Genomic DNA, 57,671 nt, shown 5'->3' with positions numbered 1-57,671 from the left:
ATAATTCGAGATGTCACTGAAAACCGCAAAATGGAAGAGGAACACTCAAGACTAATTGCTCTAATCGAAGAATCATCTGATTTCGTAGGAATTGCCGACTTACAAGGAAATTTATTATACCATAACCGAAGTGCTAAACGGATGGTTGGTTTACCTGATGACTATGATATGTCATCGATGAAAATTTCCGACATGCATCCTTATTGGGCCGTACAAAAAGTAATTAACGAGGTCATCCCCACCGCCTTTGAAAAAGGATTTTGGACTGGAGAATTAGCATTATTACACTGTAATGGCCGCGAAATCCCTGTCTTACAATCAGTGACCTTACATCGAAATGCAATGGGAGAACCAGCCTGCCTTACCACCATTGCACGCGACATCACTGAGCGTAAAGCCGCTGAAGATGCAACCAAAGCCAGTGAAGAAATATTCCGTTCAGCCATGCAACATGCCGCCACCGGGATGGCCTTAATCTCACCTACAGGAAAATGGTTAAACGTGAATCACTCAATGTGCACCATGCTCGGCTATAGTGAGGAAGAATTACTACAAAGTGACTTTCAAACCCTAACCTATCCTGACGATTTAGAAACTGATTTGGAAAATGTGCTTTTGATGCTCAATAAACAAATTGACAACTATCAAATGGAAAAAAGGTATATTCACAAAGATGGTCATCTTGTCTGGGGATTATTAAGTGTCTCTTTAGTTTGGGATAATGATGGCACCCCCAAATACTTTGTTTCGCTAGTACAAAACATTTCCTATCGCAAGAAAGCAGAGGCAGCAAATAAAAAGCTCCTACAAGCCTTAGAAAGCTCAAATGCAGAATTAGAGCGATTTGCTTATGTGGCCTCCCATGATTTACAAGAACCAATACGTATGATCAATAATTTCGGCGAACTATTATTAACTGAAAAACAAGATAAACTTGATGAGGAGGGTAAAGAGTATTTAAAAATTATGACCGATGCAGGCCTGCGTATGCGTGCCGTGATTAATGATTTACTTGCCTATTCCCGTATTCATGAAGACTCTGAGAATATCTTCTTTGATGGAGAAAGTATCTTAAAAAGCGCATTAGAAAATATCAAAGCATTAATCGAAGAACAAAAGGCCGAAGTAACCCATGAGCCCCTGCCTACGCTTTATGGTAACCCCATGCAGATTATGCGCGTGCTGCAAAACCTGATTACCAATGCCATCAAATATCAAGCACCAGGTAATATCCCTGTGATTCATATTGGTATAGAGGATGCGGATCCCTATTGGAAAATCACCATCCAAGACAATGGGCTGGGAATTGACGAGCAATTTATTAAAGAGATTTTTGAACCTTTTCGGCGCCTACACGCATGGGATTCAATTAAAGGAAGTGGACTTGGTCTCTCAATTTGCAAAAAAATTGCCGAAAATCATAATGGTTCTTTATCAGTCACATCAAGGGTAGGAATTGGTAGCAATTTCACCCTCACCCTTCCAAAACATGATAACATTTTACATGCCTGAAGAAGAGGACTAGTATTATAATAGCAGGTAAAATACGTTGATGTCCTCGCAGTAACGATACTTACGGATAAGTTAAATAACTTAGGAAAAAATGATGCACGATTCATCTGCCTCTAATCCTCTAAAAATCTTGCTCATTGAAGATTCTGTTGGTGATGCAATGATTATTAGCAAGGTATTACAGCAGGCTATGCCTCAAGCTCATCTATTGGAAAGAGCCTCAACAATTAGCGAAGCGCTAAAGATTGTCTCTGAACAAGAGTTTGATGTCGCATTATTGGATCGCACTCTTCCGGACTCTCACGGATTTAATGGACTACATAGTATTCAGAATATGTCCCCCAAATTGCCTATTATTTTTTTAACCGGTTATAAAGATGAACGTTTGGCTCTTGAAGCCATCAAGCAAGGAGCTCAAGATTATTTATTTAAAGATCAATTGGATGCAGCATTGATCAAACGTGCGATCCAATATGCCGTATTAAGGAAACAATTCGAAGATGTGCTCATTATACGAGCCAATTTCGATATGTTAACCGGACTTGCCAATCGCATGCTCTTTGAAAATCGCCTGGAAATTGCGCTGGCAAAAATGAGGCAACTGGGAGGCATCATTAGTGTACTCTTGCTTGATCTCGATAAATTCAAACAAGTTAATGACACATATGGACATATTGCCGGAGATAAATTACTGAAAGAAGTAAGCTCGCGCCTTAAACAATCACTGCGTTCCTATGACGTGGTAGCCCGCTTTGGAGGGGATGAGTTTGCAATCCTCCTTGAAAATTTATCTGACCCCCATCAAAGCGAAATTGTCGCAAAAAAAATTGCCTCCTTGATGGACAGACCATTTAATTTATCTGGAAATGACCTTCCGATTACACTCAGCATTGGCATCGTTAACTGTCATAATAATCGTTATATCAGCAGTGAATCCGTCTTATTACAAGCAGATGCAGCAATGTATGAAGCAAAATCTCTTCCGGGAACGTCTTATCGAGTTTTTGGGGGTAAGTAACATCCATTCATCCCTATCCCTTCACTACCATTAACTTAAAGATTGTATAAAGTGTAGGTTACTCCATTTCTTTAACTTAATGGCTGTTAGGGAGAAAGTAAGAAGGATTTCTCCTAAGCCAGCCCCACCGCTGCAGATAGGAATAGCACAGCTCAAAAAAAGTAGGTATATTAACGTGAATTCACTTTAAAGAGATAAAACAATGGGGCGCGTTATTGGATTTGCAGCCAGCTTAGTTATCGTATGGATAGTAGGTTATTTTCTTATCGTTGGCAGCAGCATCTTAATACCCGTTGTTTTGGCAATCTTTATTTGGCACATCCTAAATACTATTAGTAGTATTATTCAGCGTACCCCCAAAATTGGTGTTTTACTTCCTAACTGGCTAAGTATGGTTTTAGCCTTTGGCGTTACTGCAATTTTTATCAGTATCTTCGTGAATATTATTTCAAATAACGTCAGCAATGTTGTTTATGCTTCAGGACGTTACCAAGAGCATTTGTTGTCCATTATTGATGGTATTGATAAGCGATATCACATTGAAGTGTTAACTAATGTTAACAACATAATAAAAACCATTAATATTCAAACGATGCTTCTAAAAATCTCAGGGGTTTTTACCACTCTTGCCAGTTCCACCGTACTCATTGCCTTATATGTTGCCTTTTTATTTGTGGAGCAGCACTACTTCCTCAGAAAAATCGATGCCCTAGTGCCCTCGCTAGAAAATCAGCAGTTAGTTAATAATATTTTGACCCATATTGTTAACGATACCCAAATTTACTTAGGCTTAAAATCGCTGTTAAGTATTGCTACGGCAATGGCAAGTTGGTTCATTATGAAATGGGTGGGAGTCGATTTCCCCGAGTTTTGGGCTCTCCTCATTTTCTTCCTCAATTTTATTCCTAATATCGGCGCAATTATTGCCATTTTTTTCCCAGCCACTCTCGCTATAGTACAATTTGCTGACTGGCTCCATTTTCTAGAAATTATTATTGGTCTTGGCTCAATACAATTTCTAGTCGGTAACATAGTTGAACCACGTTTTCTTGGTAACTCATTGAATTTAAGCCCCTTAGCTATTTTGCTCTCATTAACAGTTTGGGGCACGATCTGGGGGGTTATGGGAATGTTTCTTTCTGTCCCCATTACCGTAATGATGATGATTATATTTGCTCATTTCGAGGCAACTCGGCCCATTGCCATTTTATTGTCCCAAGACGGTGATATTTTTAAATCCTACGAGACAATTTCTGGTGAAAGGATACCCGAAAAAAATTGGATACAGTATTAATTAAAGGATTTTTGTAATGAATAGACTGTACGTTGATCCGGACATTGAAAAAGCGTCTACCCTGCCAGCCCAGTTCTACACCTCTGTAGACTGGTACGAGCAGACCAAAGAAAAGATATTCGCCACGACCTGGCAATTTTGTTTGAGTACCGAAGAATTACAATTAGATGCCAAATTAATTCCCTTCACCTTGCTCCCAGGGCTTTTGGATGAACCCTTATTATTTGTGCGTGACCATCACGATACAATCCACTGCCTAAGTAATGTCTGCACTCATCGCGGAAATATTCTCATTAATGTCCCCTGCACTGCCGAGAAAATTAAATGCGCCTACCATGGCCGTCGATTCAGTTTGCACGGAGAGTTTTTGCATATGCCTGAATTTGAAAAAGCCTGCAATTTTCCCTCCGCAAAAGATAATTTACCCCAAATCCCTTTCGGTGAACTATCCCCTTTTCTTTTCGCATCATTAACCCCCAAGATACCGTTCAATGAGGTCTTTAGCGAGATACAGGAACGTCTTTATTGGCTTCCTATGGAAAAAATGCGCCTGGATAGTAATCGCTCCCGAGATTACCTGGTCAAAGCACATTGGGCGTTATATTGCGAAAATTACCTTGAAGCCTTACATATTCCATTCGTACACCACTCATTAAGAAAAGTGATTGATTGCACCACCTACAGCACTGAATTATATCCCTATTGTAATTTACAACTTGCCTTAGCCAATCCAGGAGAAGAGTGCTTTGATTTACCTAAAGACTCACCTGATTATGGCAAACAAGTGGCCGCCTATTACTATTGGATATTCCCCAATACCATGCTCAATTTCTACCCCTGGGGGTGCTCGGTTAACGTAGTCAAACCCCTTGGGCCAGAGCTAACTAAAGTTTCATTTTTGACCTATGTTTTGGACGAAGCAAAATTAGGCAAAGGGGCAGGAGGTGATCTGGATAAGGTCGAGCGTGAAGATGAAGCCATTGTGGAGTCGGTGCAGAAAGGGGTTCGCTCTCGCTTTTATGATACTGGACGTTTCTCCCCCACAAAAGAACAAGGAACACATCATTTCCAGCGCTTGCTGTGTGAGTTTCTTAATGACTAGGGTCTATTAACCCTATAAATGATGAGAGAGTGTTTACTCTCAAGATACAAGGATTGATAATGCAGGAATTAGCCAAAGAACCCACCCTACAACGACAGTTTAGCGCTCGTGTTCTAGTTATGATCACATTGGGGGGCTCAATTGGCACTGGGATTTTTTTAGCCAGCGGCAGTGCCTTGGCCTTAGCAGGCCCAGGAGGTACCTTACTTGCCTACTGTACAATGGCCATTATGGTTTATTTTTTGATGACAGGCCTAGGCGAAATGGCCTCATTTATGCCGACAACTGGGTCTTTCTATGTTTATGCTTCAGAATTTTGCGATCCATCTTTAGGTTATGCTTTAGGATGGAACTATTGGTATAGCTATGCCATTTATATTGCTTCCGAAATTTCAGCAGCAGCCTTGATTATGCGCTATTGGTTTCCTGACAGCTCCCCCTTCATTTGGTGTTGTATTTTTTCCTTTTTAATCATTGGCTTTAATGCCATCTCCACTAAAACTTTTGGTGAGGTAGAGTACTGGTTATCATTTATCAAAATTACGGTGGTCGTACTCTTTATTGTCACTGGTTTTCTTTTAGTTACTGGGGTTGCAGGTCAACAAACCGGAGGTTTTCACAACTGGTACGTTGGTGATGGCCCTTTCCATGGAGGCTGGAGCGGGATAATCGGCGCCTTCGTAGTCGCTGGATTTTCGTTTCAAGGTACAGAACTCATAGGTATAGCCGCGGGAGAAAGCACTAACCCACGGAAAAATATCCCCAAAGCCATAAAAATGGTCTTCTGGCGAATTTTAATATTTTATATCTTATCCATTTTCATTATTAGTCTATTATTGCCCTATAATGCACCGCAACTTGCTACTGAGGATGTCATAACCAGCCCCTTTACCTTGGTGCTCAAGCAATATCATGAAAATTTTGCAGCAAGTATCGTTAATGCCGTCATCTTAATTGCCATTATTTCCACTGCCAATACAGGCATGTATATAAGCAGTAGAATGATGTGGTATCTGGCCAAAGAAGGTCATATGCCGCGAGTTTTTTCTACGGTAAATCATCGAGGAATACCGGTTTATGCTTTGGCCTTAACCAGTAGCGTGACCATTTTTGCCTTTTTATCCTCTGTATTTGGCAATGGTACGGTTTATTTTTGGTTACTCAATGCCACCAGTCTTTCTGGATTTATTGCCTGGATGGGTATTGCCATTAGCCATTATCGTTTTCGCAAAGCCTATGTACGTCAGGGAAAAGATCTGTCCAAACTGCCTTATGTCGCCAAAGGCTATCCTTTTGGCCCTATCTGTGCTTTTGTTTTATGCACGATTGTCATAGGGGGGCAAAACTACTCGGCACTCATAGCAAATCCTATTGATTGGTATGGTTTACTTATTTCATATATCTGTATTCCCTTGTTTTTATGCATTTGGTTGGGTCATAAGTGGATAAATAAAACCAAGGCTATCTCATTGATGGATTGCAAATTTACCTCTGAATAGTCCCCGTGTGAGCCACTGCGGATTTTATTTCTTGTTGTTTTAAATTTATACTAAATAGGTAAAAATAACTTTTTGGATGTTGTATCGTGATTATTCATAGTGAATTCAAGCCCGCTTGGTGGCTAACAAATAAACATGGCCAAACATTGTATCGCACGCTAACTAATCGTTTACCGGCACCGATTGATTTCCACGAACGCGTTGAATTACCCGATGGAGATTTTATTGATCTTGCCTGGGCAATTAATGGACTTAGCTCCAAAGCCCCACTGGTAGTTTTACTTTACGGTTTAGGTGGCAGTGTTAACTCTGCCTATGTAGCTGGTCTACTGTCCGCATTTAATAAATCCGGTTATCGGGGAGTGCTCATGCATTTTCGTGGAGCAAGTGGCGAACCCAATCGCCTGCCTCGCGCTTATCACGGAGGGGATACCGCAGATTTATCCCATGTCCTTGAACTGTTAAAAACCAGGGAACCTAATACCCAAAAAGCCGCAGTTGGAATTTCCTTAGGAGGTAATGTCCTGCTGAAATGGCTTGGTGAGGCAGGCTCAGAGGCGTTAATTGATGCGGCAGTTGCAGTTTCAGTACCCTTTCAATTGCATGATGTAGTAAATCATATTAATAAGGGGTTTGCTCGAATATATCAAGCAAACTTGTTACAGCGCTTACGAGCGGTATTTTTGCAGAAGCTAGACATTGTAAACTGCCAACTGTCTATATCAGAGGAGCGCTTACTTGGCTTAAAAACACTCTATGAGTTTGACCAACAAATCACCGCCCCCTTACATGGATTTGCCAGTGTAGAAGACTATTATCGAAAGGCCAGCTCTCGACAATACTTAAGCGGCATTACCGTGCCCACCTTAATTATTCACGCCTTAGATGATCCCTTTATGACCCCAACCACAATCCCTGGAATTCAAGAGTTATCCGAGAATATAATACTGGAATTAAGCCAACATGGTGGTCATGTAGGCTTTATTACGGGCAAAAATAAACACCACTCTAAATGCTGGTTGGAGCAACGTATTAATTGCTTTTTTAATGAGGTACTGGTTATAAAGCAAACAAATTAAACGTTAATGAAAAGGATGACACATTATGCCCCATACCCTACTCCACAATTCATTCTGTATGCAATTAGACATAAAGTGGCCCCTTATCCAAGCTCCTATGGGTGGGGGCCCAACGACTCCGGCATTAGTTGCTGCAGTGTCTAATGCTGGCGGCTTAGGTTCCTTAGGGGTAGCTTATTTATCTCCCCAAAGCATTGAACAAACGATTAAAGAGACACAAAGACTCACCCGGCACCCATTTGGCGTTAATCTATTTGCACCTGCACGCCCACCTAACCTGAGCCAAGAGGCGATTAACGCAGCTTGCAATGCCACCCAAGGCTATCGGCAAGAGCTTAGCCTCACAGAGCCCTCATTGGAGGCACCCTTCGCAGAAAATTTTGAGGAACAATTCACTAGTGTATTACGATGTCGTCCTGCAGTATTAAGTTATACTTTTGGCCTCATAAAAAAAGAGTTGTTGCAAGAGTGCCGTCGGCAAAAAATTTTTACCATGGGTACAGCAACCACCTTGGAAGAAGGGTTAACCCTACAAGAGTACGGGGTGGATGCCGTAATTGCCCAAGGTGCAGAAGCCGGTGGACATCGTGGGACTTTTACCCCAGAGCAGTATGATTCGCTAATAGGGACCTTTGCCTTAACCCGCATTTTATCGCAAAACCTAAAGATCCCTGTAATTGCTAGTGGCGGTATTATGGATGGCCGCGGTATCGTTGCCGCCCTAACCCTAGGTGCCCAAGCTGCACAAATGGGCACTGCATTTCTTTTATGCGAGGAGGCAGGGACTTCAGCGCCCTATCGAGTAGCATTAAATCAGGTCCAAGATAAAGGAACACGACTGACCCGCGTATTTTCTGGTCGCTGGGCACGAGGAATACCAAACCGGTTTATGTTGGAAATGGAGTACGCTTCCATTTTACCCTTCCCCGCGCAAAATGCGTTTACACGAGATATCAGAAAAAAAGCAACGGAGTTAGGCAAATCAGAATTTTTATCCCTATGGGCGGGCCAAGGAGTTAATTTAATTCGCAACATGAGTGCGAGCCAATTAGTTGAGACCTTATATAAGGAAGCAGTGGAGGCGTTAGCTCAACGACAATGATTGTTCGCGTATAGAAGAAGCAAATTATCGCGGTTTAACTATGGTATCGAAGATTTTTCTTGCTTCTCAGTCCGAGCTTATGAATACCGCGGTCAAGCCGCGGTAATTCGTGCGTCTTATTGGCAGAAAAATTGAAATAAGTGCCATTAGTTGCATAGTAATCACGATACTCTGAATTGTTAATTCTTATCCTTAAAACGAATGGCTTCCTCAGAACCTCCAGTAACATTTCCTGGGGTATAAGAGTGAGCACCAGTTCCTGCAAGCTGCCCTTTATCGACAATCAAGTACACATCTCGAATAGGTCGTTTAGCCAACCAACACTCCAATATCTCACGCGTCCCTGCTGCATAACGTGCCTGGGCCGAAAGGCTAGTACCGGAAATATGGGGGGTCATGCCATGATGAGGCATTGTTCGCCAAGGATGATCTTTAGGTGCGGGTTGAGGGAACCAAACATCCCCAGCATAACCAGCTAGCTGCCCACTTTCACAAGCCCTCACTATTGCATCGCGATCACAAATTTTACCACGCGCCGTATTAATCAAATAAGCACCACGTTTCATTTGGCTAATTAAGTGCTCATCAAACATATTTGATGTCTCAGGTGTCAATGGACAATGAATCGAAACTACATCACAAATCTTCACCAACGAATGAACGTCCTCATGAAAAACTAGTCCCAGCTCTTTTTCAACATGTTCTGGTAAGCGATGGCGATCCGTATAATGTAATTTAACGCCAAAGGGCTTCAAACGCTTCATTACCGCAACTGCAATGCGTCCACCCGCCACAGTGCCCACCGTCATTCCCTCAAGATCATAAGAGCGGGTCGCACAATCAGCAATATTCCATCCTTGCTTTATCACCCATTCATAAGACGGGATATAATTACGAACCAAGGATAAAACCATCATCACCACATGCTCAGCCACGCTGATGCTATTGGAATAAGTTACTTCAGCAACCGTGATATTATGTTCCATAGCGGCTTGCAAATCGACATGATCAGAACCAATACCCGCAGTTATCGCTAATTTAAGTTTCTTCGCGTTGGCTATACGCTCAGCAGTCAAATAAGCTGGCCAAAAGGGCTGTGAAATCACCACGTCCGCATCAACTAACTCCCGTTCAAAAACAGAGTCAGGACCATCTTTATCGGAGGTGACTACAAACTGGTGCCCTTGCGCTTCAAGAAATTGTTGCAAGCCCAATCCACCAGAGACAGAGCCTAATAAGACCCCTGGTTTAAAATCCAAATGTTGTGGTGTAGGCAAACTTTGGCCATCAGGATAATGCGCTACAGTTGGTAAATCATCACGCGCATAAGAGTTAGGATACCCAGTAACTGGGTCATCATAAAGAACACAAAGAACTTTAGCCATACATTCTTCCTTAAATAAAATGGTTAAATACAACCAAGGGGGGAGGATTAGAATCGCATAAAATCTTTTGATAAATCAACTATGTTTTGGCGAGGTTATTTCAAAAATATTAGGCATTTTTTAAAATGACTAAACAACCGATTCTCAGTTCTTTTTTTAACCTTATTGGTGTATAATAAGCCCCTTTATCCTTGACACACAGAGATTTTTAATGCACTTAACTATCCATGAGAAATATCAACTCTTAGTTGTTATTCTAAAAACGGCTACTGATGCAGCAAAATTAAATAACATCCCTGAACTGAAACGTTTGGAAGAGCTTAAAAAGCTTATTGATACAGCGGCCATAAGCCATAATAGCAAAACGAAAGGCACGGGAGAATCTCTTAAAACAACATACGAGCAAGTAAAAAAAGAATTAATTGCCCTCCTTAGCAAATTTAACTCAAAAGTTGATTTTGAAAAACTTTTTAAGCCCAGTGAAAAAACATATAAGAAAATTAAAGAAAGTAGAGGAACTAACTTCTCCTTTACTGACGTTGTAGCCCATGTAGAAACGCAATTAATGGATGCACTTAATCTTCAGCACAATTATGAAACAAGCTCATCAGAACTTAAAACTAAAGCCCCCAAAGAAAGCCTGCATGGCCGTCGACGCTCCAACACCGAATCATCCATTCCTCAACTATCTACGTTGAACTCATCCTTGATAGAAGAGAAGCCAAGCTCATCCAGCAGTACTCAATTAAGAGGAGAATATGGCCAGAAACGCTCGAGAAACTTGAGTTTTTACAAAGTACCTTTACTTAATACCACAGCATCATCTTCAAATGCCAAGCAATCACCGCGTTCAGCACGACCAGACAACCTGGAAACTTATTTTGACGACTTATTTGCCTGTGATAGCGAAAAGGCCTCTCAATTTGTAATTGCCTTAACAACTCGAGGGTATTCTTGGGGTATTCCCGTCCTTAATGCCGCAAGCAGTAAAGATCATGTAGACATCGCTAAAACATTATTTGAAAATCTTTCCCCAAAAAAGTTAATTAGTGTGTTTGCTGAGGTATTCAAATTGGATACCCAAGAAAAGTGGTGCCGTGGTAACCAGCTCATTTATACCTTACTCCAACAATACATCGCACAACCTAGCCTTAAAGACTATAAAAAGTCAGTTTGGGATGCTGTTTTTATGTTAAGACAACCAATAGACAAGATTAGTATTAAGCAACGTGACTCAATACAGTTTACAGCGAAAAGCTTTTCTGCAGAACAACAAGATATTAATGCCTTACAGCAGGCTTTTGCCTTCACCGTGAAACAAATACTTGCTCCGCAAAACATCCCGCCCCTAATGCAAGAAATCATAAAATGTGCCTACCATGATTTAGTAAATAGAAGTGATATAAAACGTGACTATGGTACTCTGATGCGTACCCTGATGACGCCCTTCGTACTCCGTTTTATCAGTCCCATTATTATTATGGAAGCAGAACAAAATTTAACATTAGACAACCTAAATACATTAGGGGTGATTAATTTACAAACAGAAGATAAAGGGCTCTGTGAACAGAAATTAACTACATTAAAAACCTGGTATAAGACTATCATTACTGCGATTCAAGCATTAAATTCACCATTGAAGAATACCAATGAAAAGCAATCCAAGCCCAACGGCACATGGATTGACCAACAACTTGGCCAGCAATCATTAGCAACTGAAATGTTTGACACAGTAACACAAGACGAATTATTCCGAATAGAGCTCTATGAGGCCATCGAAAAAGGCTTACAACTAGAACCAATAAGCTCAGTAACCCCCACCTATGATGATAGCCAAATACCATCGCTTAAACCTGCTATCATAGAGCTGTTAAGTGAACTATTGATGACTGAGGAGTTCTCTGGATTGACCTTTCGGAAAGATGGCGCGGTAACGAGCCCACGCAAAGAAGGAAAAGCCAGTGTTTTCTCCGTTTTTGCCGTAGGACCCACAACGCCCACCGCAAACGATTTAGATGCATCGTTAAACTCACCTAGGTCATCCAATGCCAAAGGCAAGTAGTCTTAATGCAAAGCGGCATGGATAGGCTAATTTTTCGGCGTGCCACGGCACGCTGAAGATTTGACTATGAGAACATTTATCTGCACTACAGCAACGCGGCAATGGCTCTTATATGACTTAAGACAATACTTCAGAAAGCTTATCCATTACCTCGTCAACCGAAATTAACTGCATGCTTTCATCACCATGCACATGCTGCCCCCACACGTCCTCCACAGACGCGCTACCTAAAATTTTTTCTGCAGCTTCTGGATAACGATTCACCACCAAATGTTGAAAAAGATAAGGACCAGAAATAAGCGGGTTGGTTACCGCATGTAAAGCAATAACTGGTGTATTTACCGCAGTGGACATATGCGATGGTCCCGTATCTGGGCAAAGAACAACCGTTGCTTTACTAATCAATGCCAATAATTGCTTGGGTTTTGTTTTTCCGGCCAAATTAATCGCGGGAATCTCGTGAAGAATTTGCTCGGCCAATTGCTTATCAAAATCACCAGGACCGCCCGTAATGACCACCTGAGCCTGCCATTTTTCCTGTGCCTGGCGCAACACTTCAATGTAACGAGCCACAGGCCAACTGCGCTCGGGCTTGCTTGCAGCAGGGTTAATCACCAAAATAGGGCCATTTTTTGGCAAGTGTTGAGCAGCCCATTCATAATCCGCAGGGCTAATTGGTAAATCCCAACGAATCACCTTATCCTTAATGCCTAAAGCCTCGGCAAACTTTAAAAAACCATCCAAAGTATGCTCAAAACCTGGAGTAACACGCTCATTGACGAACCAACCATGGCCATCATTAGCACGATGCTCATCGTAGCCGATCTTACGTTTCGCTTTAATAAAAGGATACAAAAAATTAGTGCGCAAACTGGCTTGAGGAGCTAACAGCACATCAAAAATCCGGCCACTCATTTGTTTTTTAAAGCGCCAATAATCAACTAATCGATGAGGCTTATCAATTACGATAAACTCAACACCATCCATACCTTCGACTAAATCAAAAGCAGGCCGGGATATAATCCAGGTCAATTTGGCGTGAGGTAAACTGGCTTGCAATGTCCTGATGAGCGGAACCGCCATTAGGACATCACCTAAAGCAGATAATCGAACAATACAAATAGAATCAATCATTCTGTAATACAAATCGCGAACCACAGTAAGGGCAAACTTCTACACCAGTTTTATCTATAGGTAGATAAACCTTGGGATGCGCATTCCACAAAACCATATCATCTGTAGGACAGCTTAAAGGTAATTGATCACGATGTACTACATAATTTTTTTTTGTACTTGCTGGTTCTAGTTGTTCTTTTAACATTGTGTTCCTCAATTAGAAAATACCCCTTTTTGATTTGAAAGGGCAAAGAATCAAGTGCAATGCACCACAAAACATTTAGCGATTATCTAATATTTCCCCAGTTTTCGCTATAACCTCATTAGTAAAAGCTGTATTTTGTGGATCAAAACGCATCCCCTCCCCCCAATGCCGCAACCAAGTTAATTGCCTTTTTGCTAATTGGCGGGTAGCGGCTATACCTTTTTCACGCATCGTCGGGTAATCATCATTGCCGTCTAAATAGTCCAATGCTTGGCGATAGCCGACACAACGCATGGAAGGCATACTGGTCGTTAAACTCCATTTATGCTGTAACCGACGTACCTCATCAACAAAACCTTGCGCTAACATCTGCTCAAAGCGTAATGCGATACGCTCATGTAACCAGGCTCGATGTTCTGGAAAAAGGATGAAATTAGCAAAGGTATAAGCGGACTCTTTTTTTTGCTGCTCCAAAAAATCAGATAAACAAGTCTCGGTTAAATAATAAACCTCTAAAGCACGCTGAATCCTTTGCGTATCATTAACATGAATGCGGAGTGCCGCTTTAGGATCTACTTGTGTTAATTTTTGGTGCAGGGCTTCCCAACCATGCTGAGCCGCCTCCGCTTCTAATTGTTGCCGCAATTCTGGATTCGCTTCGGGTAAGGGCGATAAGCCTTGTTGTAATGCATTAAAATACATCATGGTCCCACCGACCAATAAGGGAATCTTACCTTTTTGGATAATGGTATCCGCTAAAGAAGCCACATCGGTACAAAACTGCGCGGCGGAATAGGTTTCCGTGGGGTCCTTAATATCGAGCAAATGATGTGGTGCAGCTTGCAACTCCTCTTGGGTGGGCTTAGCCGTACCAATATCCATATCCCGATAAATCATGGCGGAATCAACACTAATAATTTCCAAAGGATACTGCTTAACTAATTCAATCGCTAAAGCAGTTTTCCCTGAAGCAGTGGGTCCCATTAAACAAAAAATCAATTTAGACATGTAACAAACTCTGACAATGTTCGATTGTTAAAACCTTAAAGAGCCCTTCTCGCTTATCCTCTCCTCCATGAAGGCGAACAAATACCTGTTCCAATTCGATTTTTTCTTCGCGACTTAATAATCGTGGGTCAAAAACCTGGGACTGGCTCATTAATTCGCTAAGCTGCTCCAAGCTCCATTGATCGAGAGCACTCACAGTATCCAAAAATAAACGTAAATCCAAATAGGGAACACTTACAGGAATAGTTCGAATCAGCACTTCATGTATACCCGTAAGTTCACAACGAATACCTAATTGCTCAAGGCGTTGACTTAGTTCCGTTATTTTATGGGCTAATTGCTGCGGTAAGCTATAGCGAATCGGTACCAATAAAGGGCGATGAGCCCAAGGTAAGATCTGTTGCGCCAAACGTTCCCGCACTGCATGTTGATGCAAAGCTAACAAATTTATGAGATAAGGCTTATGCTGAACAAAACTAAGAATATACTGATTATTTAAAATAACCCAAGAAACATCTGTTTCTTGGCGTGTTCGTTCTCTACTTAACAACTCCAATTGCGGATAAGGCTCACGAATTTCTTTTGCACATGCTGTAGCAAGCTCATCACTCGGTTTATAGCTTTTTTCGGGCTCTGATTCAACCGTAACCGACCGTAATGCAGTTGCTAATTGTGAAGTAAAAAAATCATGAACTAAACGGGGTTGTTGAAAACGTACCTCATGCTTGGTGGGATGCACATTAACGTCCACCTCGCCATGCTCAATGGAAAAATACAATACACAAGCAGGGAAGCGTCCTGGATATAGCAAATCATCATAAGCTTGCTTAATGGCATGAGTAATTAATTTATCTTTGACCATACGCTGGTTAATATAAACCCATTGACGATCATTTTGACTACGCTGAAATCCTGTATCACTAATCCACCCATAAAGCCGCATAGCACCACGTTCCACGTCTAAATAAATAGCGTTCTTCATAAACTTGCTACCCATAATGCGCGTCATTCGGGTTAAGCGAGTTTGCTCGTTAATTGCGGGAGGAAGAGCTAAAATCTGTTTTCCATTATGCTTTAAAGTTAAAGCAATGCCAGGAGCACTCAAGGCAAAACGTTTAACCACCGTTTCAATAGCCTGAAACTCTAATTTTTCGCCTTTCAAAAATCGTTTACGCACAGGTGCATTAAAAAATAGATCAACCACATCAATGGTTGTTCCCTGATTGCGCGCACAAGGAGTAATCGACATTTCGGTGCCCTGCACCCGCAGCGACATCGCGGTATCTTGCGTTTCCGGTTTGGAGCTAATCGTTACTTTAGCCACCGAAGCAATACTAGCCAAGGCTTCACCACGAAACCCCATGCTCTCTATAGCGTATAAGTCGTTGAGCGTGCTTATTTTACTGGTGGCATGAGCCGCAATCGCTAAGGGTAAATCATCCGCAACAATGCCTATGCCATTATCGCTGATTTTGATTTGATTCAGTCCACCATAACCAATCTCAATCATAATGGCATCAGAGCCTGCATCCAAAGAGTTCTCTAGTAACTCTTTGACTACGGATGCCGGTCGTTCAATGACCTCACCCGCAGCGATTTGGTTTGCAATTAAGGAAGGTAATTGGTGTATTCTCATGCCCATGCCGCTGGAATCACTAGTTTTTGACCAGCCTTCAGATGAGTTATTCCCCGTAATTGATTCGCTGCCTGCAATGCATTCACCGTCACACGATAACGTGCTGCAATTGCTGGTAAAGTTTCTCCTGCACGCACTAAATGAAACTTGCTGGCAACCATTGCCTCAATTCGCGACCCATGAGGTGGATTTTCCCAAAAATAGCCTTTGATTCCTTGAAAAATTGCCTGACTTAAACGCAACTGGTAGGCTGGGCTCGTCAGATTTCGTTCCTCTCGGGGATTGGAAATGAATCCGGTCTCCACCAAAATTGAAGGAATATCCGGGGATTTAAGCACCACAAAACGAGCTTGCTCCACCCGTGAATTATGCAATGTAGCGAAACCGCCTAACTGAGTTAAAACGCGTTTGCCCATCTCTAAGCCAGCATTAATGGTTGCGGTTTGTGATAAATCGATTAATACTGAGCGCACGACGCCATTTCGATCATCTAACTCACCTAAATTCACCCCACCCAACTCAGAATAGTTTTCTTTTTCTGCTAGCCAGTGTGCCGCCTCACTGGTTGCGCCTCGTTGAGATAGAGCAAATACTGAGGCACCATTCGAATGAGGATTATGGAATGCATCCGCATGGATCGCGACAAAGATATCCCCATTATATTTGCGGGCAATATCCAAGCGCTCTCTAAGTCCTACATAATAATCACCTGAGCGGGTGAGTACGGCATGCATTCCTGGCTGTTGATCAATAAGACGCTTTAATTTAAGCGTAATCGCCAAAACCACATCTTTTTCCTTAGATGCATGTGGGCCGCGTGCACCCGAGTCTTTACCCCCATGTCCGGCATCTAACACCACAATCACATCACGTAATGCCTTTGCGGGACCGGTGCTGACTTTAACTGGGGCCTGTCGAGAAAGTATAGGGGTAACCGGCGGTTTCGCTGGCGCATTTACTGGGACTGCGATTGCTGCAGAAGAAGCGAGCACGGGTGCGGCCACTGCAACCGGCTCATTCGTGTACATTAAATCAACGCGTACACCATATGTACCCCCAGGAGGTTGCCAAGGAGCGGAACGAATCTGTACCTTTTGGCTTACATCCAAAACCAATCTTAAGGTTCTGAAATCAGCATTCCCTGTACGGATATGGCGAATAAGTGCGTTAGTTAAACTTGGATGGTTTAAATTAGTTGCTAATTGCGTGTCTTTTAAATCAACAACTACACGATGAGGTTGAGACAAGACAAATAGCTTATGCATGAACGGCCCATCAAGCGTAAAAAAAAGGGACGTTTGATTCTTTTGTTGTTTTAAAACAATTGCCTTGAGTTGACCACCGAAGACTCCTAGCGAGCTAAAAAACAGCACGAGTAATAAAGACCAAGAACGTAAGATCATAATTCCCCTGAGAGGCAAGCTAAAATTCTTTGGCTAGCTTCACTGAATGCAGTAATTTGCACCTCGCGTCCAACCCCTTTTATAATTAAATTAAAATGAATATCTACTTTAGGCAATGCCCTTCCTGCTTTTTCAGCCCATTCGATACAGCAAATGCTCTCTTTGGTGAAATAATCGCGAAAACCTAAATATTCTAATTCTTCTTCGTGATGAATACGATATAAATCAAAATGATGAATGACCCCACTTTGATAAGGATAACTTTCTACCAGCGAAAAAGTCGGACTTTTGATTGCCGACTGCACACCTAAACGACGTAACATCGCACGCACAATCGTTGTTTTTCCTGCCCCTAAATCACCACTAAAACTAAGAATAAGAGGAGAGCTAAGACAAGAAGCCAATTGGGTTGCAAATTGCTCACTTGCTTGTTCGTCAGGTAAATCTAAAATAACCACTTTATTTAACTCATTCACAGTAATTTAATACATAAGGTAAAACATCAAACAAATCACTAGCTAACAACCCGGCGCCCCCTTGCGTATAAGCAACTTTGTCCCCAGCAAGTGCATGAGCATACACCCCACAACGAGCAGCCTCAGGTAATGACATACCTTGAGCACAAAGACCGGCAATAATGCCGCTTAAAACATCCCCCATACCGGCACTCGCCATTGCGGGGTTGCCTTTAGGGCAAACAAAGGTTTTTTGTTCAGGGGCTTGGATTATTGAACCAGCTCCTTTCAATACGACCACTCCCCCATACTGCTTTTGAACGTTTGCGGCAGCCTGGTACCGATTCTTTTGTACTTGCTCTGTAGAGCAAGAAAGTAATGCCGCTGCTTCGCCGGGATGTGGTGTTAATATCCAATTATCATCCAATTGTGGATGTTCTGCCAATAGTCTTAATGCTGAGGCATCAATAACCATGGGTAATTGCGACGTAATGGCCGCTAAAAATAAACTAACCGCCCAATCGCTATCGCCCAAACCAGGACCAATAACACAAACACTTGCTCTGGCCAATAAGGGTTGCAACTCGCGTGCGGAATTTATTCCCCATACCATCGCTTCAGGGATCAAGGATAAAGCGCCTTTCGCATGCTCTGGTATGGTTGCAATACTTACGCATCCGGCACCCGTGCGCATGGCAGCCTTAGCAGCCAAGCTAATAGCTCCCGGCATACCAAGCCCACCCCCAATCACCAAAACATGCCCATAATCCCCTTTATGAGAATTTTTTTTGCGAGGTGCTAAAGGTAATCCAATATTAGAGGCTCCTAACAAACTGGCTATAGGCTGCTGCCTGGCAACACAAGCATCCAAATGTATGGGGCAGCAATAAATATCACCACAATAATCAGGAGCATCCGCTGTATATAGTCCGGCTTTAAGTGCGATAAAAGTCAAAGTAACTGAAGCTTTAACACAAAGATTCTCAACACAACCAGTATCGGCATTAAGCCCCGAAGGAACATCTAAAGAAACCACCGGTATGCCGCTGTCATTAATCTGATTAATGGCTGAACCGATAAGCCCATGCACTGGGCCTTGCAAGCCAATGCCTAACAACGCATCTACAATGAGCTCAACCTCACTCTCGATAGGCTCATCAACAGGCTGGCACTCGACTCCAGCATCAAGAGCCATTAATGCTGCGTATTGCGCCGCATGCGGAAGATCAGCTAAGGCCTTCGCCTGGTAAATCGTAACGGTTAATCCATTTTCATGGGCCAAACGAGCTACCACATAGCCATCGCCGGCATTATTACCGGATCCGCAAAATACCGCGAGATGTTTTACCTGAGGATAAAGTTTTTTAATGTACGCAAAAGCCTCAGCTCCTGCTCGAGACATTAATTCATTTTCATCAAGATTATATACAGACGTTGCTTGTTGTTCACAAGCTCTGATGTGTTCACAACGATAAAGGGCATTCTCTGGTTTAATCACCTGTTTGCTCCGATAACGATTGGGCTATTAGTAGACCCGGGTTTGAACTGAACGTTATGGCACGTCATCCTGAAGAATTTATAACCAAGAGCCTCCTGAATAAAGAACAATACCAATTCATAGCACCGATATCTCATTCAGGAAATCCTTCACGTTGTTCAGGATGACGAATCCTATACTACTTAACTAATTTTAATGCTGGCTTACTTTTAGCCATAGCCGTAGCGCCATCTGCACCAGCGCTTGCAGGAGGTGGGGATGAGGGGGGCTCATCTTCCAGCTCAAACGCAATCCCACGGCCATTTTCTTTAGCATAGATCTCTAATACTGCACTAGGAGGCACAAAAATTTGCTCGGTTTTCCCTGAAAAACGTGCAGTAAATACGATGCGATCGTTTTCTAATAGTAAACCACGGGTGGCTGCTGGAGATACATTTAACACAATCCGTGCCTCAACGATATGCTCGTGAGGAACCTGTACACCCGCATAGGCGGTATTGACCAAAACATAAGGTGTCAATCCGTTATCTACGATCCAATCGTAAAAAGCACGAATTAAATAAGGTTTGTTTGATGTCATAGTCATGTTTATGCCGCTCTTAATTGTCGCTCAGCATCAGTTAAGCTAACTTGAAACGACTCACGTTTAAACAAGCGCTGCATGTATGCAATTAATCCTTTATGCTCCTGCCCAATCTCAATACCTAAACGAGGCAAACGCCATAATAAAGGAGCTAAAGCACAATCCAACAACGAAAACTCATCGCTTAGGAAATAAGGCTTGTCAGCAAAAACTGGATCTAAGCTAGTTAAACTTTCAAATAAGTTTGCTCTTGCCGCGTCAACATTAGTATCTCTTAAAATTTGATTCATTAAGTAATACCAATCATGCTCAATACGATGCATCATTTTGCGTGTTTCTGCACGTGCAACCGGATAGACGGGCAATAATGGTGGATGAGGAAAACGCTCATCTAAATATTCCATAATAATGCGTGGTTCATACAGTACAAGCTCTCTATCAATCAGAGTTGGCACTGTGCCGTAAGGGTTCAGAGCTAAAAGATCAGCACTGGGTTCATTTTGCTTGGCAGGTAGAATTTCAACATTCACTCCTTTCTCCGCCAAAACGATACGAACCTGATGACTATACACATCATCAATATCAGAAAATAAAGACATTATAGTGCGCTTTGCAACAATTGCCATTAGCAACTCCTATCATTTCATGAAAATCGGTAAAGCACCGAGGGGTAATAACTCTCGAAGGAATTACTGAGCTATTACTCAAATCCCTACCCTACAGTACAAACGTGATATTTTACCATATTTTTAACCTTTTGGGTTACTTTGTTATCTAAACTATGATATTTTTTGCCAATATATGCGTTTCAAGCCGAGTGCAACCAATAAAAATACCATTAAAAACGCTAACACAAAGTACCCTAGTTGATGACGAGCCCCTTGGGTAGGCTCACCAACATAAACAAGAAAGCTAACTAAATCCTGCAATAGATTATCAAGTTGAGTGGAAGATACCTCCCCCTCTTTAACCAATGACAAATGAGCCGCATGCCCCTGAGTGCCTCGCACTAAGATCATTTCTCCCGTTAAGGGCTCTAAGATATTCGGCATAGAGACCCCCGGTACCAATAAATTGTTTACCCCAAAAGGCCTGGAATTATCCGTATAAAAACTTTTTAAGTAGGTAACTAACCAATCAGCCCCCTTTTCTCTCGCGACTAAAGATAAATCTGGGGGTACAACGCCAAACCATTGCTTGGCATCTTCTGGAGGTAAAGCGATGCGGATGGGATCATTCACCGCGGCTTCAGTAAAAATAAGATTATTTGTGAGTAAATCCTCATCAACACGTCCATCGAAACCAACAAGGCCTAAACCTTCCGCCATGTGGTTGTAACGCAAATATTTTAATGAATGGCAGCCAGAACAATAATTCATAAATAGCTTGGCTCCACGCTGCAAACTAGGCTTATCAATTACTAAAGATTCAGCCCCCAATATGGGAGTCCATAAGCATCCCAAGATCCCTGCTAGAAGTGCTCTTTGTTTTAGCATAATTAATCCCCTAGCCGAAACGGAACAGGGCGTGTGGCTTCCAAGCGCGTATAAAGGGGCATAAAAATAAAGTATGAAAAATAAAGAACGGCACAAATGCGCGCGATAAGTAAACGCGGAGGATTTACCGGAATGGTGCCTAAATACCCTAAAATTAAAAATGCCATAACGCCAACGATTAACATAATACGTGAAAAACAACCTTTATAGCGCATAGAGCGCACAGGGCTACGATCTAACCAAGGTAAAAAGAACAATATGCCAACAGCAGCTCCCATGCCAATAATCCCCAAAAGTTTATCAGGAATAGCGCGCAAAATGGCATAAAACGGGGACATGTACCACATAGGAGCAATATGATCCGGAGTCACCATGGGATTGGCGGGAACAAAATTACTGTGCTCTAAAAAGTAGCCTCCCATTTCTGGTGCAAAAAATACTACTGCAAAAAAGAGAAGCAAAAAGAACAGCACCCCAACCAAGTCCTTAACAAGGTAATAGGGATGGAAAGGGATGCTATCCGTAGGATTTCCGTTCTCATCCAATTTATTTTGAATGTCTATACCTTCTGGATTATTTGAACCGACCTGATGCAACGCAACGATATGTAAAAAAGCCAGCAGTAATAAAAGTAGTGGTATGGCAATAACATGCAAGGCAAAAAAGCGCTGTAGCGTTGCATTGGTCACGGAGTAATCGCCCCTTAGCCAAATTTCGAGGCTGTCCCCGATGTAGGGAATACCACCGATCAATGAGGTAATTACCTCTGCCCCCCAATAGGACATCTGCCCCCAAGGCAGCAAGTACCCTAAAAATGCTGCCGCTAAAAGTAAAATATACAATAGCATGCCCAAGAGCCACACTAATTCCCGGGGCCGTTGATAAGAGCCATAAAGCAGACCACGAAATAGATGTAAATAAATCACAATAAAAAATGCGGAAGCACCAGTAGAATGCATATAGCGGAGCAACCAACCATAGTTGACGTCACGCATAATATACTCTACTGAAGCAAAAGCCTGCTCTGAGCTGGGCGTGTAAAACATCGTAAGCCATAAACCAGTAATAAACTGATTTACTAAGACCACCAGTGCAATTGAACCAAAAAAATAGAAGAAATTTAAATTCTTAGGTACATAATATTCGCTAAAATATTGTTTCCAAGTGCTCGCCAATGGGAAACGCGCATCCAACCACTTAAATAATCTTTTCATTCATTTTTCTCTAAAGTCATCACTAACACAGCCGTATTAAACGAAGTCGTAATACGCGGGATTGTGGCACAAAGTCCTGTATTACAATATCCGTTCAAAATACGTTATTTCGTTGTCCGATGCACACGTACAATACGAGCTAGGTTTTACTATTCTCACCAATTACTAGAGTGTGCGTATCAATAAAATAATAAGGAGGCACTTCCATATTTATCGGTGCAGGTACATTTTTAAAAACTCGCCCGGCTAGATCAAATGTAGAACCATGACAGGGACAAAAGAAGCCCCCCGGCCAATCCGGACCCAATTCCCCAAGTGTCGGCTTGTATTTTGGCGAGCAACCAAGATGGGTACAGATGCCAATTAGTATTAAATACTCAGGATTAATTGAGCGATGTATATTTTGCGCATAGGCTGGTTGTTGGGCGGTGAGGGATTGAGGGTCTCTTAATTGCATTGTATTTTCATTAAGCTTTTGTATCATTTCTTGAGTACGGCGAATAATCCATACCGGCTTACCGCGCCATTCCACAACTGCTTGCTCACCAGGCTCCATTTTACTTAAATCAACTTGAATAGGAGCACCATCAGCTTGTGCTTTTGCACTTGGTAACCAAGAGGATACGAGTGGTGTTAAAGCACATAAAGCGCCAACACCACCTAAAACACAAGTAGTGCCTAGTAAAAAACGGCGTCTGCCTTCATCTACAGAATTATCTGTTTTTTGATTTGGATTAGTGATTTCACTCATTATGAGAGCACCTCAAAATGATGTTAGGGTAACTGGAACTAAACATTAGAAAAGATATAACGTTTAATCCGAAAGTATGCTGAGCAGTGAAGCCCAGCCTACATTCCATGGTAATATACTCTATAAACACCAATAAAAAACCCCGCTGGTGCGGGGTTTTTTGTGTCCAATAAACGATTAACGTTTGGAGTACTGAGTAGCACGACGTGCTTTGTGTAGACCCACTTTCTTTCTTTCAACACGACGTGAATCACGTGTCAATAAGCCGCGAGCACGAAGCTTTCGACGATATGAATCTGGGCTTGGCTCTGCATCTTCTGCTAAACCATGCTCATCATAAGCAACTAAGGCTCTTGCGATACCTAGACGAACTGCACCAGCTTGGCCAGAAACACCACCACCAACAACAGTAATGTAGATATCAAACTTGTTAACTAAATCAACCGTTTCTAGTGGCTGCATCACAACCATGCAAGAAGTTTCACGGCAGAAATATTCTTTCAAAGTGCGACCATTAACTGTGATCTCACCTTTACCAGGGCGCAAAAACACGCGAGCTGTTGAACTTTTTCTACGGCCAGTGCCATAGTATTGCTTCATTTCAGCCATAATACTTATTCCTCAATATCAAGTTGCTTGGGTTGTTGTGCAGTATGCGGATGCTCGTTGCCAACATATACTTTCAGCTTACGATACATCTCACGACCCAAAGGATTTTTTGGTAACATACCTTTTACAGCTAATTCGATAATCCGAGCAGGATTTCTAGCCTGTAATTTTTCAAAACTATCTGATTTGATACCACCTGGGTGACCTGTGTGACGGTAATACATCTTGTCTTTAAATTTGCGACCAGTCACAGTAACTTTTTCTGCATTTGTGACGATAATGTAGTCACCAGTATCAACATGGGGGGTATACTCAGCTTTATGTTTTCCGCGTAAACGACGGGCAATCTCAGTAGCTAAGCGACCTAAAACTTTATCGCTGGCATCAACCACGAACCAGTCACGTTTGACTTCATGGCTTTTGGCACTAAATGTCTTCATTAAATGAACTCCGAACTGCCTAAATTAGTAATCTTCTATCATGGACGGGCGATTTTAACCAAAACAGAAACATCCTACAAGTAAAAAGGATAAAAATTTACAAACAAATAAATAAATCCGCGTAAATATAACAAATTCTGGGTGATAAAACCACTATAAAAATATTGTTCAGTTAAAGAAACTAAAATACAATTGTTTAATTACTGAACCAAGATGATGTATGCATTTACATAATAACGCCAATTTAAAGAAAATAACATTAGCCCCCATGTGTAGGCAGGACAGGGAAACCCAGCAATAGGGTTACGTCGAAGTATCTCTGCTGGGCTTTTACCGCCGAGCATCTGATGTTTTTCTTAATTGGCGGATTAAGCATTCACAAAGTCCGCATACATCTCGTTGTCAATGCGCACAGTAACAACGACCGTATTTAATAATCCTTGTAAGCACTTACACAGTTATACGTGCTCAGGATCAATAGCTAATTTCTGGGCAATAATCCCAGAAATCAAATGTGAATCAATGATTGTGTCAATATCGGTAAAAGATGAATAGGTATACCAAACACCTTCAGGATAAATAACAATACAAGGCCCTAAATCACAACGTCCAAGACAACCTGATTTACTCACACGAATTTTCCCCGGGCCATGCATTCCCAGCTCCGCCAAGCGTGATTTCATGTAAGTAAAAAACTCTTCACCACCAGAGTTAGCGCAGCATTGTTTGCCTGCAGCCTTCTGGTTAGTGCATAAAAGTACATGTTTCGAATAATAAGTCAACGAACTATTTTCCTATTTCTTCAATTTTGGTTTTCAACTTCAAACCTGATTTAAATGTCACTACCCTGCGGGCAACAACCGGTATTTCTTCACCCGTCTTAGGGTTTCTACCAGGTCTTTGTGGCTTATCCCTTAGGGTAAAATTACCAAAACCTGACAACTTGACATGATGTCCATGTTCCAGTGCATGCCTTAACACTTCAAAGAAATTTTCGACCATTTCTTTTGCAGCAGTTTTGGACATGTTTAATTCATCACACAAGGTTTCAGACATTATTGCTTTGCTAAGTGCATTCACGATTATTCCCTCAATATGATTGAAAATTCATTTTCTAACGCTTTGATTATAGCACCGATTAAAGAATTGATCTCAGCGTCAACTAATGTTCGACCATCATCTTGTAACGTCATTGCAACAGCTAAACTTTTCTTACCATCTGGAATACCTTGGCCAGTATACACATCAAATACATCAAAAGCTTTTAACCAATTTTCTTTGATGATAGATCTAATTGCCGACTCAATCTGCATCACACTAATTTGCTTATCCACTAAAAACGACAAATCTCTACGAATCTGGGGATATTTTGAAATGGGTCGGTAACGGGGCGCACCATGACCTATGAGTGCATCTAAATTTAACTCAAACAAAAACACATCGTCTTGTAAATCTAAAGCGTCAATCAAGCGCGGATGCAATGCACCTATCCATCCAGCAAATACGCCATTCACCATAATTTCCGCTGATTGTCCGGGATGCAATGCAGAATGTGATGCAGCAATAAACTCAACTCGGTTTAATTTTAATGCGGCAAACAAGGACTGCAAATCACCTTTTAAATCAAAAAAATCGAAGGTACGGCTCCTTTCACTCCAGTTTACATCTCCGAGTGAGCCCATCATAAGTCCTGCAACGCAAGGACGCTCGGATAATTGTTGTTGCTTAATGTCAAAAACCACGCCGACTTCAAAAAACTTTACTGACTGTTGCTGGCGATGAATATTATGAATCATCGAAGCAATTAAACCAGGCCACATTCCCACCCGCATTTGCGATAATTCAGATGAAATGGGATTTAATAACTGCATGGTTTGGTATTGTGGATAAAGTGCTTCTTGCAACTGTGGATCCACAAAGCTGTAACTGATGGTCTCATTATATCCATTATCGCTAAACCAATGCGCCACACGCGTTGCAATTTCTTCATTAGTACAAGTTGCTCCTGCTTGTACGGAAGCCTGCATCGGCTCTGCTTTTAAATTATCATAACCATAAAGACGAATAATTTCTTCTACTAAATCAACATCTTGTTGAATATCAAACCGGTGGGAAGGGGCTGTCACATCAAGAACCGAAGTGCTGTGCTCATTGACAATAGTGATACCAATTCCCTGTAGCAAGCTTTTCATTTCTTCGCGCGAAATATTAAGGCCTGTTAATCGTTGCACTTTATCGGTATCAAAAGAGAAGCTAACTGTAGCTGGTATATGCGCGGTATTATTCGCTTCAATTATCGGCCCTGCTTTTCCGCCCACAATCGACAGAATAAGCTCGGTAGCACGCTCTAATGCCCTTCTTTGTAAATAGGGATCCACCCCTCGTTCAAAACGCTGTGACGAATCACTAAATAAGCCAAACTTTCTAGCAACACCGGCAATAGTAATGGGATTAAAGAATGCACTTTCAAGAAACACATCAGTTGTGTGCTCTTGCACAGCACTGTTTGCCCCACCCATAACTCCTGCCATTGCTAAAGGTTTTTCTTGATCGGCAATAACTAATACATTCTCATTGAAGTTAAGTTCTTGCCCATCGAGCAATTCCAATTGTTCATTTTCATTACTAAAACGAACATTAATTTCGCCTTTAATTGTACTCAGGTCAAAGGCATGCATTGGCTGCCCAAGTTCAAGCATAACGTAATTCATAATATCAACAACAGGATGCAAGGAGCGAATACCAGCTCGACGCAGACGTTCCCCCATCCATACAGGAGTACTTGCATGAGGACTAATATTACGAATAATACGACCACAATAACGCGCGCAAGCCTCAGGATTTTGTAAGCTCACTGGCAAAACGTCATCAATGCTAGGAGCAACTTCAGGAATGGGTTTCTCGAGCAACGGTAATTTATTTAATACAGCTACCTCTCGAGCAATACCTAAAACACTAAAGCAATCCGCACGGTTTGGAGTTAAATCAACATCAAAAACATGATCATCTAAAGCTAAATATTCACGTAAATCCATACCTACTGGAGCTTCGTGTTCCAGCTCCAAAATGCCATCAGATTGTTCTGCCATTCCCAGTTCAGCTACTGAACACAGCATCCCCTGAGATAGCTGACCACGTAACTTTGATTCTTTAATTTTGAAGCCACCAGGCAAAACAGCACCAATCATTGCCAATGCAACTTTTAGCCCAGCGCGTACATTCGATGCGCCACAAACAATTTGTAAGGGTGTGTCAGTATTAATGTTAACTTCGCATAAAGTTAATTTATCTGCATCAGGATGAGGCGTAGTACTTAGAACTTCAGCAACGATTACGTGGGTAAACTCTCCAGCTACAGGGCTTACTGCATCGACTTCCAGACCTGCCATTGTTAATTGATCGGCTAACTCTTGTTCTGTTAATGAGAAATTAACCCATTCACGTAACCATAATTTACTTAATTTCATTTATAGTCCTTACCACCTAATTAGAATTGACTTAAGAAAGTAAAATCATTTTCAAACATCATACGTAAGTCATCGATTCCATAATACAACATGGCTAATCGATCCATACCCATACCAAATGCCCAACCTTGATATTCGTCGGGAGAAATATTGACCGCTTTTAAAACATTTGGATGCACCATACCGCAACCTAATACTTCTAACCAACCAGTGAACTTGCATGAACGACACCCTTTACCGTTACATTGGGTACATTCAATATCTACTTCAGCAGAAGGTTCAGTAAACGGAAAATAAGAGGGTCTGAATCTTAATGCGAGTTCGCGTCCAAAGAAATGAGCAAAAAAGTCTTGCAACAAACCTTTTAGTCCAGCCAAAGTAGCCTGCTTATCAATAAGCAACCCTTCTACCTGATGGAACATTGGCGTATGTGTTAAATCGGAGTCACAACGGTAAACTCGCCCAGGGGCAATCAAACGGAATGGTGGTTTACGTTGCTCCATTGTCCGAATTTGTACCGGTGAAGTATGTGTTCGCAAGAGACGACCATCCCCGAAGTAAAAGGTATCGTGCATTGCACGTGCGGGATGATGCCCAGGAATATTTAATGCTTCAAAATTATAAAACTCAGTCTCAATTTCAGGACCATCAACAATATCAAATCCTAAACGGCTAAAAAATTCATTAATTCGATGTTTTACTTGGGTTACAGGATGTAGTGAACCACTGTTTTTATTACGACCGGGAAGAGTAACGTCAACTTGCTCTGCAGTAAGCTTTTCTAATAATTGCTTTTCTTTGAGCTCGTACATTTTTACTTCAATCAGAGCGGTAATTTCACGTTTTACCTGATTGACTAATTGTCCCATTTTAGGCTTTTCTTCAGCAGATAAATGAGCTAATCCTTTTAGGATTTCAGTTAATCGGCCTTTTTTACCTAAAAAATCTACGCGAATTAACTCTAAAGCGGCAACATCTTGCGCATGATTAATTGCGTCTGCGGCCTGTTCTTGTATGGCGGTGATATCCTGCATAATTATACCCACAAGTAAAAAGGAGGCCTGAGCCTCCTTAAGAAATACATTTTAATTGCCTAACTAACTGTTATTACAATTAAGCTAAACCATTATTTTGCTAATGCAGCTTTTGCTTGTTCAGCAACAGCAGCAAATGCAACTTTGTCATGAACCGCTAGATCAGCTAAAACCTTTCTGTCTAAATCAATTGATGCTTTTTTCAAACCATCAATTAAACGGCTGTATGATAATCCACATTCACGAGCTTGTGCGTTAATACGAGTAATCCATAATGCACGGAATTGACGTTTTTTCTGGCGTCTATCACGGTAAGCATACTGACCCGCTTTAATCACTGCTTGTTTGGCAACACGATAGGTACGACTACGGGCACCGTAGTAACCTTTCGCTTGGGCCATTATTTTCTTATGACGCGCTTTGGCAGTCACACCACGTTTAACTCTTGGCATTTTCTATTCTCCCCTTAACTACCGTGCAACATACGTTCTGCTAAACGCGCATCGCATGCTTTCAAACTACTTGCACCAACGCGTAAATGACGTTTTTGCTTTGTAGACTTTTTGGTGAGAATATGGTTTCTGTAAGCGCCACGGCGTTTTACTCGACCACTTGCTGTTTTAATGAAGCGTTTAGACGCTCCACGATGTGATTTTAACTTCGGCATAACATATTACTCCGCATTTGTTCTGCTACTTAGTTTTTTTGGGCGATAATACCATCAGTAATTGTCTTCCTTCGCGTTTTGCATGTTGTTCAACAACAGCAACTTCAGCAGTATCCTGTTGAATACGCTCGAGAATCTTCATACCAAGTTCTTGGTGCGCCATCTCACGACCACGAAAACGTAGTGTGATTTTGACCTTATCACCATGGTTGAGGAAACGGATCAGGTTGCGTAGCTTGACCTGATAATCTCCATCTTCCGTCGTAGGACGGAATTTCAGCTCTTTAACCTGAATTTGCTTTTGCTTTTTCCTAGCTTCAGCCTGTTTTTTGCTCAGTTCAAAGAGAAACTTTCCATAATCCATAATACGGCATACAGGAGGTTTGGCTGTTGGGGATATTTCCACCAAATCCAAGCCGCCTTCTTCGGCCGCACGCAGGGCTTCACGTGTTGATACAATTCCTGCCTGATTACCATCGACATCAATTAAGCGTACCTCAGGTACATTGATCTGTTCATTAATTCGTGCGCGATCACTTTCACGCTTAGTCGGTGCACTAATGGCTTAATCTCCCCAGCTTGTTAATTGGATATTGATCCCTTATGGGCAATTTCTTGCATTAAGGTATCACAAATTGTATCTATTGTCATCACTCCCAAGTCCGTACCTTCACGGGTACGCACAGCAACTTGGTTTGCTTCGACTTCTTTGTCCCCGATCACTAAGAGATAAGGAACTTTTTGTAAAGTATGTTCGCGAATTTTAAAACCAATTTTCTCATTTCTCAAGTCAAAGTTGGCACGAACCCCTCTTTTTTGTAAAATTTGTGTCACTTTTTCAGCATATGCATTTTGTTTTTCACTAATTGTTAAAACAACGACCTGTACTGGAGACAACCATAAAGGCAATTTCCCCGCATAATGCTCAATCAGGATCCCCATAAAACGTTCAAAAGAACCTAAAATTGCACGATGCACCATGACTGGAGTTTGCTTACTACCATCTTCTGCTATATAGCTTGCTTCTAAGCGGCCAGGCATGGAGAAATCAACTTGAATAGTTCCACACTGCCAGATTCGACCTAAACAATCAGAGAGTGAGCATTCAATCTTTGGACCATAAAAAGCGCCCTCGCCAGGAGCATCAACCCATTCAATATTACGGTCTTTCATCGCTTGTTTTAAAGCATCTTCAGCCTTATCCCAAACCTCATCACTACCAACCCGTTTTTCGGGACGTAACGCAAGACGATACTTAATTTCATGGAAACCAAAATCAGCATAGACTGACTGCACTAATTGCAACATCATATCTACTTCAGATTGAATCTGATCTTCTGTACAGAAAATATGGGCATCATCTTGCACCATATTACGTACTCGCATTAAGCCATGTAATGAACCTGAGGGTTCGCAACGATGACAGTTACCAAACTCAGATAAGCGCAAGGGTAAATCTCTATAGCTTTTCAAGCCTTGGTTATACACCTGCACATGGCAAGGGCAGTTCATTGGCTTGACCGCATAGTGACGATTGTCTGTTTCCGTAACAAACATTTCATCTCTAAAGTTAGCCCAATGACCTGATTTTTCCCAAAGAACGCGGTCGACTAATTGTGGCGTCTTAATTTCTTGATAACCAAAATCCACTAAGCGTGAACGCATGTAACGCTCAAGCTCTTGATAAATAGTCCAACCTTTAGGATGCCAAAAAACCATCCCAGGCGCGATATCTTGAAAATGGAACAACTCTAAGCTCTTACCTAATTTACGATGATCACGTTTTTCAGCTTCTTCAATACGGAAGAGATAGTCTGCTAAAGATTTTTTATCTGACCAAGCCGTACCATAGATGCGTTGTAACATTTCATTATTAGAGTCACCACGCCAGTAGGCTCCAGCAACCTTCATTAATTTAAATGCTTTTAAGAAAGCGGTCGAAGGCACATGGGGCCCACGGCATAAATCTTCAAAATCACCTTGTTTATAAAGGGAGAGCACTTCATCTGCAGGAATGTCAGCAATTATCTTTGCCTTATATTCCTCACCAATACTCTTAAAATAACTAATTGCCTCATCACGTGGCAACTCTCTGCGGCTCACAGGATAATTGGCCTTAGCCAATTCCATCATTTTCGCTTCAATCTGCGCTAGATCTTCAGGCGTAAATGGCCTCTGGAATGCGAAATCATAATAAAAGCCATCTTCAATCACTGGACCGATGGTTACCTGGGCTGTAGGAAATAAACTTTTAACTGCTTGCGCCAATAAATGCGCCGTAGAGTGGCGAATAACTTCCAGACTATCGTCTTGTTTTTCAGTGATAATAACTAAAGAGCAGTCATTCTCGAGAAGATAGGAAGTATCAACCAAACGTGAGTCGACACGCCCAGCTAACGCTGCTTTGGCCAACCCAGGACTAATACTATGTGCCACATCATAAACAGTCAGAGGCGCTTCAAAATGTTTTACACTTCCATCAGGTAATTTAATGTTTGGCATGGTTAGTATCCGTATGTCCGTCGATCACTTTATCTCAAAAAAAAACCCTGCGGAGCAGGGCTTAACATAATCTGAAAATAACTACAATCTAAGCGTGAAATATTCTACACTTAATAACTTAAAAGAATTCTGTTACATTTGGTAGGCACGAGTGGGATCGAACCACCGACCACCACCATGTCAAGGTGGTGCTCTACCACTGAGCTACGTGCCTATAAAAAGACCTGCATAAAGCATAGTTAGGCAGTATATAATAGTGCTTATTGCAAAGCAACCTATTATTTACTGTATTGTTGCAATTAACTATTTGACTTTTTGACAAAGAAAATACATAGTGATCGTCTGTTGTCTAACTTATAAGAATAATAATCATGGCAATTCATCCAATAAATAGTATTTTAAATTGGTTCAGAGGCACAAACTCAACGTTACGCGGGTTTTCAAACTGGTACCAACAAAATAACTCCTTTATTGATACCCCGCTCGCATCTCAAGAATGGGATAAGCAGATTTCTAAAAAGCAAGTACGAAAAGCTATTGCAACCAGCAATGAAAAAACCGATCTTTGTCAACAAGTAGAAACTCGCCTGGCACAAGATTATGCAGACTTGCTCGATATACAATTAAGAAGTGCCTTTCAAAAACTAGAAGTAACCGACATAGCAAACCCGGTTGGATTTTCTGACATCAGCCGTGGCAGCATCAACATGCAAAACTATTTTCAATGTTACAATATAATGGATAAGTTCATCGAAGCGGATATACTCGGGCATAAGAAAAGAGCTACGCAATTGCATGCCTTCGAACGCTGGGTAGAGGTTGCCAACATCCTTCTTACTCAATGCCAAAATTATGAAGCATTCACTTTAATTATGTTGCGTTTGGCTACCGTAGAAACTGATTTAAAAAATTTAATCGGCTTATCAGATAGTTCCAAGACCACCTATAATACTCTTGGAGCATATATATGCCCTATTGGGAATTTCAGAGAATTAAGAAAACATATTCAAGAAAATAACGACCCTAGAGTACTTAGACCAAGCTTTTTATTGTCAAGAGATGTATTGTTTCTCAATGAAACTTTGGGAGAAAGCAAAAACTTGACGAGTGCCGATGTCAAGACCACTCATGAGAGCTATGAGAACATTAAGAAAAAAGAAGAAATTCTTGCGCAATTTTCTTCCACAAAAAATACTGAAATTAAAAAGCAACCCTCCCATTTGCTAACGACTTATACAATTCTTGAAGAGCAATATAAGGCGCAAGCTGAATTACAACAACGAAATGACAGCTTAGCAAAAGAAACTGCAAAACATACCCCCCTCAGAAGAAACTCTGCAGATGCCGAGCTTCCTAAGAGGAAAACTGAACTAGTGGTTGAAGAGAAAGGACATAAAAGGCAACGCAGCAAATCTCTTGATTCTGCGCATGCGCCCAAACTAGAAATCACTGCACCAAAAGAAGAATCTAAAAAGCACTACAATAACAAAGTAGGACTTACATTCTGGCACAAACCAAGCAGTATAGAGCTGAACGTTCCTCGCGAATTTATACTCATGTTGGGTATGAGTATATAAAAGCCAATTCGATGCCTAACGTCAAGCTAGATAAATATGCACGGGAAAAATTAGAGAGTAAGGGCATAGACTGGGCTGAAAAGCCCAGCCTAGATTTAACATCAATCAACTTGCTATAGAGATGCACCGTGATGCTAAATCCCGTTACCACTTAAACCCGATAACCAGGAGAAAGACGTTCCGTTTCATCTTCCTGTTCTTTACGCGCCAACTGTACCTCAGACATTAAGAACCTAACTTTTGACAGCCATCCCTTATCCCAACCTGGATTATCTGCAGTTGACCTTTCAAGTGCCTTCCAATTTGTTTCAGTAGGTTCATTTACATAGGCTTGCATTACCTTCATCACAGCCACTTTAGGCTGATGCAGTTCATCGGTATCTGGACCTTTATCATGTCTATCCAAATAAGCTTGAATAGCGGCATTTACTCGGCCTTTTATCTCTTTTAAACCTGTTCCTATATCGTTAAATTTTTGATTATTAGCATCAAGCTGCTTAATCAAATTCTCTAATTCCTGACTTTTATCTTTATTAGGCTGATTCTTGTCATACTCTAGCTTTGCAGCCAGTAGCAGCTTCCAATCATTTATTGTAGGGTTTGTCTTATCGTAATAGATTTTTAGCGCATCATATAAATTGTTAAGCGGAGTCTTAACTGTTTTTTTCGTATTAATGAAGCCTATATCGATACCTGATGTAACCGTAAGTTTCTTAAAATCTTTTTCCTTTTGACTTTCAATATGACCTATTATGTCTTCACGATCTGCTTTTGCCAAAAGAGTCTGAGCGTTGACACGTCTTAAAAGCAAACGCATACCTTGAGTAAATTCATCTGCGCCAAAGATACTGCGCCATATTTTGTCGAAAATACCATCTTTTTGAATGATGCGAGCTAAATAGTCTTCATCTGCTTCAATTTTTGATGCAATCGTATTCGCTTTGGAAGGACGTGCAGAAGGATCCATCGCCATACGTTTTATATCAATTTGCTGAGTAAGCGTTTCCCGAATGTCAGAAACAATCTCTCGCTTAGCATTCTTTACAATGTCCTTATGGGCGAGGGTTTGCAAAATCTCATTTTTTGTCATCGATGGATTTTCATATAGCTTTTGTATAACTCGCTCGATAAAGGCGACGGTCTTACTGTCTTCGACGCGCCTATACGCATTCCTTTTTACTCGTATAGATTCTAAAGCAATTGCTACATCAAGGCCGAGCTTAGCTTGAGCACCCTCTTTAGTATAACAATTATAAGGCGCATCTAGATCCTCAATATCACTAACCAACTTGATTACGCAATAATCGGGATGCCTTTCGTCAAAACCACGAAAATTACTATGCTTGTCCGCTAGATTATTCATTTCACGCTCTAACGACTCAGTCCAGCCTTCACGGGGCTTCTTTACTCTACCCCGCATGCGGTCCAATTCTTTCCAGCGTATGTAATCAGCTGTTTTTTGATTCCCGTACATTACCGCGCTTACCTTCCCGTCCTCATTTCCATGAAGGATTGAAATTCCAGCATGGGTAGTTACGGAAACAACCCCACCAACCTTACTTCCTTGAGGATGAGTAGCCGCTTTAACAATAGTTTGGGTAAAACCTTGTTTATGCAATTCTTTGGCAACCTCAAAAGCAAGGGGATGTTCACCAAAACCACCCTCACAAGAAACTAAGGTTAACGATTTAAGTTTTGTCTTATCTTTTCCTTGAAATTGTTTCGCGAACTCTTGAATTAATTCTTTTGGTGTTTTATCACCAATGTGCTGCCGTGAATCATCACTATGAGCTAGTAAAATTAATTCGCTTGGCATTTCCTGGGGAACTTTTGGATTGAACTCAACTAGTGGAATCTGGTTTACATTCTTACCGGCATGTTGGGCTAAATTTTCTCGAAGCTTTGCTGCCGTCGCCAATTCGGTATTGTCTCCAATATAATAAATTGCTTGTTCTAATTTTGCTCTGCTCATTTTTAATCTCAAAAGTTCGCTTTAATTATAAAAACTAGGCTCAGTTTTCGCATTGCCCTAGTATAAAACAGCGAAGCTTAAGAATTGATTAAGAAGAAGACATTTAGTACGCAAAGCCAATAAATTTCTATTCAATTAGTAAATAAAAAAGGCTTGAATGATTCCTATCATTCAAGCCTTGGGTTTTGCGAGGTTAACCGCTATGGTTAATCCACTGCTCCTGTTTGTTGAACTATTCATGGCACTATGTTCCATCGGTGTGCCATGTTTTTCCATGTATTTTGGACTTTGTTGAAATATTTCCCTAAATTTCAGAGCCATTATAACGCTTAAGTTTCGAATGTCAACATTTAATTTCGAAACGAAACCAAAAGTTTCCAATTAATACTAACATTTGCAGGTTGCCTCGGCCTTTGCTACAATTCCGTGTAGTTTCCACTCTATAAGTTATTGCACGCCCCATGGAAAAAATTGATTTAACAAAACAATTTGCATACCGCTTACGTGATGCCATGATCGCTGCAGGCTTTAACTCACAACGCTCTACATCTGGCGTTTGCATTCATAAATTATCGGAAATAACTGGCTATTCGTTACAAATTTGTCGAAAATATCTTCGTGGCGAATCCATACCTGAGCCCTTAAAGCTGGTTGAAATCGCTACGAAACTTCATGTTTCGCCAGGCTGGTTATTATTTGGTGACTCCCATGATGATCGCGGTTTAGAGCAAGGAAAGGTATCAATTAGTAAAACATTGCTTCACTATATTTTCGCCAAGGCAGCAAATCTATATAATAGCCCACTTATGGAACAAGAGGTCTCTGACTTCTTGATGGAGTTGATAAATGATGTAAGTTTAATCAACGCTAATGAAGAGCAGTCAAAAAGAATTATTGATCTGGCTTTAGCTTCTGTGAAGCATTTTAGCCGGCCACATGGAAATTGAAATAAGAATGGTTTTATGGAAAATTGTCGTAATGAAGTAACGCGTCATCCAGAGTTACTGGAAGCCCTTTTTGCATTTAGAAGTAAAGTCTCCGCTGTGTTCCGAGACGTTTTAGGGATACATGAAATTGATCATATCGCCTTTGCTCGCATCAACAAGAACAATCAACTACTAAGCTTATCATCAACACCCGCGATGGAGTTTAATTTATTTAATAGTCCACTTTGGCGTTATGATAAAAGTTATAGGCATCAATGGTTTGAATTATGTGTACAGGATTATTGGCAAAACTTATATGACTATACCCGTTATGATGAACTGTATTATGTAAAACAAATCAAACATGCTTATCCGATAGGATTAAGTCTGGCGGCAAAAATGGGCGAAGAATATCTTATCTATTCTTTAGCCAGCCGGAAATCCTGTGCGCATACCCGTGAACTATTTGCGAATCAACATGAGGATTTTTATAAAATTGGGCAATATTGTTCAAACAATCTAATCCCCCTTTTAAATACCTATGCTCCTTCACCCTCATCCCTACCCATACAGGTTGAACTATGAAACACCAAAATAAATCAATCCTCGGCGGCCTTATGGGGAATGTCGTAGAAGCCTATGACATGTCTATTTGTTATTTTATGGCGACAGAAATGTCTCGCTACCTCATTGGCGATAATAAGGGTAGCCTCACCGTTGTTTTATCTTTAATTTTTATTGCTTATTTAGCTAAACCCTTAGGTGCATTCATCCTGGGTTTATTTTCAGATTTATATGGGCGTAAAAATGTCCTTATGGTATCGATCCTGATAATGGGGGTTTCCACTGCTTTAATCGGTGTTATTCCGGGATATCAACACATAGGCCTTGCCGCAGCAGGCTTACTATTGACCTTGCGTATCATCCAAAGCATGGCTTTAGGTTCTGAGTTTTTGAATTCATCATCATTATTAGTTGAAAGTGGTGACAATCAGCAACGCGGTTTTCGTGGCTGTTGGTCTTCGGTTGGTGTAAAGGCAGGCTATTTACTTGCATGTCTGGTTGTTGAGGGTATGCGTTATTTAGCTGATGCTCACCCAGAGATAGACTATATCTGGCGTATTCCCTTTTTATTTGCCTTGCTAACAACGATTATTGGTTTTGCCATCCGCGCAAAGATGCCTGAAAGTCTGGCATATATTGTCTATTATGCGAATCGCGCAAAACCCACGACACGAGATATTTACAAACAATCGCTAAACTACATCAAAAAATATCCCTTTATGTTCCATTTTGCATTTTTCTCCAGTTTTCTTTCAGTCACCACCGGCTTCTTTTTTTATCTCTATATTCCATTGCACGCAATTCAATATGCACATCTTTCTCGTTCATTAATTATGACGTCAAATACCTTAGCTCTAACCTTAGTCACCCTACTAATCCCAATTTTTGGTTGGCTCTCTGATAAACAAGATCGTTTAAAAATGCTCACCTTTGCCAGCAGTGGTTTATTGGTGCTTGCATATCCATTTATGTATGGTATTAATTACGGCAGCGCTGGTTATTATATTTTAATGCAGCTGCTTATCTCGATTCCCTGCGCTTGTTATTATAGTGTGGCTACCGTATTACTCACAGAGCTATTTCCGCTCCAAATACGATGTACTGCCTTATCGATTGTTTATTCAATTGCGGCAAGCCTGGCAGCAGGAGTACCGCCACTGCTTTCCGACTATTTAGCACGCAAAACCCAAATGCCAAGCTCTCCCAGCCTAATCATTATTATCTTAGCGGCTATAGTATTAACCAATATTAAAATTTTGGCGCAACGATATCGTTTGGGTAAAAACCAATATGCTAGTGCCTCGATTAGGGATGAGTCGCCAGTGTTTAGTATTCATTATAACTGAGGTATTACGCTGCGCTAATACCGGCTACGGTTCCGTATAGAGAAATAGATTCAAAATGAAGCCCTGGTTGCGAGCAACCAGGCTAGACTTACTATTCATCAACAACTAATGCAACCACAGGAGTTATTGCTGTAATAGCTTGCTCAATATCTCGCATCAGATGAGGCAAATGGCTTTCTTCTGCTTCATTTAATTTCAATTCTACTTCGGCACGTAAAGTTTTTAATTTATGATCAAGCTCAAGAATTTTTTTACGTGTATCTGTATCAATTTCATTTAGGAAAAACGGCATACCTATCTTCATGAATACGCTCCAAATAAAAAATACATTTTTAATGTGAGTTCTGGATAGGAATTCGCACGTTTATCTCTTCCGCCAATTGACTCAACAATGCTATCATTGGACTTTTTGCAGGCAGTGAGTTTTATGTTGTTACATTTCCTTTTCATCATGGGCATTTGTGTCGAAGCGGTTACAGGTGCATTGGCTGCTGGCCGCAAAAAAATGGATTTTTTTGGCGTCATGCTGATTGCATGCATTGCAGCACTTGGTGGTGGCACTGTAAGAGACTCGCTATTTAATACTTACCCATTGACGTGGGTACTTCATCCAGAGTATCTATTATACACGTCCTTATGCGCATTTCTCACTATTTTTATTGCCCATTCACTGATAAAAATAATGAAACTCTTTTTAATCCTTGATGCGCTTGGCTTATCGACCTTTGTTATCATTGGTACTCAGAAAGCGTTAAATCATGGATTATCCCCAAGTATTGCGGTAATTAGTGGTGTAATCACCGGTATTTGCGGGGGCATGCTACGCGATATTTTATGCAATGACATTCCCCTTGTTCTAAGAAAAGAATTGTATGCGGTCATCGCTATTGGCGGGGCACTACTCTTTATTACTCTGGATTATTTCCAAGTTGCGGAAAGCATCAGCGTAATTATTACCTTGATAAGTATCTTCATTGCACGACTGTTGGCTATTTTCTTCCATATTGAAATACCCATTTTTGATTATTCGGAAAGTATAAAGAAACGTAGAAGTGAATAGAATTTGTTTTGACACTAGCGTTCACAGGCTACGAAAAATATCGAACTCTTTAAAAGCAAAAAAGGCGGTCATTGCGAACCAATTGAAGCAACGCAGGATTCCATACATTGAACTCCTGGGCTGCTTCATCACGTCGTTCCTCGCAATGACGAAATCAACGTGCTCTGGGAACGATTAAGAAAAATTACTCGACTTCTTTAACTGAAAGAATACTTACTTCTTCAACTGGAACATCTGCATGGCCCATGTTTTGTCCAGTTTTTACTTTAGCAATTGCATCGACAACGTCCATGCCTTCAACAACCTCACCAAATACGCAATAACCAAAACCCTGCATTGAATCAGCAGTGTAGTTTAAGAATGCGTTATCTGCGACATTAATGAAAAACTGCGCTGTAGCAGAATGTGGGTCCATCGTTCTTGCCATAGCAATCGTGCCACGCTTGTTCGGCTTGCCATTTTTTGCTTCATTCTTGATAGGACTTTGCGTTTGCTTTTGTTCCATATTGGAATCAAGTCCGCCGCCTTGAATCATAAAGCCTGAAATGACGCGATGAAAAATTGTGGTATCGTAAAATCCACTACGCACATAACTTAAAAAGTTTTCTGCTGTAACTGGAGTATTTTCTGTATCTAACTGAAGATGAATGTCACCTTTAGATGTACTAATAACTACCATTATTTCTCCTGTGAATTAATTACCAACTCGCGCATTTTATCACAAACATCATGCATCACATGGATATTGTGAATCGTCGCCAGGGCAGTAAAAAGATTAGACTTCTGTTTTATTAAGTGGTGTAAATAAGAGCGTGAATAATTACGACAGGTATAACACGTACAATCCGGCATAATCGGTGACATATCATCAGCAAAGCATGATTTCTTAATTTGAATACGTTCATTCTCATACTCACTGGCAAAACGCAGCCAATTACCTTCTTGTACTAACTTACCGCAATATAAAGCTCCATGTCGTGCGTTACGCGTTGGCGCAACACAATCAAACATATCGATCCCTTCTGCAACTACGTCCAAAAGATCTTGGGGGGACATACCCACCCCCATGGTGTAACGCGGTTTATTTTCAGGCAAATAATCGCGTACCCAACGAATTACTTCAACCGTTGTGTTCATGTCAAAACCAATAGTCTCACCACCAATAGCAAGCCCATCAGTATTCATAGATGAAACAAAATCAGCACTTTCACGGCGTAAATCCTTAAACGTGCCCCCCTGAATAATACCAAATAAAGCTTGCTGGTAGCCATAACGTGATTCAGGGTATTGCTGATGATAATCAATTGATTGTTTTAACCAGCGATGCGTGCGCGTCATAATATGACTCACTTCATCTTTAGTGCAGCTATCTGGAGTACATTGATCAAAAGCCATAATAATATCTGCACCAATAATCTTCTGAGTCTCTAAAGACATTTCCGGAGTCATATGGATTATTCCCTGTTTACCAGGCAAGACAAAATGAGCCCCCTCTTCATCAATGGTACAAATTTCTTTATTTCTGGACAAACTAAAAACTTGAAAACCGCCGCTATCAGTTAGCATAGGGCCATGCCAGCCCATAAAAGGATGCATTCCACCAGCCTTTTCAATGACGTCCATGCCTGGAGCACACAGCATATGATAGGTGTTGCCACCTAAAATAATTTGGCTATGAGCTTCTTGTAACTCTGCAGGCATCATATTATTCACCCCTGCGCGAGTACCAACAGGCATAAATACAGGGGTGATAAATTCACCATGAGCAGTAGTAACACGGGTGACCCGGGCTTTGGTGGCCGAATGCCGATACAGCACTTCGCAAGAAAAGCTTTTCATTTAGTCAAAAATAATTCAAAGAAAGCGATGATAGCTAACTCGACTTAAGATTACCAGTCAAGGATACTCAGAAATATTAATCCCATATCGATCTATGATAAAATCATGCGCTAATTCGAACGATAATCGGGTCTGAGACCTGAAAACTACGTCATCAAAGACGTGTATTATGTTAAACGAGGAGCATCATTATGCCATCGCAATTCATGGTTGATATAGAGGGAACTGAACTATCCAATATTGAACGGGAACTTTTAGCGCACCCTAATGTTGGTGCCGTAATTTTGTTTACCCGTAATTTTATTAATCTGGAACAACTCGCACAATTGATTGCTGAGATAAGAAGTACTAATCCCGCTCTTTTTATCGCAGTTGACCATGAGGGAGGCAATGTTCAAAGGTTTCAACGTCAAGGATTTAGCTCCATTCCTGCCGCCCGCTCCTATGGCAAAGTTTATGATCTTCATCAGGAAGTTGGTGTAGCCCATGCCCAAGAATATGGGAAAATCATGGCGCAAGAACTTTTAGCCCATGATATAGATTTGAGCCTCGCCCCCGTCTTAGATCTAGAAGGCAACAGCCGTGTAATTACCGGTTTAGATAGAGCATTCCATACCGACCCAAATGCCGTTGCCGAATTAGCAGGTGCCTTTATTCAAGGCATGAACGATGCAGGCATGCCTGCGGTTGGAAAACATTTTCCCGGCCATGGTTCTATCGTATCAGATTCACATATTGCGATGCCTGCATCTTCCGCATCGATCGAAGAATTAGAAAACAACGATTTAAAGCCCTTTAGTGAATTAATCGATAAAGGCTTATTAACTGCGGTTATGCCCGCCCATGTAACCTATGAAGCCATTGATAAAAATAACCCCGCGGGTTTTTCCAAGATCTGGTTGCATGATATCCTGCGCACTAGGTTAGGATTTAAAGGGTTGGTCTTAAGCGATTGCTTAAGTATGAAGGGTGCCGATATTGGCAATCTAAAAACTAGAGCCGAACGCGCACTAAATGCTGGATGCGATATGTTGATCGTATGCCACCAACCACGCGAATTATTATTGGAATTAATGCAAGCGCCTTCTCTTGAGCACACTCCAGAATCTGTGGCGCGCATTGCGACATTTAAAAAACAGATGTCCCGTTTTTCTCAGGGACATATTTCGCCTTATTCCTTATATGGGAAAAAATCTACTGAAGAAGCTCAGGTTATTGCCGGGCCTAATGATGAGTTTAATAAGACGGTGGAGATTTAAGAACTATTGGTAATGCCATTCGTAGTCTGTATTCCACGATACGGGTTGGGTTGGCAAAATCCCCCTCGTTACGCGCTGCGCGAATACGGGCTACCTACACCCTATACATCATATCAAAACGAGAACGATGAGTATTCCAAAGCAAAAATATCCCCATCAAAATCATAAAAGTAAAATACATGGCACTCCAGCCAGCCATAGAAACGCCTAGCCAACGCCAAGTGACTTCAGCACATTCCCCAGATCCCCATAACATGGCTTGAGCCACTGTTTTCCATGGGAAATAGCGAATCATAATATCCAAACCAGGCATACAGGCAGGAACGTTTCCTGCAGGCAATGATTGCAACCACAACTGGCGGGCGGCAAAAAACAACCCTAAGGCGGCAAAAAATACTATCCATCCACTAATGGCATGCGCCCTTTTTTGAGTACGGAAACTTAGGCTCATAACTGCCAATAAGCAAAAGACGCAAATGCGTTGCATCATGCATAGAGGACAAGGCGCTAAACCAACCACATATTGAAAATAAAATGACGCAAACAGTACAAATAAAGTAACTGCTGCATTGAATGTTTGAATTCTTCTGAAATTTAATTTTGTCATGATCTTGGCAACATATAAGAAATTGCAGCTTTCAGATCATCCTCACTGCACTTAAAACAAGTTCCTTTTGTAGGCATCGCATTTAAACCCTTTATTGAAGAAGCAACTAAATCATCTAATGTTCTACCGGCTATACGAGATTTCCAATCTTGCTCATTACGAAACTTAGGAGCACCCGCCAACCCATCTTTATGGCATACAATGCAATGCTGCTCATAAGTTTCTTCCCCAGGCTCTTTTTTGGCGGGCTCTGCCACCGTTTTATGCTCAGAACTGGGTTGTCCTTGCACTGTAACTTGACCTACGGGTTGAATTCTTAACTGCGTTTCCTGTCTCTCTGTATTACTATCTGCATTCCCTGCAAATGAGAAAAATGATAATAACATCACCACAGACCACTTCATACCCGTACACCTCGAAAACACAATTTAAAAATCATACCTATAAGTAAGCTTTTTTTCCAGCCTACTAGATAATTATTCATTTCGAACCCAGGTACCTAAAAATAAGCTATATTAAAAATAGTATAATCAAAAGGAACTGATATGGATAACACAGAAAAGATGCAGGTCCCAATGGTCGATTCATTACAACGTCATTGGGGATGGCTGTTAGGATTAGGAATAATACTGTTGATTATGGGTACTATTGGTTTAGGCATGGATATTATGCTGACCTTAGTGAGCATGTACTTTTTTTCAGCCATGCTGCTAGTTTCAGGTTTATCGCATTTTGCTGATGCCTTCAAATACAAAAAATGGAAAGGGGCTGTTTGGCAAATTCTTATCGCGCTTTTATACGTCATTGCGGCCGGTGTGGTGTTGTACGATCCTATTCTTGCTTCCGCAGTGATTACTGCTATGCTGGCCTGGCTGCTAATTATTATTGGCGTAACTCGCATCTCAATGTCCATTTCTTTAAGAGATACTGAGGGTTGGGGTTGGATATTATTTGCTGGTATTACTTCCCTGATTTTAGGAATTTTAATCCTCATCAAATGGCCGATGAGTAGCCTATGGGTTATCGGGATGTTCATTGCCATTGACATGATCGTTAGTGGTTGGACTTATATTTTCATGGCTCTTGCACTACGTGCTGGTTATAAAAAATAAACATTATGTACCCTGGATGAAGGTAAAGCTCTCATCCAAGGTACATTTCTTAACGTCAACCTCACGTTCATGCAAATAAAATGCTATGATAGCGCATTATTAATAAGTCGTTCTAATAATCTATGAATATCAAGACGCTACGTATCGCAACACGTCAAAGTCCTCTTGCTTTATGGCAAGCCAATCATGTACGCGATTTGTTATTAGCACAATGGCCCATGCTAAAAATTGAGCTTGTGCCAATGACTACCTCTGGAGATAAATTCCTGAAAGATAAGCTGCTTGCTGTAGGTGGTAAAGGGTTATTTGTCAAAGAATTAGAAGAAGCTTTATTGGATAAAAGAGCTGATATCGCCGTTCACTCATCAAAAGACATGCCCGCGGAATTTCCGAAAGGCCTAAGCTTAGTAGCCATTTGTAAACGTGATAATCCCTATGATGTATTGGTCAGTCAACAATACAGCAGCCTGCAAAATCTCCCCCCCAACGCCATTGTGGGAACAGGAAGCCTTAGACGGCAATCACAATTATTGGCGTATCGCCCTGATTTATGCATCAAAACTTTACGAGGAAATATCAATACTCGTCTCGCTAAATTAGAGTCTGGCGAATATCAAGCCATAATCTTAGCCGCGGCAGGCCTCGAGCGCATGGGATTTACGGAAGTAATTCGCGAACAAATTCCCGACCACATTATGCTCCCTGCATGTGGGCAGGGAGCATTGGCTATTGAATGTAGAACGGACGATCAGGAAACCCAAACTCTAGTAGCCGGGCTCAATGATCCTACCTCCGCTATTTGTGTACACGCCGAGCGCCAGGTGAATGCGCTTTTGGGAGGAAACTGCCATGTTCCTTTAGCGGTTTTTTGTGCACCAATCGCCGCCAATCAATTGATGTTGCGCGCAAAAATATTAAACGAAGATGGTACGCATATCCTTAGCAATCAACAAACAGGATCACCAGAGGATGCACCCCAATTAGCCATACGTTGCTCTCAAGAATTACTTGCTCAAGGTGGAGCAGAACTTCTGGCGTCAGCACCTAAATGAATCGTTCACTCCATGGCTTACGTGTGTTAAATACACGGCCACAAGAACAAGCCCAGCCTTTAAGTGCACGCATCCAAGCGGCACAAGGCATCGCCATCGAATTACCTACATTGGAAATTCAAGCAACGGATGATTGGCTGGGTCAACTGCCCGATTTAAAGAGTATACAACAGGCTATTTTCATTAGTGCGAATGCCGTTCAACAGTGCTTTATGCAATTACAACAAGCTCAAATTCATTGGCCCTCAACCATCAAGGTCATTGCCATAGGTAACGGCAGCGCCACAATGCTTAAGCAATTTGCGATACAGGTACATGCTACCCCTTTAATAGCAGATAGTGAGCATTTATTGGCATTACCGAGCCTAAAACACCCCCAAAAACAAAAAATTCTTTTATTTAAAGGTGAAGGTGGTAGACCGCTTATTGAAGAAAGCTTGTTGCAACAAGGTGCTGAATTAATTGCATTAAATGTTTATCAACGCGTCCTGCCAAAAATAAATGATCAATTTATAAAATCAATATGGCGCGATGATTTAGTGGATATTATACTGTTAACTAGTGAGCAGTCTATGCGCCATCTTTTTCAACTATTTCCTAAAGATGCTCATCATTGGCTGCGTAGTAAAACATGCCTGGTTATTAGTGAACGCCTGGCTCAAAGTGCCTCCTCATTGGGAATAAAACATATTATTCGTAGCCATCCCGAGGGGATAATGAATGCATTGTTTGACTCTGTTATCAAGGATTAATTTATGACCAATGGCAATGAAGAACAAAAAAAATCATCCGAACCAAAACAAAAACAAACTATGGAGCAAAGCAATAGCCCCTCAATGAAAAACCACGCCCCTACAAAATCAACCATGACCATTGGGGCTGTTGTAATTGCGATTGGCGCTCTTACCTCATCACTATATACGCTATCACTCAATAAACAATTACAAGCGCAATTAGCCAATCAGAGCAATCAAAACAATCAAATAAACCGACAATTAGATAAGTTAGAACAAAATGAAGATAAAACTCAAGCTCAACTTGAGGCCAAGGCCAATATGCTTGAGGAAATCCGTTCTAACCTACAAAACCAGTTTGGAGAGCTAAACAAACAAGTGCAAGCAGCGATGAGCCAACGATTTTATCAAAATCAAAATTGGCTGTTGCTCAAAGCACGTTATTATCTTGAGTTAGCGCAAATCAATGCTCACTGGAGCAACAGCGTTGAAGCAACCATCAGCTTATTGCAACAAACGGATCAATTATTACTGCAATTAAATGACCCTAAAATCTTTGAGATCCGACAAGCAGTCGCGAAAGACATTGCTGAATTAAAAGCAGCTCCTAAAATGGATATTGCAGGAACACTAAGCCAATTGGATGCAGCTCAAAATAGCCTTGAGGATTTAAGTATTGCCTCGACGTTAAATGATATGAAACCAACAGCAGAAACACCTGCTACCCCAGAAAATAAAACATCGGTATGGCGTCTTCGTTGGCAAGATAGCATGAATGTATTAAGCAAACTGGTGGTCATTCGTCGTAACGAGGAACAGATTAAACCACTGATATCCCCTGCTCTTGAAATGATACTCAAGGAAAACATTCGCTTAGATTTACAAGAGGCACAATGGGCAGTACTCAATAATAATCAAGAGGTCTATCAATTAGTGCTAAATCAAGCAATAACAACCCTGAAAAAGAATTTTAATGAAAATGCTGCCAATACTGCAGCACTCATAAAAAAACTAAATGAGCTGCAGCAAATTCAGTTAACCCCAAAAAGACCTGACGTTGGTGTTAGCTCCTTACCTTTATTAAATCAATTAATTGACTCCAAAGAACCTGCTGTCAAGCCGGCCGATAAAGAAGGACAGGGAGGAACCTCAGAATGATGCGTCTTTTTATTGCGTTTTTCATCTTATTAGCCGCCATCATTTTAGGGGTGCAGCTCAATAAAGATCCTGGCTATGTATTAATTGCCATAAATCATTGGACCGTTGAAACCACCTTGTGGGTAATGATTTTAGGCTTGATTCTGGCATTTCTTATCGTCTATTTAGTTATCCGCTTATGTCACAAAATTACTCGTGCTCCTAGAGCGCTCAGCCGTTGGCACTCTAAGCGCCTAGCGCAAAAAGCCCAAGCAATTACACGTAAGGGATTAATCGAATACAGTGAAGGATATTGGGATAAAGCGAAAAATCATTTAATTCAAGCACTTCCTAATACGGATACGCCACTATTGAATTACTTAACCGCAGCTCGTGCGGCACAAAAAATGGGCGATAGCCAATTACGTGATGATTTTCTGCGTGAAGCACAACAATCCATGCCCGAAGCAAAAATTGCCGTTGAACTTACTCAAGCTCAATTGCAATTGGCAAATCATCAATGGGAGCAGGCATTAGCTACTCTCAGACACTTACATGATATTGCTCCACGTCATCCTTATGTTTTAAAACTACTTGTGCAACTGTATCAAGAGGTTCGCGATTGGCCTCAACTCATTGCCTTACTGCCTAGCTTAAAACGATATAATGTGATTGAGCCACAAGAATTTGAAGTCCTGCAGCACAGTGCTTATTTGCAAGCGCTAACGGATCTAACAAAGCAAAACCAGCCTGAAGCAGTATCTGAGCTATTTAAGTCATTGCCAAAACCATTAGCAGCAGATCCCAATATTGTTACAGAGTATGTGCGTTTCTTACTTAAAAACAATGAGCATGCCAAGGCAAAAGAATTATTACGCCGTAACCTGCGCAAGGAATTTAATCCCCAACTTATTAAACTTTATGGCTCATTACCCAGTGATGATAGCCAACTTGCCTTTGCCGAAAGCCTATTAAAAAAACATGCACACTCAGCTGAACTTTATCTATGTTTAGGGCAATTATCTATTAATCGTCAGTTATGGGGTAAGGCGAAATACTATCTTGAACAATCGAATGAAATCGAGCCCTCACCTGTGGCATATATGACCCTAGGCAAACTACAGGAAAAGTTAGGTGATGCGAGTCAAGCTTGTGAGAGTTATAAAAAGGGGTTGGCGTTAACAACACATCAGGTATTAGTGTAAAGGAAACCTGGTTGCATGCAACCAGGTTACATTTTCCTTATATGGAATACGGTGAATTACCAGTTAAATCCGAAAACCCATATAATTCGGTTTCTAAATCAATAATTTGTTGCTTTACTTCGTCGATTCTATTTATGTAGTCGCCATCTATAATTTGCTGGTTTAGGCGTTCATTTAACGTCATTAACTTGCTACGTTGCTCTTCAGTCATCTGAGGATTGTTCAGCTTAAAAGCAATATCCCATATTTGCTTCACTATATTATTATTCTCATCATTTAAGGCACGTAGATTACTGCGTAATGCTTTAATCTGCTCTTCATCTGGATTTATTTTCCCGCTTTTGCCGTATAACCCATGTAATTTATCATTGCTCATAGTCGATCCTTAAAATAATGCTCTTGATTAGTCATTTTACTCGCGGGTTTTGGATGGGACTATCCTCATCCATAGTTGGTTCACGCGCTTCAGTAAATTGTGCTTTCAAATCTTTAAACGTCTGAGCGGAATGAGCCATATCAATCTTATCTCCCGTTTTATAAACCTCTCCACCTTTCCCCCAATGCCGATGGGAAGCAAGTGCTTCCTGAACTTTATTTGCAGGTCCATCTTTACTAATCACAGTTCCACGTTCAAGAAGCGGTATAGTACACAACGCCGCCTCAATTCGGGCTGCTTTTGCCACAACACCTCGCGTATACCAGTGACTACTCTCACGTAAATTGCTTGCGGCATTCTTCACAGCGGAGACCTCGGCTGAACTTACGGAAACTAATACCTGATTCAATTGTTCTTTAATTTCCGCTAATTTTTGCGGGTTTGAACTATATTTTACTAATTCTTTCCGCATGTCCGCTACGTACGTATTTAGAAGAACATCGTGATCATTCACTTTATGGGATAAAATATTTTCCAATATTTGCTCATGTTCTTTAGCTGATTTACCTTGGTACTGTATAATGGCAAATCGTTCTGCAACCTCTCTGCTATTAGATTCGCGCGCATGCTCAGGAATTACCCTACCCTCCCCATTTGCCTGAAACGAATCCATATGTGCAATAAGACTATTATAATCTTCAAGTGCTGCTTCTGAATGTAAATAATCCATAAATGATGTATTTTGCAAAGCACTAGCAAGTAATTGGCCTCGGCGTGATTTAATTAAATCAACGTAACGCTCTCCGCCTGCAGGAATGTAGGCATCAACAAAATGTTCAATAAAGCTATTTGGCAAAAGAGTAATCATCAATAATGCCTGATTCACTTCAGCACGAAATTGCGGCGAGCTACTTAAAGAAGGAGCAACAATATTGCTGGCACTAAGAGCGGTACCTTGCGAAATGAGATCAAGCCAGTTGAAGGCATAAAAGTCCTTTGGGTAAGGAAGTTGTGCGATTGCCTCCGGAGTTATATTATACGAGTCCTCATCCCCGTAGCGTCCTTGCGCAAAACACCAGTCCCCATCAATTTTCGCAACCCGGCCCTGCGCATCAAGTCCAATATTTCCATTTTTCAGATCTATTTCTTGCAAAAACATAGCCCCGACAAGCGCTTGCCCCAAACCAGTATAATGTCCATTCGCAAAATTATGAGCTTCGCCTAAAGGCAAATCACGATACCCTTGGACCTCTTCAGAAAGAATATAATGGACGCCTGTGGATTTGTCTTGTAAAAGCCGCGTTTCACCTTGATGGGGAATAATTAAGCGAAAGAACTCTTGTGCGAGAACCTCTATTCTGGCAACAGCCGGATCGGGCATTTCCTTTTTAATCCAGGTTTTACCTGAACCATTTAAAGTACCTCGAGAAACATTATGAGAAAACAAAGCGTTACTCGTTACATGAGCAGTTGCTGCGGGAGTAAATTCGTCGCGAACGTTCTTTAATACCATGCTTTCTTCACCCTATATCTTATGAAGTACTTTAAGTATAGGATGAGAAAATTACTTTGCGTATCAGTGTGGCTATAAAAAACCTGGATTATGGCAATTATCATTGCACCCTGATTGTGTCTTTTCTACCTGAATAGTTACATGTTGAATACTAAATTCGTGTCTTAACTGTTCAATCCACTCCATCCGTGATTCATCACTTAGTTCGATTTCAGGCATGTATAAATGCACAGACATTGCATTTTCCTGGGTACTCATTGCCCATATGTGCAAATCATGAAAGCCATCAACTCCTGGTTTTGCCAGTAAAAACTCACTCACTGCAGACCAGGAAATATTCTCTGGCACCCCATCTATAATTAGTCGAAAACTATTAACAAATAAAGACCAAGTCCCTTTTAAAATAATAAACGCAATCACTAAACCAACCACAGGGTCAAGCCAGAGCCAACCGGTAAAGTAGATCAAGACTGCAGCAACTACTACGCCAACCGAAATTAGCGCATCATAAAATAAATGCAGATAAGCACTCTTGATATTAAGATCATCTGAACCTCGCATGAATAAAAGCGCAGTTGAAAAATTAATCACAATGCCAATACCAGCCACGATCATAACCGATACCGCTTGAATTTCAGTTGGGGAGAACAATTTATACATTGCTTCGGTAGCAATAATACCGCAGGTAAATACCAACAAAATACCATTGGCTAAGGCAGATAAAATAGAGATTTTTTTCAGCCCATAGGTTGCTTTCATCGTGGGTGCGCGCTTCATAAGACTCGTTGCAATCCACGCTAAAACCAAGCCTAATACATCCCCTAAATTATGGAATGCATCAGCTAATAAACTGGTTGAGTTTGATAGGTAAGCAAACACAATTTGCAAAAGAACAAATAGACCATTCGCAGTAATTGCAATTAAAAAAGCCCGATCATAGGTCACTGGGCCATGCGAATGAGAGTGACCATGATGCTCATGGCCATCCTTATGTGAATGTGTACTCATAAATCCTCTTTATTTTCTGTCTCGGCGGCATTGTAGTAATTAACCCCTATTTTAATTCGATTACGCTCCTTTTGCCTACGCCAAGCATTTGTATCCCGTAATGAATAGACACAACCACAATATTCTTGCTTATAAAATTGCTCACGCTTTGCGATTTCATACATGCGCGCTGAACCACCATTTCTTCGCCAATTATAGGTCCAATACACCAGTTCCGGGTAATGCCCGGCGGCGCGCAGACCACTGTCATTAATTTGGTTCATATCTTTCCATCGGGAAATACCTAAAGAACTACTAATCACAGGAAAACCATGCTCATGAGCATATAAAGCTGTACGTTCAAAACGCATATCAAAACACATGGAGCAGCGTTTACCACGTTCAGGTTCCCATTCGAGACCTTTGGCACGCTCAAACCAATTATCTTTGTCATAATCCGCATCAATAAAAGGTATATTATGTTTTTCAGCAAACTTTATATTTTCCTGTTTCCTAATTTCATATTCTTGAATAGGATGAATATTAGGATTGTAAAAAAATATTGAGAAATTAATTTCTGAACTGATCAGCGCTTCCATTACCTCACCAGAACAAGGGGCACAGCAGGAGTGCAGTAATAATTTATCTGCTCCATTAGGCAATTCCAATCGCTCTCTTTCTATCATGGTGCTATTTCCGGTAAATTTATAAAATGTTGGCGATAATAAACCAATTCAGCAATGGAGTCTTTAATATCATCTAATGCTAAGTGTTTGGATTGCTTGTTAAAGCCATTTAATAATTCAGGTCTCCAACGAATCGCTAATTCTTTAAGAGTACTTACATCTAAATTACGATAATGGAAAAAGGCTGCTAATTCGGGCATGTATTTATATAAAAAGCGTCGATCCTGGCATACGCTGTTACCACACATCGGGGATTTTCCTTTATCAACGAATTGTTTTAGAAAATTCACGGTCTCTTGCTCAGCATGTTTTTCATCCACGGTGCTTTCTAAAACCCGTGCCACCAATCCCGATTGACCATGCTGTCGAGTATTCCAAGAATCCATGGCATCCAACTCGGCCTTTGGTTGAGAAACAGCAAAAACAGGACCTTCGCCAATAATATTTAAATGGGGATCAGTTACGATTGTAGCAATTTCAATAATGCGATTTGCTTCGGGGTCTAAACCCGTCATTTCTAAGTCAATCCAGATCAAATTATGATTGTTTTTCATTTATATTCCAGGAGTTTAATATTAAGTCTACACAGGCTACTCGATGTTGGTGTAAGGCATGTTTAATTGCCTCTCCAGTATAACCCTGCGCTATTATAGTTTGTACATTTACCTTAGCACATTCTGCTAATAAGCTACTCCATAGCTTAGCTTGTCGATAATCAACCTTTCGTCCACATCCTTCAGCATCAGCCTGGCAGGCAATGAGCATATTGTAAAAAAGCTGCGGACGTCGAAACGCATCCGCTTGTTCTAAAACTTTTACTATTGTCGCTGCTCGTAACTCTGATAAACGATGAATAGTTAAATGAAACCGTGAAACGGTCATTGCCAATGTACGATATTCATTTGGAATTCGCAAACGCGCGCATAAAGCGTCTATAATGGGAACACCACGCTCTTCGTGTCCATGATGACTCGGCCAATTCGACATCGGTGACGTTGCTTTTCCTAAATCATGGACTAAAGCTGCGAAACGAATCACTGGATCCGTGGTTAAAACAACTGCAGCCTGTAAGACCATAAGCGTATGCACGCCACTATCCACCTCATGGTGATAGCGATGAGGATTCGGAACACCAAATAAAGCATGTAATTCGGGGAGAATGATACGCAATGCATCACACGCTCGTAAAGTACTAATAAATTGTTCGGGGTTTTGTTCTTCCAAGCTTCGTTGCCATTCCTGCCATACTCGTTCTGCGACTAAATGCGCTAACTCCCCATTGCGCACCATAGAATACATCAAAGAGCGCGTTTCATCTGCCACCTTAAAACCCAAATGATGAAATCGTGCTGCAAAACGCGCAACACGTAAAACACGCACCGGATCCTCAACAAATGCCGAAGAAACATGTCTTAATACTTTATCGCGTAAATCCTGCTGTCCTTGATAAGGATCAATTAATTGCCCTTGCTCATCCATAGCCATAGCATTAATGGTTAGATCGCGGCGAGCGAGATCTTCTTCTAGGCTAACCGTTTTGCTGAAATCACAAGTAAAACCATAATAACCTGGCGCAGCTTTGCGTTCTGTTCGCGCTAACGCATATTCCTCATTAGTTTCAGGATGCAAAAATACCGGGAAATCTTTCCCAACCTGTCGAAATCGTTTTTTTAGTAATTCATCAGGGCTTGCGCCAACTACTACCCAATCCTGTTCTTTTACAGGTAGATTTAACAAGCGATCGCGAACAGCCCCACCAACTAAGTAGACTTTCATTATATGTAATTTGCCTTCATACTGTGTGAATCAAAATATTTGTTAAATTTGTGTTTTAAATTTGCAACAATGGTAATAAATTTCTGTCTTATTACCCAATAATGCACAAAATTTAAAAAAACTATCCTAATTATAATATAGATTGCAATCATGAGTAAAAGACGTATTAACAAACAACAGTCTGCACGTATTGAAAAAATTCAACAAACGTATCAAACGAATAAAGAAAACCATGATAATTTAGTGGATGGGCTAGTTATTACTCGTTTCAGTCGTCACGTAGAAGTTGAAGATAATCAAGGCGTTCATATTCGCTGCTCCATTAGACCTAATCTTGAAACATTAGTTGCTGGTGATCGGGTGGTATGGCAAAACGAAGGTACGAATCAAGGTGTAGTAGTAAGCCTTTACCCAAGGCAAAGTGTGCTTGCGAAACCAACAGGCTCCGGCGTAGTAAAACCGGTTGCTGCCAATATTACTCAGATTATTGTTGTTGTTGCAGCTAAACCAGAAATTTCCTGGCCGCTTCTAGATAGCTATTTGGTTATGGCAGAAACCCTACAATTACCAGCGATTATACTCTTAAATAAAACTGATTTACCTTGTACGGAAATTAAAGAGCAATTAATGGGAGACTATCGCCATCTAGGCTACCCACTTCTATTTATTAACCAAGATGATGTTGAGGGTACGGCTCAATTAAAAAAAATATTGGACCATCAGGTAAGTGTCTTTGTAGGACAGTCTGGCGTGGGAAAATCATCGCTAATTTCTGCAATTTTACCCCACGAACAAAACATCGCGACTGGGGCTATTTCAGAAGTATCTGAGTTAGGACGACATACCACCAGTAATTCACGCTATTATCATTTACCTAGCGGTGGTGCTTTAATTGATTCTCCTGGTGTTAGAGAATTCAGTTTATGGCATATTGATGTGGCAGAAATTGCGCGTGGCTATAATGAATTCAAGCCATTTTTATCACAATGTAAATTTAGAAATTGTACCCATAAAGATACACCCCACTGCGCAATTATAAAGGCAATGCAAGATGGGCTCATTGCTAAAAAAAGATATGCAAATTTTCTTAAACTTTGCGCTCAATATAAGACCTAAAGAGAGGAGCATTTATATTCCCCAAGTATGGTAATACATTACTGTATCCATTCAGGGCTTATTTAAACTTCATCATTGCGAAAAGCGAAGCGACGAAGCAACCAGAGGTTCGATACACGACACCCTAGGTTGCTCACAAGAACGACATTTTTTTATTCCTTTAAGAACAACGTGAAACGGCATAATACGCGCTACATGTATTTCTTGGCAATCAGCTAGGTTGCCCTAGAGGATCAGACGTGGTTTCAGATTCTTTTATAATCGCATTCCTATCAGCACAGCTTAAAATCGGGTTCTTCAAATCAAATAAGAAGCGTCGGATTTTTCCTTGTACTTCATTATCAAGATGACCTAACTCCAATTTAGTAGCGTAATGTTCAATCACTTCAATTAAATGCTTCGTTCCCAAAACAAGAGCAGGATCAATCTCATAATTAAGTTTCGCTGGGAAAAAGCTAGGGGATTTTTCAATAGGCTGATGATAGCCCAACGTCACTAAACGGCTATTTATATGTACTATACAATTATTTAAAAAATCAGATTCAATTCCATCAGCCGATATATAACTACCGGAGGTCATAAACGTTACTACAGTAAGGCTTTCAGGTTCGCTTAGTTGAGAAAGAAATTGTGAGAATAATATATTAACGCGCAGCTCTTTTCTAAAATCACCTTGTTCCTGAGCATATGTCGTCACTAAGGCATCCAAAAAATCTATAATTTGATGCTTAAATACAATATTAGTTTGAATAAGTTTTAATAGCCGATGGATAATTAACTCTGGAGGATACCAATGGCCATCAATCTCTGCCAAAGAAGAGATATTAGCTTTTTTCAACCAATCACGAGAGGTGCCTGTCCTGATTTTTCGAGACCAATGAGCATTCTCTCTTACGAGAGAAGCAATTTCGTTCTTAATAACATTGTAATATACATCGATATAATTAGGTTTTTCAGAATTAAAGACTTTTAGTAAACTCGTATAGATCCCATTACATTCATGAGGAATTTCATTCTCTTGATCCCATGCAAATATTTCCTGTCCTTTATAAATAAAAAAACCCAGATCAAATTTTGTCACAAATAATGATACAAGTAGACGGCAACAGTTAATATAGGCTTCAACCTCATTTTCTGGGGAATGAACTACCTTTTTTTGCTCTTCAAGATAGAATGATCTCAAAATATTATTCTTAGTTTCTAACTCAGGCTGAAGACTAAATAACAATCGTGTAATAGCTAATATTTCCTGCTCCAGATTAAATTGATTCGCATCAAAAATTGCTATCAAGATATCGATTAAATAATGTTCTCGCCCCTTATAAAAAACTCTTTGTCCATATAAAGAGTTAATATTAAGAGAAGCACTCTTATAGACCAGCTCGAAAAAGTTACTCGCCTTTTTTTGAAAGGCACAAAATTCATTACCATCAACCTTCAAACTAATATAGCACTCAACTAAATTAAATAAGGGGATTAAAAAATTTATTGGGAATTCACCATCGTTAGAACCGCGTGCAAAAACTTTTCTTTGCAGAAAATCCCAAAAACTTCGGAAATATTCAGTTACTGTTTGCTGCTCATTGGCTTGCGTTTGGCTGTCCCAAATTTTGGTTTCAATAGAAAAAAACGAGTTAACTTTACAGCGTTTTAAACTGCTTAATTCATCCAATGTAAAAATAACTGCGGCATCTGAATTCTTGCTGGTCGCTAATACAAGTTCATGATCTAATAAATGATCGCAAAGGCTCCTTTTACGGCAAAGAAGAGTACCTTTATTCGCCAGATAAAAATTAGTCATTGTTTCAGTTTCGGTTAACTCTGAGTGATCATGCGGATCATTATCATTAGTAATTGTATGCATCAGTATTTTTAAATATGGAATACTTGCATGCTTACCTAATTCTCTTGCTAAATTTACCCATTTTAGCTCTATGGGTGAATTACTTAGTGTGTAATCATGCTCTTTACCGCGCACGACATCCCAGCGCTCAGTAAAGCACCCCTCTAAAAAGAGAATATCTTGCCTATCAAGGAGTGTTTCAGGAGATTTATTGAGAAAATAGGCGCCAATCTTTTCTAAAAGAGTTACATCGCATTCAGCCTTGCTCTCTTCTTTGCGCAGTTCATTGATATATTCCGATATACGTTGGACTTTCATAAAATTTATTATTTATCCTAAATGGAAATAACTTAAACTAAAGGGAAAAAAAAATCAACTTTTGATTAATAAAATGACTTTAAAATCAACTAACTGCATAAATAACGCATCAATAGATTTTGGTTTTACTAGGAAGGTTATTTTTGAAAGCTCAGGACTAATCTATTTTAATCGGCCTATGGGGGAATTAATATTAATTATTACTATTTTACGTGCAACCAGGTTTTCCTTAAGCTGCCAATAGTGAAATAAATGAGCAGCGTTTGAAAAAGAACCATACCGACATTTTCTATATAAAATAGCAACTCGAAGCATAAAACTTGGATTGCTTCACTTTTTCCGCACTAGCGAGTGTTTTTTTATTTAGTTAATTTCCCGATTAGCTCTCTTTCAGCCCCTTGAGGCTTGTTTCTAACCTGTAGATTAGGCCTATGACCCAACAAAGCATCTAGCCGCGCCAGCGCGCTATGTTGGGCGATAGGCCCAATCTACGTCAATGCAAGGATGTGCGGGAGAAATAGGGTTAATT

At 40.8% G+C, this 57,671-nt stretch carries 56 protein-coding genes and 1 tRNA gene (1 of these 57 running past the window's edge); 20 read left to right on the top strand and 37 right to left on the bottom strand.

All coding sequences use genetic code 11. The annotated features are described in order from the left end of the window. From E1P08_RS08385 to E1P08_RS08355, 7 genes are all read left to right on the top strand, one after another. Positions 1–1,512, top strand: the 3' portion of a protein-coding gene (locus tag E1P08_RS08385) for a PAS domain-containing sensor histidine kinase (protein ID WP_165485131.1). It extends 570 nt beyond the left edge of the window; 1,512 of the gene's 2,082 nt are visible here — the last part of the coding sequence; its start codon lies beyond the left edge, outside the window; the stop codon is at positions 1,510–1,512. Positions 1,513–1,603: 91 nt separating this feature from the next. Next, positions 1,604–2,530 carry a diguanylate cyclase response regulator gene (locus tag E1P08_RS08380; RefSeq protein WP_133136583.1) on the top strand — a complete coding sequence of 309 codons (927 nt, stop codon included), beginning with the start codon at positions 1,604–1,606 and terminating at the stop codon, positions 2,528–2,530. Between the two features lie 202 nt (positions 2,531–2,732). Then, on the top strand, positions 2,733–3,824 hold the full coding sequence (locus tag E1P08_RS08375) for an AI-2E family transporter (protein ID WP_133136582.1): 1,092 nt from the start codon (positions 2,733–2,735) through the stop codon (positions 3,822–3,824). A 16-nt stretch (positions 3,825–3,840) separates the two neighbouring features. Continuing rightward, the gene (locus E1P08_RS08370; RefSeq protein WP_133136581.1) at positions 3,841–4,926 is read left to right on the top strand and encodes an SRPBCC family protein; all 1,086 of its coding nucleotides are present in this window, start codon (positions 3,841–3,843) and stop codon (positions 4,924–4,926) included. A 59-nt stretch (positions 4,927–4,985) separates the two neighbouring features. Then, a complete protein-coding gene (locus E1P08_RS08365; RefSeq protein WP_133136580.1) occupies positions 4,986–6,425 on the top strand; it encodes an amino acid permease in 1,440 nt (479 codons plus the stop codon). 86 nt (positions 6,426–6,511) lie between these two features. Next, the gene (locus tag E1P08_RS08360) at positions 6,512–7,504 is read left to right on the top strand and encodes a hydrolase (RefSeq protein WP_133136579.1); all 993 of its coding nucleotides are present in this window, start codon (positions 6,512–6,514) and stop codon (positions 7,502–7,504) included. Between the two features lie 25 nt (positions 7,505–7,529). Next, on the top strand, positions 7,530–8,606 hold the full coding sequence (locus tag E1P08_RS08355; protein ID WP_207387349.1) for an NAD(P)H-dependent flavin oxidoreductase: 1,077 nt from the start codon (positions 7,530–7,532) through the stop codon (positions 8,604–8,606). Positions 8,607–8,785: 179 nt separating this feature from the next. Here the strand turns inward: E1P08_RS08355 and E1P08_RS08350 are convergent, their stop codons facing one another. Beyond that, entirely contained in the window at positions 8,786–9,991 is a 1,206-nt protein-coding gene (locus tag E1P08_RS08350) for an NAD-dependent formate dehydrogenase (protein ID WP_133136578.1), read from the bottom strand. A 211-nt stretch (positions 9,992–10,202) separates the two neighbouring features. Between E1P08_RS08350 and E1P08_RS08345 the strand changes: the two genes are divergently transcribed. After that, on the top strand, positions 10,203–12,053 hold the full coding sequence (locus E1P08_RS08345; protein ID WP_133136577.1) for a RasGAP domain-containing protein: 1,851 nt from the start codon (positions 10,203–10,205) through the stop codon (positions 12,051–12,053). 117 nt (positions 12,054–12,170) lie between these two features. On the opposite strand, the gene E1P08_RS08340 is transcribed toward E1P08_RS08345, so the two are convergent. The 23 genes from E1P08_RS08340 to E1P08_RS08230 all read right to left on the bottom strand — a co-directional run bounded on the left by E1P08_RS08340 (position 12,171) and on the right by E1P08_RS08230 (position 32,351). Further along, complete coding sequence (locus E1P08_RS08340; protein ID WP_133136576.1) at positions 12,171–13,187, bottom strand: glycosyltransferase family 9 protein; 1,017 nt, start codon at positions 13,185–13,187, stop codon at positions 12,171–12,173. Further along, entirely contained in the window at positions 13,180–13,374 is a 195-nt protein-coding gene (locus tag E1P08_RS08335; RefSeq protein WP_133136772.1) for a zinc-finger domain-containing protein, read from the bottom strand. The genes E1P08_RS08340 and E1P08_RS08335 overlap by 8 nt, the downstream gene beginning before the upstream one ends. A gap of 75 nt (positions 13,375–13,449) precedes the next feature. Further along, positions 13,450–14,382 carry a tRNA (adenosine(37)-N6)-dimethylallyltransferase MiaA gene (miaA, locus tag E1P08_RS08330; RefSeq protein ID WP_133136575.1) on the bottom strand — a complete coding sequence of 311 codons (933 nt, stop codon included), beginning with the start codon at positions 14,380–14,382 and terminating at the stop codon, positions 13,450–13,452. Continuing rightward, the gene (mutL, locus tag E1P08_RS08325) at positions 14,375–16,024 is read right to left on the bottom strand and encodes a DNA mismatch repair endonuclease MutL (protein WP_133136574.1); all 1,650 of its coding nucleotides are present in this window, start codon (positions 16,022–16,024) and stop codon (positions 14,375–14,377) included. The genes miaA and mutL overlap by 8 nt, the downstream gene beginning before the upstream one ends. Next, complete coding sequence (locus tag E1P08_RS08320) at positions 16,015–17,421, bottom strand: N-acetylmuramoyl-L-alanine amidase family protein (protein WP_133136573.1); 1,407 nt, start codon at positions 17,419–17,421, stop codon at positions 16,015–16,017. The genes mutL and E1P08_RS08320 overlap by 10 nt, the downstream gene beginning before the upstream one ends. Next, complete coding sequence (gene tsaE / locus E1P08_RS08315; protein ID WP_423202212.1) at positions 17,418–17,897, bottom strand: tRNA (adenosine(37)-N6)-threonylcarbamoyltransferase complex ATPase subunit type 1 TsaE; 480 nt, start codon at positions 17,895–17,897, stop codon at positions 17,418–17,420. The genes E1P08_RS08320 and tsaE overlap by 4 nt, the downstream gene beginning before the upstream one ends. Next, positions 17,890–19,374, bottom strand: a complete 1,485-nt coding sequence (locus E1P08_RS08310) for an NAD(P)H-hydrate dehydratase (RefSeq protein WP_133136571.1) — start codon at positions 19,372–19,374, stop codon at positions 17,890–17,892. The genes tsaE and E1P08_RS08310 overlap by 8 nt, the downstream gene beginning before the upstream one ends. 178 nt (positions 19,375–19,552) lie before the next feature. Beyond that, complete coding sequence (locus tag E1P08_RS08305) at positions 19,553–19,960, bottom strand: ClpXP protease specificity-enhancing factor (protein WP_133136570.1); 408 nt, start codon at positions 19,958–19,960, stop codon at positions 19,553–19,555. Between the two features lie 2 nt (positions 19,961–19,962). Further along, positions 19,963–20,583, bottom strand: coding sequence for a stringent starvation protein SspA (gene sspA, locus E1P08_RS08300; protein WP_133136569.1), 621 nt, complete (start codon positions 20,581–20,583; stop codon positions 19,963–19,965). A 153-nt stretch (positions 20,584–20,736) separates the two neighbouring features. Then, the gene (locus tag E1P08_RS08295) at positions 20,737–21,453 is read right to left on the bottom strand and encodes a cytochrome c1 (RefSeq protein ID WP_133136568.1); all 717 of its coding nucleotides are present in this window, start codon (positions 21,451–21,453) and stop codon (positions 20,737–20,739) included. A 2-nt stretch (positions 21,454–21,455) separates the two neighbouring features. Continuing rightward, complete coding sequence (locus E1P08_RS08290) at positions 21,456–22,667, bottom strand: cytochrome b (RefSeq protein ID WP_133136567.1); 1,212 nt, start codon at positions 22,665–22,667, stop codon at positions 21,456–21,458. A gap of 139 nt (positions 22,668–22,806) precedes the next feature. Continuing rightward, on the bottom strand, positions 22,807–23,418 hold the full coding sequence (petA, locus tag E1P08_RS08285; protein WP_207387348.1) for a ubiquinol-cytochrome c reductase iron-sulfur subunit: 612 nt from the start codon (positions 23,416–23,418) through the stop codon (positions 22,807–22,809). Positions 23,419–23,595: 177 nt separating this feature from the next. Beyond that, positions 23,596–24,027, bottom strand: coding sequence for a 30S ribosomal protein S9 (rpsI, locus tag E1P08_RS08280; protein ID WP_133136565.1), 432 nt, complete (start codon positions 24,025–24,027; stop codon positions 23,596–23,598). A gap of 5 nt (positions 24,028–24,032) precedes the next feature. Next, a complete protein-coding gene (gene rplM, locus E1P08_RS08275) occupies positions 24,033–24,467 on the bottom strand; it encodes a 50S ribosomal protein L13 (protein ID WP_133136564.1) in 435 nt (144 codons plus the stop codon). Positions 24,468–24,925: 458 nt separating this feature from the next. Next, positions 24,926–25,249: a (2Fe-2S) ferredoxin domain-containing protein gene (locus tag E1P08_RS08270; RefSeq protein WP_133136563.1), complete on the bottom strand. Its 324-nt coding sequence runs from the start codon at positions 25,247–25,249 to the stop codon at positions 24,926–24,928. Positions 25,250–25,253: 4 nt separating this feature from the next. Continuing rightward, the gene (locus tag E1P08_RS08265; protein WP_165485130.1) at positions 25,254–25,547 is read right to left on the bottom strand and encodes an integration host factor subunit alpha; all 294 of its coding nucleotides are present in this window, start codon (positions 25,545–25,547) and stop codon (positions 25,254–25,256) included. 2 nt (positions 25,548–25,549) lie between these two features. Next, positions 25,550–27,934, bottom strand: a complete 2,385-nt coding sequence (gene pheT / locus E1P08_RS08260; RefSeq protein ID WP_133136561.1) for a phenylalanine--tRNA ligase subunit beta — start codon at positions 27,932–27,934, stop codon at positions 25,550–25,552. A gap of 20 nt (positions 27,935–27,954) precedes the next feature. Next, the gene (gene pheS / locus E1P08_RS08255) at positions 27,955–28,968 is read right to left on the bottom strand and encodes a phenylalanine--tRNA ligase subunit alpha (RefSeq protein ID WP_133136560.1); all 1,014 of its coding nucleotides are present in this window, start codon (positions 28,966–28,968) and stop codon (positions 27,955–27,957) included. Positions 28,969–29,060: 92 nt separating this feature from the next. Continuing rightward, entirely contained in the window at positions 29,061–29,420 is a 360-nt protein-coding gene (gene rplT, locus E1P08_RS08250; protein ID WP_133136559.1) for a 50S ribosomal protein L20, read from the bottom strand. Between the two features lie 14 nt (positions 29,421–29,434). Further along, positions 29,435–29,635 (bottom strand): 50S ribosomal protein L35, encoded by a 201-nt coding sequence (gene rpmI, locus E1P08_RS08245; RefSeq protein WP_058533302.1) that lies wholly within the window; start codon positions 29,633–29,635, stop codon positions 29,435–29,437. A 25-nt stretch (positions 29,636–29,660) separates the two neighbouring features. Continuing rightward, entirely contained in the window at positions 29,661–30,197 is a 537-nt protein-coding gene (infC, locus tag E1P08_RS08240) for a translation initiation factor IF-3 (protein WP_133136558.1), read from the bottom strand. Between the two features lie 20 nt (positions 30,198–30,217). Beyond that, on the bottom strand, positions 30,218–32,137 hold the full coding sequence (gene thrS, locus E1P08_RS08235) for a threonine--tRNA ligase (RefSeq protein ID WP_133136557.1): 1,920 nt from the start codon (positions 32,135–32,137) through the stop codon (positions 30,218–30,220). 139 nt (positions 32,138–32,276) lie between these two features. Further along, a tRNA-Val gene (locus E1P08_RS08230) sits at positions 32,277–32,351 on the bottom strand. 157 nt (positions 32,352–32,508) lie between these two features. Between E1P08_RS08230 and E1P08_RS08225 the strand changes: the two genes are divergently transcribed. Beyond that, complete coding sequence (locus E1P08_RS08225; RefSeq protein WP_133136556.1) at positions 32,509–33,714, top strand: RasGEF domain-containing protein; 1,206 nt, start codon at positions 32,509–32,511, stop codon at positions 33,712–33,714. Between the two features lie 151 nt (positions 33,715–33,865). On the opposite strand, the gene E1P08_RS08220 is transcribed toward E1P08_RS08225, so the two are convergent. Further along, positions 33,866–35,686: a hypothetical protein gene (locus tag E1P08_RS08220; RefSeq protein ID WP_133136555.1), complete on the bottom strand. Its 1,821-nt coding sequence runs from the start codon at positions 35,684–35,686 to the stop codon at positions 33,866–33,868. 461 nt (positions 35,687–36,147) lie between these two features. Between E1P08_RS08220 and E1P08_RS08215 the strand changes: the two genes are divergently transcribed. Genes E1P08_RS08215 through E1P08_RS08205 form a run of 3 tightly spaced genes read left to right on the top strand, consistent with a single transcriptional unit; the run spans position 36,148 to position 38,522 of the window. Continuing rightward, positions 36,148–36,633, top strand: coding sequence for a helix-turn-helix domain-containing protein (locus tag E1P08_RS08215; RefSeq protein WP_133136554.1), 486 nt, complete (start codon positions 36,148–36,150; stop codon positions 36,631–36,633). A gap of 15 nt (positions 36,634–36,648) precedes the next feature. Further along, positions 36,649–37,197 carry a hypothetical protein gene (locus E1P08_RS08210; protein WP_133136553.1) on the top strand — a complete coding sequence of 183 codons (549 nt, stop codon included), beginning with the start codon at positions 36,649–36,651 and terminating at the stop codon, positions 37,195–37,197. Further along, positions 37,194–38,522: an MFS transporter gene (locus tag E1P08_RS08205; RefSeq protein ID WP_133136552.1), complete on the top strand. Its 1,329-nt coding sequence runs from the start codon at positions 37,194–37,196 to the stop codon at positions 38,520–38,522. The genes E1P08_RS08210 and E1P08_RS08205 overlap by 4 nt, the downstream gene beginning before the upstream one ends. 91 nt (positions 38,523–38,613) lie before the next feature. Here the strand turns inward: E1P08_RS08205 and E1P08_RS08200 are convergent, their stop codons facing one another. Continuing rightward, on the bottom strand, positions 38,614–38,826 hold the full coding sequence (locus tag E1P08_RS08200) for a hypothetical protein (protein WP_133136551.1): 213 nt from the start codon (positions 38,824–38,826) through the stop codon (positions 38,614–38,616). Positions 38,827–38,949: 123 nt separating this feature from the next. On the opposite strand from E1P08_RS08200, the gene E1P08_RS08195 reads away from it, so the two are divergent. Continuing rightward, on the top strand, positions 38,950–39,582 hold the full coding sequence (locus E1P08_RS08195) for a trimeric intracellular cation channel family protein (protein ID WP_133136771.1): 633 nt from the start codon (positions 38,950–38,952) through the stop codon (positions 39,580–39,582). A 184-nt stretch (positions 39,583–39,766) separates the two neighbouring features. Here the strand turns inward: E1P08_RS08195 and E1P08_RS08190 are convergent, their stop codons facing one another. After that, on the bottom strand, positions 39,767–40,261 hold the full coding sequence (locus E1P08_RS08190; RefSeq protein WP_133136550.1) for a peptidylprolyl isomerase: 495 nt from the start codon (positions 40,259–40,261) through the stop codon (positions 39,767–39,769). Continuing rightward, entirely contained in the window at positions 40,261–41,421 is a 1,161-nt protein-coding gene (gene tgt, locus E1P08_RS08185; RefSeq protein WP_133136549.1) for a tRNA guanosine(34) transglycosylase Tgt, read from the bottom strand. The genes E1P08_RS08190 and tgt overlap by 1 nt, the downstream gene beginning before the upstream one ends. 191 nt (positions 41,422–41,612) lie before the next feature. On the opposite strand from tgt, the gene nagZ reads away from it, so the two are divergent. Then, positions 41,613–42,680 (top strand): beta-N-acetylhexosaminidase, encoded by a 1,068-nt coding sequence (nagZ, locus tag E1P08_RS08180; protein WP_133136548.1) that lies wholly within the window; start codon positions 41,613–41,615, stop codon positions 42,678–42,680. Positions 42,681–42,774: 94 nt separating this feature from the next. Here the strand turns inward: nagZ and E1P08_RS08175 are convergent, their stop codons facing one another. Together E1P08_RS08175 and E1P08_RS08170 are read right to left on the bottom strand one after the other, a co-directional pair. Next, on the bottom strand, positions 42,775–43,287 hold the full coding sequence (locus E1P08_RS08175; RefSeq protein WP_133136547.1) for a disulfide bond formation protein B: 513 nt from the start codon (positions 43,285–43,287) through the stop codon (positions 42,775–42,777). Next, entirely contained in the window at positions 43,284–43,691 is a 408-nt protein-coding gene (locus E1P08_RS08170) for a c-type cytochrome (RefSeq protein ID WP_133136546.1), read from the bottom strand. Before E1P08_RS08170 ends, E1P08_RS08175 begins: the two co-directional genes overlap by 4 nt. A gap of 141 nt (positions 43,692–43,832) precedes the next feature. Here E1P08_RS08170 and E1P08_RS08165 point away from each other — a divergent pair, with 141 nt between their 5' ends. The 5 genes from E1P08_RS08165 to E1P08_RS08145 all read left to right on the top strand — a co-directional run bounded on the left by E1P08_RS08165 (position 43,833) and on the right by E1P08_RS08145 (position 48,527). Beyond that, on the top strand, positions 43,833–44,399 hold the full coding sequence (locus E1P08_RS08165) for an HdeD family acid-resistance protein (protein ID WP_133136545.1): 567 nt from the start codon (positions 43,833–43,835) through the stop codon (positions 44,397–44,399). Between the two features lie 122 nt (positions 44,400–44,521). After that, positions 44,522–45,451 carry a hydroxymethylbilane synthase gene (gene hemC / locus E1P08_RS08160; RefSeq protein ID WP_133136544.1) on the top strand — a complete coding sequence of 310 codons (930 nt, stop codon included), beginning with the start codon at positions 44,522–44,524 and terminating at the stop codon, positions 45,449–45,451. Continuing rightward, positions 45,448–46,203: a uroporphyrinogen-III synthase gene (locus E1P08_RS08155; protein ID WP_133136543.1), complete on the top strand. Its 756-nt coding sequence runs from the start codon at positions 45,448–45,450 to the stop codon at positions 46,201–46,203. The genes hemC and E1P08_RS08155 overlap by 4 nt, the downstream gene beginning before the upstream one ends. 3 nt (positions 46,204–46,206) lie before the next feature. Continuing rightward, the gene (locus E1P08_RS08150) at positions 46,207–47,343 is read left to right on the top strand and encodes a uroporphyrinogen-III C-methyltransferase (protein WP_133136542.1); all 1,137 of its coding nucleotides are present in this window, start codon (positions 46,207–46,209) and stop codon (positions 47,341–47,343) included. Then, positions 47,340–48,527, top strand: coding sequence for a heme biosynthesis HemY N-terminal domain-containing protein (locus E1P08_RS08145; RefSeq protein WP_133136541.1), 1,188 nt, complete (start codon positions 47,340–47,342; stop codon positions 48,525–48,527). The genes E1P08_RS08150 and E1P08_RS08145 overlap by 4 nt, the downstream gene beginning before the upstream one ends. 37 nt (positions 48,528–48,564) lie before the next feature. On the opposite strand, the gene E1P08_RS08140 is transcribed toward E1P08_RS08145, so the two are convergent. The 6 genes from E1P08_RS08140 to E1P08_RS08115 all read right to left on the bottom strand — a co-directional run bounded on the left by E1P08_RS08140 (position 48,565) and on the right by E1P08_RS08115 (position 53,865). Continuing rightward, positions 48,565–48,903, bottom strand: coding sequence for a hypothetical protein (locus E1P08_RS08140; protein ID WP_133136540.1), 339 nt, complete (start codon positions 48,901–48,903; stop codon positions 48,565–48,567). Positions 48,904–48,934: 31 nt separating this feature from the next. Next, the gene (locus tag E1P08_RS08135; RefSeq protein ID WP_133136539.1) at positions 48,935–50,416 is read right to left on the bottom strand and encodes a hypothetical protein; all 1,482 of its coding nucleotides are present in this window, start codon (positions 50,414–50,416) and stop codon (positions 48,935–48,937) included. Positions 50,417–50,488: 72 nt separating this feature from the next. Then, positions 50,489–51,424 carry a cation diffusion facilitator family transporter gene (locus E1P08_RS08130; protein ID WP_133136538.1) on the bottom strand — a complete coding sequence of 312 codons (936 nt, stop codon included), beginning with the start codon at positions 51,422–51,424 and terminating at the stop codon, positions 50,489–50,491. Then, the gene (locus E1P08_RS08125) at positions 51,421–52,089 is read right to left on the bottom strand and encodes an epoxyqueuosine reductase QueH (RefSeq protein ID WP_133136537.1); all 669 of its coding nucleotides are present in this window, start codon (positions 52,087–52,089) and stop codon (positions 51,421–51,423) included. The genes E1P08_RS08130 and E1P08_RS08125 overlap by 4 nt, the downstream gene beginning before the upstream one ends. Next, on the bottom strand, positions 52,086–52,643 hold the full coding sequence (gene orn, locus E1P08_RS08120; protein WP_133136536.1) for an oligoribonuclease: 558 nt from the start codon (positions 52,641–52,643) through the stop codon (positions 52,086–52,088). Before orn ends, E1P08_RS08125 begins: the two co-directional genes overlap by 4 nt. After that, the gene (locus E1P08_RS08115) at positions 52,627–53,865 is read right to left on the bottom strand and encodes a multifunctional CCA addition/repair protein (protein WP_133136535.1); all 1,239 of its coding nucleotides are present in this window, start codon (positions 53,863–53,865) and stop codon (positions 52,627–52,629) included. The genes orn and E1P08_RS08115 overlap by 17 nt, the downstream gene beginning before the upstream one ends. Positions 53,866–54,015: 150 nt before the next feature. Here E1P08_RS08115 and rsgA point away from each other — a divergent pair, with 150 nt between their 5' ends. Next, positions 54,016–54,981, top strand: a complete 966-nt coding sequence (gene rsgA / locus E1P08_RS08110; protein WP_133136534.1) for a small ribosomal subunit biogenesis GTPase RsgA — start codon at positions 54,016–54,018, stop codon at positions 54,979–54,981. 211 nt (positions 54,982–55,192) lie between these two features. Here rsgA and E1P08_RS08105 read toward each other — a convergent pair whose 3' ends face one another. Then, positions 55,193–57,142, bottom strand: coding sequence for a hypothetical protein (locus tag E1P08_RS08105; protein WP_133136533.1), 1,950 nt, complete (start codon positions 57,140–57,142; stop codon positions 55,193–55,195). Positions 57,143–57,671 lie beyond the last annotated feature (529 nt).

This window comes from Legionella rowbothamii, from assembly GCF_900639985.1.
Lineage (GTDB): Bacteria > Pseudomonadota > Gammaproteobacteria > Legionellales > Legionellaceae > Legionella > Legionella rowbothamii.
The sequence above is the reverse complement of the archived record's forward strand: the minus strand, read 5'-3'. Positions and strand labels throughout refer to the sequence as shown.

Coding starts and splice junctions, on each gene's coding strand:
- E1P08_RS08295 (WP_133136568.1), bottom strand. CDS start 21,453: ATGCTAAAACAAAGAGCACTTCTAGCAGGGATCTTGGGATGCTTATGG.
- E1P08_RS08375 (WP_133136582.1), top strand. CDS start 2,733: ATGGGGCGCGTTATTGGATTTGCAGCCAGCTTAGTTATCGTATGGATA.
- rplM (WP_133136564.1), bottom strand. CDS start 24,467: ATGAAGACATTTAGTGCCAAAAGCCATGAAGTCAAACGTGACTGGTTC.
- sspA (WP_133136569.1), bottom strand. CDS start 20,583: ATGGCAATTGTTGCAAAGCGCACTATAATGTCTTTATTTTCTGATATT.
- E1P08_RS08170 (WP_133136546.1), bottom strand. CDS start 43,691: ATGAAGTGGTCTGTGGTGATGTTATTATCATTTTTCTCATTTGCAGGG.
- E1P08_RS08215 (WP_133136554.1), top strand. CDS start 36,148: ATGGAAAAAATTGATTTAACAAAACAATTTGCATACCGCTTACGTGAT.
- rpmI (WP_058533302.1), bottom strand. CDS start 29,635: ATGCCGAAGTTAAAATCACATCGTGGAGCGTCTAAACGCTTCATTAAA.
- E1P08_RS08165 (WP_133136545.1), top strand. CDS start 43,833: ATGGATAACACAGAAAAGATGCAGGTCCCAATGGTCGATTCATTACAA.
- pheT (WP_133136561.1), bottom strand. CDS start 27,934: ATGAAATTAAGTAAATTATGGTTACGTGAATGGGTTAATTTCTCATTA.
- E1P08_RS08345 (WP_133136577.1), top strand. CDS start 10,203: ATGCACTTAACTATCCATGAGAAATATCAACTCTTAGTTGTTATTCTA.
- E1P08_RS08105 (WP_133136533.1), bottom strand. CDS start 57,142: ATGAAAGTCCAACGTATATCGGAATATATCAATGAACTGCGCAAAGAA.
- E1P08_RS08205 (WP_133136552.1), top strand. CDS start 37,194: ATGAAACACCAAAATAAATCAATCCTCGGCGGCCTTATGGGGAATGTC.
- E1P08_RS08175 (WP_133136547.1), bottom strand. CDS start 43,287: ATGACAAAATTAAATTTCAGAAGAATTCAAACATTCAATGCAGCAGTT.
- nagZ (WP_133136548.1), top strand. CDS start 41,613: ATGCCATCGCAATTCATGGTTGATATAGAGGGAACTGAACTATCCAAT.
- E1P08_RS08370 (WP_133136581.1), top strand. CDS start 3,841: ATGAATAGACTGTACGTTGATCCGGACATTGAAAAAGCGTCTACCCTG.
- miaA (WP_133136575.1), bottom strand. CDS start 14,382: ATGTCTAAATTGATTTTTTGTTTAATGGGACCCACTGCTTCAGGGAAA.
- petA (WP_207387348.1), bottom strand. CDS start 23,418: ATGAGTGAAATCACTAATCCAAATCAAAAAACAGATAATTCTGTAGAT.
- E1P08_RS08135 (WP_133136539.1), bottom strand. CDS start 50,416: ATGGTATTAAAGAACGTTCGCGACGAATTTACTCCCGCAGCAACTGCT.
- E1P08_RS08355 (WP_207387349.1), top strand. CDS start 7,530: ATGCCCCATACCCTACTCCACAATTCATTCTGTATGCAATTAGACATA.
- E1P08_RS08320 (WP_133136573.1), bottom strand. CDS start 17,421: ATGATCTTACGTTCTTGGTCTTTATTACTCGTGCTGTTTTTTAGCTCG.
- E1P08_RS08145 (WP_133136541.1), top strand. CDS start 47,340: ATGATGCGTCTTTTTATTGCGTTTTTCATCTTATTAGCCGCCATCATT.
- pheS (WP_133136560.1), bottom strand. CDS start 28,968: ATGCAGGATATCACCGCCATACAAGAACAGGCCGCAGACGCAATTAAT.
- thrS (WP_133136557.1), bottom strand. CDS start 32,137: ATGCCAAACATTAAATTACCTGATGGAAGTGTAAAACATTTTGAAGCG.
- E1P08_RS08115 (WP_133136535.1), bottom strand. CDS start 53,865: ATGAAAGTCTACTTAGTTGGTGGGGCTGTTCGCGATCGCTTGTTAAAT.
- mutL (WP_133136574.1), bottom strand. CDS start 16,024: ATGGGCATGAGAATACACCAATTACCTTCCTTAATTGCAAACCAAATC.
- E1P08_RS08225 (WP_133136556.1), top strand. CDS start 32,509: ATGGCAATTCATCCAATAAATAGTATTTTAAATTGGTTCAGAGGCACA.
- rpsI (WP_133136565.1), bottom strand. CDS start 24,027: ATGGCTGAAATGAAGCAATACTATGGCACTGGCCGTAGAAAAAGTTCA.
- E1P08_RS08350 (WP_133136578.1), bottom strand. CDS start 9,991: ATGGCTAAAGTTCTTTGTGTTCTTTATGATGACCCAGTTACTGGGTAT.
- E1P08_RS08140 (WP_133136540.1), bottom strand. CDS start 48,903: ATGAGCAATGATAAATTACATGGGTTATACGGCAAAAGCGGGAAAATA.
- E1P08_RS08190 (WP_133136550.1), bottom strand. CDS start 40,261: ATGGTAGTTATTAGTACATCTAAAGGTGACATTCATCTTCAGTTAGAT.
- tgt (WP_133136549.1), bottom strand. CDS start 41,421: ATGAAAAGCTTTTCTTGCGAAGTGCTGTATCGGCATTCGGCCACCAAA.
- E1P08_RS08305 (WP_133136570.1), bottom strand. CDS start 19,960: ATGACTATGACATCAAACAAACCTTATTTAATTCGTGCTTTTTACGAT.
- E1P08_RS08195 (WP_133136771.1), top strand. CDS start 38,950: ATGTTGTTACATTTCCTTTTCATCATGGGCATTTGTGTCGAAGCGGTT.
- E1P08_RS08220 (WP_133136555.1), bottom strand. CDS start 35,686: ATGAGCAGAGCAAAATTAGAACAAGCAATTTATTATATTGGAGACAAT.
- rplT (WP_133136559.1), bottom strand. CDS start 29,420: ATGCCAAGAGTTAAACGTGGTGTGACTGCCAAAGCGCGTCATAAGAAA.
- E1P08_RS08380 (WP_133136583.1), top strand. CDS start 1,604: ATGATGCACGATTCATCTGCCTCTAATCCTCTAAAAATCTTGCTCATT.
- E1P08_RS08200 (WP_133136551.1), bottom strand. CDS start 38,826: ATGAAGATAGGTATGCCGTTTTTCCTAAATGAAATTGATACAGATACA.
- E1P08_RS08210 (WP_133136553.1), top strand. CDS start 36,649: ATGGAAAATTGTCGTAATGAAGTAACGCGTCATCCAGAGTTACTGGAA.
- E1P08_RS08290 (WP_133136567.1), bottom strand. CDS start 22,667: ATGAAAAGATTATTTAAGTGGTTGGATGCGCGTTTCCCATTGGCGAGC.
- E1P08_RS08125 (WP_133136537.1), bottom strand. CDS start 52,089: ATGATAGAAAGAGAGCGATTGGAATTGCCTAATGGAGCAGATAAATTA.
- rsgA (WP_133136534.1), top strand. CDS start 54,016: ATGAGTAAAAGACGTATTAACAAACAACAGTCTGCACGTATTGAAAAA.
- E1P08_RS08335 (WP_133136772.1), bottom strand. CDS start 13,374: ATGTTAAAAGAACAACTAGAACCAGCAAGTACAAAAAAAAATTATGTA.
- hemC (WP_133136544.1), top strand. CDS start 44,522: ATGAATATCAAGACGCTACGTATCGCAACACGTCAAAGTCCTCTTGCT.
- E1P08_RS08365 (WP_133136580.1), top strand. CDS start 4,986: ATGCAGGAATTAGCCAAAGAACCCACCCTACAACGACAGTTTAGCGCT.
- E1P08_RS08155 (WP_133136543.1), top strand. CDS start 45,448: ATGAATCGTTCACTCCATGGCTTACGTGTGTTAAATACACGGCCACAA.
- E1P08_RS08130 (WP_133136538.1), bottom strand. CDS start 51,424: ATGAGTACACATTCACATAAGGATGGCCATGAGCATCATGGTCACTCT.
- orn (WP_133136536.1), bottom strand. CDS start 52,643: ATGAAAAACAATCATAATTTGATCTGGATTGACTTAGAAATGACGGGT.
- E1P08_RS08150 (WP_133136542.1), top strand. CDS start 46,207: ATGACCAATGGCAATGAAGAACAAAAAAAATCATCCGAACCAAAACAA.
- E1P08_RS08340 (WP_133136576.1), bottom strand. CDS start 13,187: ATGATTGATTCTATTTGTATTGTTCGATTATCTGCTTTAGGTGATGTC.